The organism is Paraburkholderia sp. GAS42, from assembly GCF_050436565.1.
In the GTDB taxonomy this organism is placed as follows: Bacteria; Pseudomonadota; Gammaproteobacteria; order Burkholderiales; family Burkholderiaceae; genus Paraburkholderia.
This window is the reverse complement of sequence record NZ_JBNDML010000010.1, coordinates 1-57,671: the sequence shown is the minus strand read 5'-3', so window position 1 is coordinate 57,671 and position 57,671 is coordinate 1. Positions and strand designations below refer to the sequence as shown.

At 61.1% G+C, this 57,671-nt stretch carries 52 protein-coding genes and 3 pseudogenes (1 of these 55 running past the window's edge); 29 read left to right on the top strand and 26 right to left on the bottom strand.

Annotation, left to right across the window (positions count from 1 at the left end; translation table 11 throughout):
- The 4 genes from P3T16_RS16425 to P3T16_RS16410 all read right to left on the bottom strand — a co-directional run.
- On the bottom strand, positions 1–371 hold the 5' end (the start) of the coding sequence (locus P3T16_RS16425) for a hypothetical protein (protein ID WP_429343068.1). Its footprint begins 1,054 nt before the window's first position; the window shows 371 of its 1,425 coding nt (coding positions 1–371); its start codon is at positions 369–371; its stop codon lies beyond the left edge, outside the window.
- A gap of 536 nt (positions 372–907) precedes the next feature.
- The gene (locus P3T16_RS16420; protein ID WP_429343067.1) at positions 908–1,522 is read right to left on the bottom strand and encodes a hypothetical protein; all 615 of its coding nucleotides are present in this window, start codon (positions 1,520–1,522) and stop codon (positions 908–910) included.
- Between the two features lie 46 nt (positions 1,523–1,568).
- Positions 1,569–2,360 carry a molybdopterin-dependent oxidoreductase gene (locus P3T16_RS16415; protein ID WP_429343066.1) on the bottom strand — a complete coding sequence of 264 codons (792 nt, stop codon included), beginning with the start codon at positions 2,358–2,360 and terminating at the stop codon, positions 1,569–1,571.
- A 2-nt stretch (positions 2,361–2,362) separates the two neighbouring features.
- Positions 2,363–2,956, bottom strand: coding sequence for a cytochrome b/b6 domain-containing protein (locus P3T16_RS16410; RefSeq protein WP_429343065.1), 594 nt, complete (start codon positions 2,954–2,956; stop codon positions 2,363–2,365).
- A 338-nt stretch (positions 2,957–3,294) separates the two neighbouring features.
- Here P3T16_RS16410 and P3T16_RS16405 point away from each other — a divergent pair, with 338 nt between their 5' ends.
- The gene (locus P3T16_RS16405) at positions 3,295–3,780 is read left to right on the top strand and encodes an adenosine-specific kinase (protein ID WP_429343064.1); all 486 of its coding nucleotides are present in this window, start codon (positions 3,295–3,297) and stop codon (positions 3,778–3,780) included.
- A gap of 69 nt (positions 3,781–3,849) precedes the next feature.
- On the opposite strand, the gene P3T16_RS16400 is transcribed toward P3T16_RS16405, so the two are convergent.
- On the bottom strand, positions 3,850–5,307 hold the full coding sequence (locus P3T16_RS16400) for an NCS1 family nucleobase:cation symporter-1 (RefSeq protein WP_429343063.1): 1,458 nt from the start codon (positions 5,305–5,307) through the stop codon (positions 3,850–3,852).
- A gap of 865 nt (positions 5,308–6,172) precedes the next feature.
- Here P3T16_RS16400 and P3T16_RS16395 point away from each other — a divergent pair.
- Positions 6,173–7,339, top strand: coding sequence for a hypothetical protein (locus P3T16_RS16395; protein ID WP_429343062.1), 1,167 nt, complete (start codon positions 6,173–6,175; stop codon positions 7,337–7,339).
- A 328-nt stretch (positions 7,340–7,667) separates the two neighbouring features.
- On the opposite strand, the gene P3T16_RS16390 is transcribed toward P3T16_RS16395, so the two are convergent.
- Positions 7,668–8,744: a LacI family DNA-binding transcriptional regulator gene (locus P3T16_RS16390; protein ID WP_429343061.1), complete on the bottom strand. Its 1,077-nt coding sequence runs from the start codon at positions 8,742–8,744 to the stop codon at positions 7,668–7,670.
- Between the two features lie 116 nt (positions 8,745–8,860).
- Here P3T16_RS16390 and P3T16_RS16385 point away from each other — a divergent pair, with 116 nt between their 5' ends.
- The 12 genes from P3T16_RS16385 to P3T16_RS16330 all read left to right on the top strand — a co-directional run bounded on the left by P3T16_RS16385 (position 8,861) and on the right by P3T16_RS16330 (position 23,239).
- Positions 8,861–9,880, top strand: coding sequence for a Gfo/Idh/MocA family protein (locus P3T16_RS16385; protein WP_429343060.1), 1,020 nt, complete (start codon positions 8,861–8,863; stop codon positions 9,878–9,880).
- Positions 9,881–9,899: 19 nt separating this feature from the next.
- Positions 9,900–11,492 (top strand): acyl CoA:acetate/3-ketoacid CoA transferase, encoded by a 1,593-nt coding sequence (locus P3T16_RS16380; RefSeq protein ID WP_429343059.1) that lies wholly within the window; start codon positions 9,900–9,902, stop codon positions 11,490–11,492.
- Positions 11,485–12,267: an enoyl-CoA hydratase/isomerase family protein gene (locus P3T16_RS16375; protein ID WP_429343058.1), complete on the top strand. Its 783-nt coding sequence runs from the start codon at positions 11,485–11,487 to the stop codon at positions 12,265–12,267. The genes P3T16_RS16380 and P3T16_RS16375 overlap by 8 nt, the downstream gene beginning before the upstream one ends.
- Position 12,268: 1 nt before the next feature.
- Positions 12,269–13,810 carry an aldehyde dehydrogenase family protein gene (locus tag P3T16_RS16370; protein ID WP_429343057.1) on the top strand — a complete coding sequence of 514 codons (1,542 nt, stop codon included), beginning with the start codon at positions 12,269–12,271 and terminating at the stop codon, positions 13,808–13,810.
- A gap of 88 nt (positions 13,811–13,898) precedes the next feature.
- A complete protein-coding gene (locus P3T16_RS16365) occupies positions 13,899–15,155 on the top strand; it encodes an ABC transporter substrate-binding protein (protein ID WP_429343056.1) in 1,257 nt (418 codons plus the stop codon).
- 77 nt (positions 15,156–15,232) lie between these two features.
- Positions 15,233–16,207 (top strand): carbohydrate ABC transporter permease, encoded by a 975-nt coding sequence (locus P3T16_RS16360; RefSeq protein WP_427479921.1) that lies wholly within the window; start codon positions 15,233–15,235, stop codon positions 16,205–16,207.
- A 59-nt stretch (positions 16,208–16,266) separates the two neighbouring features.
- Positions 16,267–17,130 carry a carbohydrate ABC transporter permease gene (locus P3T16_RS16355; RefSeq protein ID WP_429343186.1) on the top strand — a complete coding sequence of 288 codons (864 nt, stop codon included), beginning with the start codon at positions 16,267–16,269 and terminating at the stop codon, positions 17,128–17,130.
- A gap of 3 nt (positions 17,131–17,133) precedes the next feature.
- Positions 17,134–18,240, top strand: coding sequence for an ABC transporter ATP-binding protein (locus P3T16_RS16350; RefSeq protein WP_429343055.1), 1,107 nt, complete (start codon positions 17,134–17,136; stop codon positions 18,238–18,240).
- 30 nt (positions 18,241–18,270) lie between these two features.
- On the top strand, positions 18,271–19,050 hold the full coding sequence (locus P3T16_RS16345) for a 3-ketoacyl-ACP reductase (protein WP_429343054.1): 780 nt from the start codon (positions 18,271–18,273) through the stop codon (positions 19,048–19,050).
- A 10-nt stretch (positions 19,051–19,060) separates the two neighbouring features.
- Positions 19,061–20,785: a GMC family oxidoreductase gene (locus tag P3T16_RS16340; RefSeq protein ID WP_429343053.1), complete on the top strand. Its 1,725-nt coding sequence runs from the start codon at positions 19,061–19,063 to the stop codon at positions 20,783–20,785.
- Complete coding sequence (locus tag P3T16_RS16335; protein WP_429343052.1) at positions 20,688–21,860, top strand: dihydrodipicolinate synthase family protein; 1,173 nt, start codon at positions 20,688–20,690, stop codon at positions 21,858–21,860. The genes P3T16_RS16340 and P3T16_RS16335 overlap by 98 nt, the downstream gene beginning before the upstream one ends.
- Positions 21,861–21,901: 41 nt before the next feature.
- On the top strand, positions 21,902–23,239 hold the full coding sequence (locus tag P3T16_RS16330) for an MFS transporter (protein ID WP_429343051.1): 1,338 nt from the start codon (positions 21,902–21,904) through the stop codon (positions 23,237–23,239).
- 276 nt (positions 23,240–23,515) lie between these two features.
- On the opposite strand, the gene P3T16_RS16325 is transcribed toward P3T16_RS16330, so the two are convergent.
- The 3 genes from P3T16_RS16325 to pdhA are packed head-to-tail and all read right to left on the bottom strand — an operon-like array spanning position 23,516 to position 26,697.
- Positions 23,516–24,631 (bottom strand): dihydrolipoamide acetyltransferase family protein, encoded by a 1,116-nt coding sequence (locus tag P3T16_RS16325; protein ID WP_429343050.1) that lies wholly within the window; start codon positions 24,629–24,631, stop codon positions 23,516–23,518.
- 4 nt (positions 24,632–24,635) lie between these two features.
- Positions 24,636–25,616, bottom strand: a complete 981-nt coding sequence (locus tag P3T16_RS16320; protein WP_429343049.1) for an alpha-ketoacid dehydrogenase subunit beta — start codon at positions 25,614–25,616, stop codon at positions 24,636–24,638.
- Complete coding sequence (gene pdhA / locus P3T16_RS16315; protein ID WP_429343048.1) at positions 25,609–26,697, bottom strand: pyruvate dehydrogenase (acetyl-transferring) E1 component subunit alpha; 1,089 nt, start codon at positions 26,695–26,697, stop codon at positions 25,609–25,611. The genes P3T16_RS16320 and pdhA overlap by 8 nt, the downstream gene beginning before the upstream one ends.
- A gap of 612 nt (positions 26,698–27,309) precedes the next feature.
- On the opposite strand from pdhA, the gene P3T16_RS16310 reads away from it, so the two are divergent.
- Positions 27,310–27,783 carry a YbhB/YbcL family Raf kinase inhibitor-like protein gene (locus P3T16_RS16310; protein WP_429258512.1) on the top strand — a complete coding sequence of 158 codons (474 nt, stop codon included), beginning with the start codon at positions 27,310–27,312 and terminating at the stop codon, positions 27,781–27,783.
- Between the two features lie 274 nt (positions 27,784–28,057).
- Here the strand turns inward: P3T16_RS16310 and P3T16_RS16305 are convergent, their stop codons facing one another.
- The 6 genes and pseudogenes from P3T16_RS16305 to P3T16_RS16280 form a co-directional block, all read right to left on the bottom strand.
- Positions 28,058–29,143: a Gfo/Idh/MocA family protein gene (locus P3T16_RS16305; RefSeq protein WP_429343047.1), complete on the bottom strand. Its 1,086-nt coding sequence runs from the start codon at positions 29,141–29,143 to the stop codon at positions 28,058–28,060.
- A 259-nt stretch (positions 29,144–29,402) separates the two neighbouring features.
- Positions 29,403–30,248, bottom strand: coding sequence for a helix-turn-helix domain-containing protein (locus tag P3T16_RS16300; RefSeq protein ID WP_429343046.1), 846 nt, complete (start codon positions 30,246–30,248; stop codon positions 29,403–29,405).
- A 37-nt stretch (positions 30,249–30,285) separates the two neighbouring features.
- Positions 30,286–30,843: a carboxymuconolactone decarboxylase family protein gene (locus P3T16_RS16295; protein WP_429343045.1), complete on the bottom strand. Its 558-nt coding sequence runs from the start codon at positions 30,841–30,843 to the stop codon at positions 30,286–30,288.
- Positions 30,844–31,241: 398 nt separating this feature from the next.
- Positions 31,242–31,460, bottom strand: a pseudogene (locus tag P3T16_RS16290) (transposase); the annotation flags it as partial.
- A 73-nt stretch (positions 31,461–31,533) separates the two neighbouring features.
- A complete protein-coding gene (locus tag P3T16_RS16285) occupies positions 31,534–33,186 on the bottom strand; it encodes an FAD-dependent oxidoreductase (protein ID WP_429343044.1) in 1,653 nt (550 codons plus the stop codon).
- A 388-nt stretch (positions 33,187–33,574) separates the two neighbouring features.
- Positions 33,575–34,804 (bottom strand): LysR family transcriptional regulator, encoded by a 1,230-nt coding sequence (locus P3T16_RS16280; protein WP_429343043.1) that lies wholly within the window; start codon positions 34,802–34,804, stop codon positions 33,575–33,577.
- A 144-nt stretch (positions 34,805–34,948) separates the two neighbouring features.
- Between P3T16_RS16280 and P3T16_RS16275 the strand changes: the two genes are divergently transcribed.
- From P3T16_RS16275 to P3T16_RS16255, 5 genes and pseudogenes are all read left to right on the top strand, one after another.
- The gene (locus P3T16_RS16275) at positions 34,949–35,800 is read left to right on the top strand and encodes an amidohydrolase family protein (protein WP_429343042.1); all 852 of its coding nucleotides are present in this window, start codon (positions 34,949–34,951) and stop codon (positions 35,798–35,800) included.
- Positions 35,801–35,821: 21 nt separating this feature from the next.
- Positions 35,822–36,733, top strand: a complete 912-nt coding sequence (locus tag P3T16_RS16270; protein WP_429343041.1) for a hypothetical protein — start codon at positions 35,822–35,824, stop codon at positions 36,731–36,733.
- 68 nt (positions 36,734–36,801) lie between these two features.
- Positions 36,802–38,160 carry a C4-dicarboxylate transporter DctA gene (gene dctA, locus P3T16_RS16265; protein WP_429343040.1) on the top strand — a complete coding sequence of 453 codons (1,359 nt, stop codon included), beginning with the start codon at positions 36,802–36,804 and terminating at the stop codon, positions 38,158–38,160.
- Positions 38,161–38,328: 168 nt separating this feature from the next.
- Positions 38,329–39,369, top strand: a complete 1,041-nt coding sequence (locus tag P3T16_RS16260; RefSeq protein WP_429343039.1) for a porin — start codon at positions 38,329–38,331, stop codon at positions 39,367–39,369.
- A 100-nt stretch (positions 39,370–39,469) separates the two neighbouring features.
- Positions 39,470–39,778, top strand: a pseudogene (locus P3T16_RS16255) (4-carboxy-4-hydroxy-2-oxoadipate aldolase/oxaloacetate decarboxylase); the annotation flags it as partial.
- A 134-nt stretch (positions 39,779–39,912) separates the two neighbouring features.
- On the opposite strand, the gene P3T16_RS16250 reads toward P3T16_RS16255, so the two are convergent.
- Positions 39,913–40,098 (bottom strand): hypothetical protein, encoded by a 186-nt coding sequence (locus tag P3T16_RS16250; RefSeq protein WP_429343038.1) that lies wholly within the window; start codon positions 40,096–40,098, stop codon positions 39,913–39,915.
- Between P3T16_RS16250 and P3T16_RS16245 the strand changes: the two are divergent.
- The 6 genes and pseudogenes from P3T16_RS16245 to P3T16_RS16220 form a co-directional block, all read left to right on the top strand.
- A pseudogene (locus P3T16_RS16245) lies at positions 40,097–40,336 on the top strand (thiamine pyrophosphate-binding protein); the annotation flags it as partial. The gene P3T16_RS16250 and the pseudogene P3T16_RS16245 overlap by 2 nt on opposite strands.
- An 8-nt stretch (positions 40,337–40,344) precedes the next feature.
- A complete protein-coding gene (locus tag P3T16_RS16240; protein ID WP_429343037.1) occupies positions 40,345–40,884 on the top strand; it encodes a hypothetical protein in 540 nt (179 codons plus the stop codon).
- Between the two features lie 26 nt (positions 40,885–40,910).
- Positions 40,911–41,219, top strand: a complete 309-nt coding sequence (locus P3T16_RS16235; protein WP_429343036.1) for a hypothetical protein — start codon at positions 40,911–40,913, stop codon at positions 41,217–41,219.
- Complete coding sequence (locus P3T16_RS16230) at positions 41,167–41,775, top strand: TetR/AcrR family transcriptional regulator (protein ID WP_429343035.1); 609 nt, start codon at positions 41,167–41,169, stop codon at positions 41,773–41,775. Before P3T16_RS16235 ends, P3T16_RS16230 begins: the two co-directional genes overlap by 53 nt.
- Positions 41,776–41,891: 116 nt before the next feature.
- A complete protein-coding gene (locus P3T16_RS16225) occupies positions 41,892–42,701 on the top strand; it encodes an oxidoreductase (protein ID WP_429343034.1) in 810 nt (269 codons plus the stop codon).
- Between the two features lie 164 nt (positions 42,702–42,865).
- A complete protein-coding gene (locus P3T16_RS16220) occupies positions 42,866–43,867 on the top strand; it encodes an NADP-dependent oxidoreductase (RefSeq protein ID WP_429343033.1) in 1,002 nt (333 codons plus the stop codon).
- Positions 43,868–43,960: 93 nt separating this feature from the next.
- On the opposite strand, the gene P3T16_RS16215 is transcribed toward P3T16_RS16220, so the two are convergent.
- The 4 genes from P3T16_RS16215 to P3T16_RS16200 form a co-directional block, all read right to left on the bottom strand.
- Positions 43,961–46,045, bottom strand: a complete 2,085-nt coding sequence (locus tag P3T16_RS16215; RefSeq protein WP_429343032.1) for a putative bifunctional diguanylate cyclase/phosphodiesterase — start codon at positions 46,043–46,045, stop codon at positions 43,961–43,963.
- Between the two features lie 346 nt (positions 46,046–46,391).
- A complete protein-coding gene (locus P3T16_RS16210; protein ID WP_429260381.1) occupies positions 46,392–47,138 on the bottom strand; it encodes a glucose 1-dehydrogenase in 747 nt (248 codons plus the stop codon).
- Positions 47,119–47,361 (bottom strand): hypothetical protein, encoded by a 243-nt coding sequence (locus P3T16_RS16205; protein WP_429343031.1) that lies wholly within the window; start codon positions 47,359–47,361, stop codon positions 47,119–47,121. Before P3T16_RS16205 ends, P3T16_RS16210 begins: the two co-directional genes overlap by 20 nt.
- Positions 47,362–47,379: 18 nt before the next feature.
- The gene (locus P3T16_RS16200; protein ID WP_429343030.1) at positions 47,380–48,447 is read right to left on the bottom strand and encodes an AraC family transcriptional regulator; all 1,068 of its coding nucleotides are present in this window, start codon (positions 48,445–48,447) and stop codon (positions 47,380–47,382) included.
- Positions 48,448–48,814: 367 nt separating this feature from the next.
- Between P3T16_RS16200 and P3T16_RS16195 the strand changes: the two genes are divergently transcribed.
- Positions 48,815–48,952: a DUF3563 family protein gene (locus P3T16_RS16195; protein ID WP_429343029.1), complete on the top strand. Its 138-nt coding sequence runs from the start codon at positions 48,815–48,817 to the stop codon at positions 48,950–48,952.
- An 83-nt stretch (positions 48,953–49,035) separates the two neighbouring features.
- Here P3T16_RS16195 and P3T16_RS16190 read toward each other — a convergent pair whose 3' ends face one another.
- Positions 49,036–50,220: a hypothetical protein gene (locus P3T16_RS16190; RefSeq protein WP_429343028.1), complete on the bottom strand. Its 1,185-nt coding sequence runs from the start codon at positions 50,218–50,220 to the stop codon at positions 49,036–49,038.
- A 544-nt stretch (positions 50,221–50,764) separates the two neighbouring features.
- On the opposite strand from P3T16_RS16190, the gene P3T16_RS16185 reads away from it, so the two are divergent.
- The gene (locus P3T16_RS16185) at positions 50,765–51,571 is read left to right on the top strand and encodes a hypothetical protein (protein WP_429343027.1); all 807 of its coding nucleotides are present in this window, start codon (positions 50,765–50,767) and stop codon (positions 51,569–51,571) included.
- A 47-nt stretch (positions 51,572–51,618) separates the two neighbouring features.
- Here the strand turns inward: P3T16_RS16185 and P3T16_RS16180 are convergent, their stop codons facing one another.
- The 5 genes from P3T16_RS16180 to P3T16_RS16160 all read right to left on the bottom strand — a co-directional run bounded on the left by P3T16_RS16180 (position 51,619) and on the right by P3T16_RS16160 (position 56,594).
- Positions 51,619–52,392 carry an MBL fold metallo-hydrolase gene (locus P3T16_RS16180; protein WP_429260386.1) on the bottom strand — a complete coding sequence of 258 codons (774 nt, stop codon included), beginning with the start codon at positions 52,390–52,392 and terminating at the stop codon, positions 51,619–51,621.
- Positions 52,393–52,462: 70 nt separating this feature from the next.
- On the bottom strand, positions 52,463–53,035 hold the full coding sequence (locus tag P3T16_RS16175) for a glycine zipper family protein (protein ID WP_429343026.1): 573 nt from the start codon (positions 53,033–53,035) through the stop codon (positions 52,463–52,465).
- 141 nt (positions 53,036–53,176) lie between these two features.
- Positions 53,177–53,635, bottom strand: a complete 459-nt coding sequence (locus P3T16_RS16170; protein WP_429343025.1) for a GNAT family N-acetyltransferase — start codon at positions 53,633–53,635, stop codon at positions 53,177–53,179.
- 293 nt (positions 53,636–53,928) lie between these two features.
- Positions 53,929–54,342 carry an FKBP-type peptidyl-prolyl cis-trans isomerase gene (locus tag P3T16_RS16165; RefSeq protein WP_429343024.1) on the bottom strand — a complete coding sequence of 138 codons (414 nt, stop codon included), beginning with the start codon at positions 54,340–54,342 and terminating at the stop codon, positions 53,929–53,931.
- Between the two features lie 860 nt (positions 54,343–55,202).
- The gene (locus P3T16_RS16160; RefSeq protein ID WP_429343023.1) at positions 55,203–56,594 is read right to left on the bottom strand and encodes an MFS transporter; all 1,392 of its coding nucleotides are present in this window, start codon (positions 56,592–56,594) and stop codon (positions 55,203–55,205) included.
- Positions 56,595–56,758: 164 nt separating this feature from the next.
- On the opposite strand from P3T16_RS16160, the gene P3T16_RS16155 reads away from it, so the two are divergent.
- The gene (locus P3T16_RS16155) at positions 56,759–57,511 is read left to right on the top strand and encodes an IclR family transcriptional regulator domain-containing protein (protein ID WP_429260391.1); all 753 of its coding nucleotides are present in this window, start codon (positions 56,759–56,761) and stop codon (positions 57,509–57,511) included.
- Positions 57,512–57,671 lie beyond the last annotated feature (160 nt).

Here is a 57,671-nt window from a genome sequence, read left to right as displayed (position 1 = left end):
GATGAATGGCACAACACCCACCAGAACAACAGGCAAAACGCCGCGAACACGACGAACACCAGCAGGTTAACGACGGGTAGCGCGGGCACCGACCGTGAAAGTTCGATCAGCGCTCCGCTCAGGCCGCGCCGAACAAACCCGGCATCGTAATTGATCAGCCACTCCGAGTAGGCCCACGCGTTCCACGCCAGTTGCCGCGGACTGAGCAGCGTAACCTGCGCGACCAGCCCGATCGAAGCGAGGATCAGCAAGAACGGGACGTGGCGCAGCAAACGCGCAGCGAAACTGCCGCTGTCCTTCTCCCGCTTGACCTTCGAACCCACGATCACCTCGGCCCAGGAAATGCGCGCGAAGATCTCATCATCGCCCAAGTGTTGACCCGCGCCCGATGCTCAACGGGTGCTCCTATCTGAGTACTCTGGGCAGCTGGATTATTCGGCAAGTGAGGACAAGGCCGACTTGGGTGGCAGCTGGTTGCGCCAGCTCTTTTTTTGCAAGTCGCCGTCGCGGCTGATGGGATGCGGACCTTACGTCCAGAATACATGATCCTGAGACTACGCCTGCACGCGTAAGACGTATCGTGCGGTTCCGAACATTTCTCCCGGACGGTCGTGAGATTGCGCAGTCGAGCGCTGGCCGGCCGCCTGTCCCTCTCAATGGGTTGGTGGTTTTGAACGAATTTTGAACACCTCAGACGACACTGGTTGAAAGATGCTTGTCCGCAGCTGGCCCGGTTGCAGGCGCTGGCAAAGGGTCCCGCGCTCTCAGGCGGGTCGGGTTCACTCCGATCGAACATTGCCACGACGAGCATCTCCATCGGCAACGTGACACGGGCCCGCCATCGCGGCAAACACCTCGCCCTTATTCCTGAAGTGAGCGGGCGGGCCCATCCATGCGAGCTAACCGCTTACATCGGCGGAGCGACTCCATCCTTTTCGACCACCACGCGCTGAGCGACAAAAGCATTCTGCGATGCGGCCGTCGCAACCACGAACACCTTCTTGCCCGGAGTCAGGTCGCTGCGTGCGGCCGGCGTGAAAGTCACGATGGGTACGTTGGGCGGGACGATCACCTCATCGCCGCCGCCTTTGTACGACAGCTTCAGGTTCCGGCCGCTGGTACCCTGAACAACCGTGTCGACGTTCGCGTTCGTCATCGTGCTGTTCGGACCGAGGTCCCAGGCGTAGTGGCCTTCACCCGTGCCGCGCGCGGATTCCGGGAAGACGACGACTTCGGTAGCCGTCAACTTTCCGTCAGTGCCGGTCGTTGTGGCCGTGCCGACGAACGAGCCCGGCTTGATGTCCGAAAGCTGCATGGCCTTGACCGCCGAAACGGCAATGGTCGGTTTAAGCTCGATCGAGACAGTGTCACCGCTACGGCGATGCACCTTCAGGACGTCGCCGTCGAGCGAGACGATATCGCCACGAATGCGCGACGGTTTGACTGCCGGCGTCTGAGCGAGCGCGACACCGGCAAAAGCCAGCGCGGACAGGGTGACGCCAAGTTTCAAGCGGATAGACATAGATGCTCCGTAAAGGACCGTTGAGTTGAGAATGGACTAACGCACATCAGGAACCGCCGAACCAGTTGTAGCCCTGGTTCTCCCAGTAACCGCCGGGATATTCGTTCGTCACACTGATCGCGACGATATGCTTCGGATTCTTGTAGCCGAGCTTGGTCGGCATACGCAGCTTCATCGGAAAGCCGTACTTCGGCGGCAACACCTGACCGTCGTATGTAAGTGTGAGCAGGGTCTGTGCATGCAACGCAGTCGGCATGTCGATGCTGGTCCAGTAATTGTCCGCACAGTGCAGCGACACGTACTTCGCCGTGATGTCCGCGCCCGTGCGCTTCAGGAAATCGGAGAAACGCACGCCGCCCCATCGGCCGATGGCACTCCATCCTTCGATGCAGATATGACGCGTGATCTGGCTTTCCTGTGGCAACGCGCGCAGTTCGTCGAGCGTCCAGACGCGCTTACCGTTCGCGAGGCCACCCACCTGGAGCCGGTACGCAGCGGCGTCGACTTCGGGCACATCGTCGATGCCGTAGAACGCATTGAACGGAAACGGCCGTGTGATCATCGACGCCGGATAAGTCGGGGCCATCTCGTTCGGATTGAACAGCAGTGCCTGCACGTCGTCGTTGAAGAGCGACATTCTGCGCAGCATGGTGTTCACCGATTTGTCATTGGACAAATCGCAGCCTGACAGCATCGCAATGCCGCCGAGCGTGAGAACTCGCTTGCCGAGCAGCCGGCGTGCCGGATTTTTCAGTTCGTTGCGCGCATCCTTGATGATGGATTCAGCTTGATATGAAAGAAACGTATCGGGTTTCTGAGCCCTTTTTCGAAAAGTCATGGTTACCGTCCACGAATCATCAGAAGCAGCGAGCGCGGCACCAGTGCGACCATGACGACGTGCACGACGAAGAACGCAACCAGCACGCTCATTGCAACAAAATGCACGACGCGCGCATTGTCGTATCCGCCCATCAGCGTGCGCAGCAGCGGGATCTGCACCGACTTCCATACCGCCAGTCCCGACATGATCACGAGCGCGATATCGACGATGACGACGAGATAGGCGAATTTCTGTACCGCGTTGTAGCGTGCGAGGTCCTCATGCCCGAGCGTGCCACGCAGCGCGGCGACGAGATCGGTTGCAAGTGACCTGAAGCTGATCGGCAGCAGTTTTCGGCGCAGACGTCCCGAAGCGATATTTAGCCCGACGTAGATGAGGAAATTCGCGACCAGCATCCACATGATCGCGAAATGCCATTGCAGGGCCCCGCCGAGCCAGCCACCCAATGTGATAGCCGAAGGAAACTGTAAGGCTGGAAAGATCGGCGAGGCGTCGTAGATCTGCCAGCCGCTTGTCACCATCAGTACGACAGCGAACGCGTTAATCCAGTGTGCGATGCGCACCCAGGCGGGTTGAATCGTTGTGTGACTCATAGCGATCTCGTGATTGGCGGGTTGGGCCTCGTAAATCGAACGCCTGGCCGGCAGCGACCAGGCAGTGTTACCGAGGGTAAACCTCGCCGGTGCGCAACTATTCCATTGCGCGAGAAATAATTTTCCTGACGAACGACCAACGTTTCGAATGCGTGTGCGTTGCGAGCGTGAAAATTTCACCAGATTCCCGGCAGCGCTTTCGCCGATGAAGGGTTCGTATTAGGCTAGAGAATGGGTCAAACCGGTCGGCTGATAGCGAACATTGACGAAGTCACTTTCGCCAGTGGTCAGTGCCCCTTCACTGGCGCCCTGACGACCGCAAAGGAACGAGGTCCGATATGCAATTGTCCGCCGTAGAAATCGTCAAGCCCGAAACGACCAACTTCATTCTCGGGCAAACACACTTCATCAAATCCGTCGAGGATATTCACGAGGCGTTAGTCGGCACCGTTCCGGGCATCAAGTTCGGCCTGGCCTTTTGCGAGGCTTCGGGCAAGCGCCTGGTGCGCCGGTCCGGCACCGATGCGGACCTGATCGACATGGCGTGCCGGAACGCCATGAGCATTGCCGCGGGCCACAGCTTCTTCATCTTCCTCGGCGATGGTTACTTTCCTGTCAACGTTCTCAACGCTATCAAAGCGGTGCCCGAGGTGTGCCGGATTTTCTGCGCAACGGCGAATCCCACTCAGGTTCTGGTCGCCGAGACGGAACAGGGCCATGGCATCCTCGGCGTCATTGACGGATTCTCGCCGCTCGCCGTCGAAGGCGAAGAAGACGTGCAATGGCGTAAGGATCTGTTGCGCGCGATCGGTTACAAAGCGTAGGCGCAGGCACATTCCCGAACACCATGCGCCGCGCCTTTTGTCACCCCTACCCGCTCCCCAGGAGAACCCTCAAGCGCGGGTAGGTGTGATCGCGGTACGCGGCCGCAGCGTCGCCATGATCAGGTACATGCCGCCACCAATCACCACGCCGAAGAACCAGCCATAGGTATTCCACCAAAGCGGCAGCACGTTGGTGAAGTTAGGCAGGAAGGTTGAAAACACGCTGCCGAGCGCCGCTGCGGTCAGCGCGTTGACGTTCCAGCCGCCCTCGTAGCGGTACTCGCCGTGCTCCTCGTAGAGCGCCGCGACGTTGATGTTGCCCTTGGCCACCAGATAGTAGTCCACCAGGATGACCCCCAGCAGCGGGCCCATCGTCGCGCCGATGGCGTTGACGAAGTGCGCGGCGTTACCTTCCCACGGCGCGAACGGGTAGAGCACCAGCGCGATAGCCGCGGCGATGTAGCCGCCCTTCTTGAAGCTGATCAGCTTGGGGAACACGTTGGAGATGTCGAACGAGGCCGAGACGAAATTGGCCACCACGTTAATGCCCAGCGTGGCGACTGCGAAGGTCAGCGCCGCGATGAGTGCCAGCACCCAGCTATCGAACTTGGCCGAGATCTGTTCGGGGTGGAGCAGCACTTCGCCGTACACCTTGAAGGCGGCGATGGTGGTGACGCCGGCGACCAGCGAGAACGCGATCAGGTTGACCGGCAGGCCCCACAGATTTCCTTTCTTCACTGCGTCGCGGTTTTTCGCATAGCGCGAGAAGTCGCAAAAGTTCAGGTATAGCGCCGCGAAGTAGGTGATCCAGGTCGCGCCCACTGCCATCAGCGCCCAGAACGAGCCTGGCTCGCCGCTGACGCCGGCGTCCCTGGTCTTCTCGAGCAGCACGTTCATCGGAATGCCATGGGTGAACGAGAAGCCGCCGGCCTTGACGCACAGGCCGATCGCCAGGATCAGCATCGCAACCCACACCGCCGGACCGGCCCAGTCCTGGAATCTGCGCACCGTCTCCATGCCCTTCTGGATGATGAGCAGCTGCAGCGCCCAGATGATCACGTAGCAGATCACCTCCAGTCCCGAGTGGCCGAGGAAGTGCGTGCTCTTGTAGAACGCCATCAGGCTGTCGCTGCGGATCAGCAACGCGACCACCGCGCCCGAAGCCGCTGCCGTCTGCGCGCCGTACCAGAAGCAGGCCACCACGGCGCGCACCAGCGCCGCCAGGTTGGCGCCCCACACGCCGAAGGAGGCGCGCGCCAGCACCGGGTAAGGCACGCCGGTTTTCTCGCCGGCGTAGCCGATCAGGTTCATCAGCGCGAAGATCACCAGCGAGCCGAGCCCGATCGCGAGCACAAAGTTGATAAAGCTGCCGCACAGCAGGAACAGGCTGGCGGCGAGGTAGTAGCCCCAGAGGCTGTGCACGTCCGAGGTCCAGACGTTGAAGATGCTGAAGGCACCCCAGTTGCGCCGCCTGGCGGGCGCGAGATCTTCGTTGTAGAGGCCGGGGGAAGGATCGCGGATTTCCATTTGTCATCTCCTTTGCGCTCGTGGAACTGAGGAAACACCGCCGGAGACTCCCTGGAGATGCCCCCGCGTCTGAAGCTGGTTGGTATGTAAAAGAACTGTATGTGCTTTGCCACATCGTTTCGAATGGGTTAACCCTGATCGAGATGCGTTCTGGCGCATGCCAACCGCCCATGCCCACGCCTCCGCCAACATGGGCGCGGCAGGTTGCGTTACCCCTCGTCGCCGTCGCGTTCATCCTCTTGCCGCGATTCTGCGGAAGTTGCATCAACCGGCGATAGCATCCTGGCTTTCCAGAAGATAACCCCACTTTACATATAAATTTATTCAGCTTCTTTATGTCAGCCTCTGGTGAGATTATTTTCCAGATAAAAAAGCGCACAATTTCTTCACGTGGATATTTCCCGCTGTCCCGTCAGCGTAGGGAAAATCGAGCGATGAACGCATGCCGCGCCGCACCAATGATCCACCCTGACCCCGCCTCGCTGTAGCCGAAAGCGATATCGCGCCTTGTGAAACATTACATAATTCGCAGGGAATTACGCCATTGATGTTTCAGATCAATTACGCCTATAGCGCGAACGGAATGTAGATCATAAATAAGATTTACTTTTCGATTTTCCGTCATACCGCCATTGTTGCGCCATACACCCGGTCTACAGCCCTGATGCAGGCGTTTGTGAAGCACGCGTCCGGACAGAACCTGGCTACTCCCCTGGATAAACATCTCCCCACGAGCGTTGGGGAAATCATTGGTTGACTTTCGCTAACCAGCATCACGTCAAGGTGCGGCTCCGTCACACCACTGGTGTCGACCAGCGTCGATCAACAAATCTGACGAACACATTCCAGTACTCAGGTCGATCCCTTGATCGACCGTCGGGACTTTAAAACGAAAGGAGACAGTTCGATGCAAAGCCGATTGATGACCCTATTGCTGCTTTCTGCAGCTTTGGCCGGTTGTGGAGGTGGAGATAACAGCAGCAGCGTCGCCCCAACACCGCCGAAGCTGCTGACCAACATTGCTGTGCCCAATGCCTCGAGCCCACCATTCAGTTTCGACATCGGCTACGTCGAGGCCGGCAAGTACTTTCTTTCCGACCGGAATAGCAAGGCCGTCGATGTCGTGGACACTAAATCGAACACATTGATCGCGCAGATTCCCGGCCCGTTCACCGGCGCTGGCGCGACGACGGACGAGTCCGGGCCCGATGGAATTGTGGGTATCACCGGCACGCATACGATCTACGTCGGCGACGTCGACTCGATCAAGGTGATCGATACGGATGCGCAAAAGACGGTCAACACGATAGTCATCAGTAGTTCCGGGTCGCGGGTCGATGAAGGCTGCTACGATCCCGACGATCATCTCGTGATGTACGCGAGTCCCGGAGACTCGCCGCCGTTCGTCACGTTCATTTCGACACTGACGCAAACGGCGGTGGCAAAGCTTGCTTTCAATGGTTCGTCGGGACTGGAAGCATGCGTATATGATCCCGCCTCGAAGAGTTTTTTGATCAACAATGACGGGACCGCCGCCAATCCCGCTGGGGAGCTCGATGTCATCACCGCGAGCTCGGCGGCGGCTGGGAATCCTGCTGTCGGCAAATCGTTTCCGCTAGGAAAGTGCGGACCGACCGGAATCGTGCTGGGCCCGAACAACGACGTGCTCATTGGATGCGATCCGCCTGCCGGGAATCCGCTCATCTCGCTGATCATGGATCGCGCAAGTGGCGCAATCCACGCCACCCTGCCGTTTGGCGGAGTGGACCAGGTCAATTACGATCCGACTTCCAACCGCTACTTCCTGCCTGCCCGGCACTTCGTGACGGGAGGCACCGCTGCCGCTTCGGGATTTAATCCGCAGATGGGCGTCGTCGATGGAACGTCGCGGCAGCTGCTTCTTGCGATTCCTGTGGGCACAGGCGCGCATTCGGTTGCCATCGACAGCACGCTCGGGCAGGTCTACGTGCCCTTTCAGGGCGGCGCGGCGGGATTCCCCACCGGTGGAATTTCGGTATTCTCAACCCACTAGCCGTTCCGTTGAGCGGTCGATCAACGAAGAGACATCAGCGCGCAGACCACTCGCACCGGAATGCGCAACCCGTCGGGTTGCGCATTCCGGAACGTCAGGGGTGACTGTCTTTTATCGTCGCTGGAACGGCCACTCGCAAACCGCGTTTAGATGACTCGAACTGGGCCGGCTCCTGTCCCACGCGGCGGACGCATCTTGACCCTCAAGAGCCATTCGTCCGTTGCAATCGAATGTCTCATAAGCTGTTATGAGCAGCCCGACAGGAACCGATACTTTCGGCTCCTGGCATTCCACCTTCATCGAAAGCCGGGCGTATCAGCCCCGCTGATCATCCAGCAACATCCACATGCTTTCGCCGCGCTTTTATCGCCGCGTTGACGTGAGGTGCCCCGGCGCCGATGCTCGACTCCCTGACCACGAGTTCAGGCACCGCGAAGTATTGCACCGGCGGCTTCTGATCTTCAGATGTCTCGCCCAACCGGGCCAGCAATGTCTCGCTTGCAATGGTACCAAGCTTGTCCGCGCCCGCGAACAAGGTCGTCAAAGGCGGATTTGTATGTTCAGCTGCGACGACGTTGTCACAGCCGACGACCGCCAGAGCCTTACCCGCGCGCTTCCCCATTCTGTCGAGTTCGTGCAGCACGCCGATTGCAACCTGATCGTTGTAGCAAACCACGGCCGTCGGCCGCGGCTTCATGTCAAAGATCGCACGGACCGCGTCACGCCCACCTTCCGGCGTCAAAGTGACATCGACGATCCAGTCATCGTCGACGGGCAGTGAGTGCTTCTTCATGGCCGACAGGTAGCCCTGCCTGCGTTGATTAGCGACCGCATACCCCTTCCGGTTGCCAGCGAAAGCGATGCGCGCATGTCCTTGCCCAATCAGGTGCTCGGTAGCCAGCGCAAATCCATAGCTGTTGTCGACACCGATGGTATCGACGTCGGGCCCCATCGGACGCATGACGAGCACGAGCGGAATTCCCCACGACTGAATTTCGGCAGGCAACTCATCCGGCGTCCCCAGCGCAGGAGACATGATCAAGCCAGCGACATTCTGCTCGCGCATGGATCTCAGAACCCTCGTCTGAGTTTCGAGGCTCTCGGCAGTGTGCGCCATGAGCGTCGTATACCCGGCGTGGGCAAGCACGCGCTCGATTGCCACCAGCAATTCCACAAAAAAAGGATTTGTCAGATCGTTGATCACCATCCCGACGGTCGTGCTGCGCCTTCCTCGCAGGGTGGCCGCCCCGCGGTTGTACACATAACCGAGCGCGCGAGCTGCCTCGCGCACCTTTTGCGCGGTCTCGGCCTTGATACGTGGACTTTCCTGCAGAACGAGCGACACCGTCGACTTCGATACGCCAGCGGCGGCGGCTATGTCCTGTATGGTCGGACCGGGTTTCATGTTGCTTCGCACAATTGGAACGTTCCAAAAAGTGTTTGACAGCGTGAAATCAGTCTACTACAGTTTGTTGGAACGATCCAACGAATAGAAATTGGAACGTTCCAATGGAGAGACACATGACAGCAACAGTCCGCTGGGCGCTGATCGGCGCCAGCACCATCGCCGACGAATGGATGGTAGAAGCCTTCCGTTCCCAGCCGGACGGCGAGATCGCCACGGTGGTCAGTGGCAACGCGGAGCGCGCACGCGCGTTCGCTGAAAAGCACGCCATCCCGTCACACTCGGCGGACCTCGACGCAGTACTCGCGGACCCGGGCATCACCGCCGTCTACATCAGCAGCACCAACGAGAAACATCTGCCGCAAGTGCTCGCGGCGGCGAAAGCCGGCAAGCACGTGCTGTGTGAAAAACCCCTCGCGCTAACGGAAGACGATGCTGCGCAAATGATCGAGGCGTGCGCGTCACACGGCGTGAAGCTCGGCACGAACCATCATCTGCGTTGCGCGGCGACCCACCGGAAGATGCGCGAACTCATTCGCGCGGGCGCCGTCGGCACGCCCCTCTTCGTGCGTGTCTTCCACGCGGTCTCTTTGCCGCCGCATCTGCGCGGCTGGCGTATCGAGCGGCCCGATGCTGGTGGCGGCGTGATTCTCGACATCTCCGTTCATGACATCGACACGCTGCGCTTCCTGCTCGACGACGAGCCAGTTGAAGTCAGCGCAATGACCTCGGCGGGAACGATGTCGACGGCGGGACTCGCAGACGGCGTGATGGCAATCGTGCGCTTCAGGAACGGCGTGCTCGCACAACTCCACGATGCCTTCACCGTGCCGTACGCGCCCACGGGGCTCGAAATTCACGGCACGGCCGGTTCCCTCTTCGCCAGGGACGTGATGACGCAGCGCCCGACCGGCGAGATCACGCTGCGCTCGGCAGAGGGCACGCGGGAAATCGAAGTCGAACATCGCGACCTGTATCGCGTCGCCGTCGCGCAATTCCACCGCTCCATTTTTGAAGAGCAAGAGCCCGCCGCTACGGGTATCGACGGCTACCGCTCGCTCGTCGCCGCGCTGTCGCTCGTGAAGTCCGCCGAGGCAGGCGGACACGTCACGGTGCCGTCGCGTTTTGCCGAATAAAAGTTTGAGGAGATTGACTGTGCGTTCCAGCAAGGTTGTTTCATTGGCTCACGCAGCGAGCCTGATCAACGATGACGACATCGTCACCGTGAGTTCATCGAGCGGTCTGGGCTGTCCCGACGCGATGCTCGCCGCCATCGGCGCCCGCTTCGCGGAACAAGACCACCCGCGCAATCTGACGATGCTGCATCCGATCGCGGCCGGCGATATGTACGGCATCAAGGGCATCGACCACATCGCGAAGAAAGGCTTGATCCAGACGATCATCGCCGGCTCATTTCCGAGCGGCCCTTCGAGTCTGCCGATGCCCGATATCTGGCATCTCATCACTGACAATGACATCCGCGCGTACAACCTGCCGAGCGGCGTGTTGTTCGACATGCATCGCGAAGTCGCGGCGAAGCGTCCCGGCGTGCTGACCAAGGTTGGACTCGACACTTACGTCGACCCCGACCGCCAGGGCGGAGCAATGAACGCGCAGGCCGCCGACCATCCGATCGTCGAAAAAGTCACGTTCGCAGGTGACGAGTGGCTGCACTACAAAAACTTCGTGCCGCGCGTCTCAATCGTGCGTGCAACGACAGCCGATGAACGCGGCAACCTGTCGTTCGAACACGAAGGCGCACTGCTCGGTGGACGCGACCAGGCGCTGGCCGCGCGCAATAACGGCGGCATTGTGATCGCGCAAGTGAAACGCGTTGTGAAGGCCGGTTCGCTGCATACGCAGCAGGTGCACATTCCGTGCAATCTCGTCGACTACGTGGTCGTCGATCCCGAGCAGAAACAGACGACACAGATCGAATACGACCCGGAAATCAGCGGCGAAGTGAAGCTGCCGGATAGCGCATTCGCCTTCGCCGAGTGGCACACGGACAAGGTCATCGCACGGCGCGCGGCGCTGGAACTTGCGCAGAACGATGCGGTGAATCTGGGCTTCGGCATCTCCGCGAACGTGCCGCGCATCCTGCTCGAAGAAGGCTATCGCGACGACGTGACGTGGGTCATCGAACAAGGCGCGGTCGGCGGCGTGCCGCTGCTTGGTTTCGCCTTCGGATGCTCAGGCAATGCCGACGCAATCATGCCTTCGCCTTCGCAATTCGTGTACTTCCAGGGCGGCGGTTTCGATGTATCGCTGCTGTCGTTCCTGCAGGTGGACCGCTTCGGCAACGTGAATGTGTCGAAGCTGCCGAGCAAGCCGTATCTCACTGCGGGATGTGGCGGCTTCATCGACATCACGACGCATGCAAAACGTGTGGTCTTTAGCGGCTATTTCACGGCGGGCGCCAAGATCGAAGTCGGCGATGGACAGCTGAAGATCGTGAAGGAAGGCAAGAAGAAGTTCATTGCCGACGTGGACCACGTGACGTTCAGTGGTCGCATGGGTCGACAGCGCAATCAGGAAGCGCTGTACGTCACGGAACGCTGCGTGATCCGGCTCGGTGAGGCCGGCCTCGAAGTGATCGAGATCGCACCGGGCATCGCTCTGCAAAAGGATGTGCTCGATCAATGCGATTTCGAGCTGGCCGTCTCCCCTTCCCTGAAGACGATGGATGCGGCCATTTTCACGGACGCTCCGTTCGGTCTGAAGCTGAAGGAGGCTCGCCATGGCTGATCGGCAACTGATCCAGATCGAGAAGACGAACGCCGTTGCAGTCGTCACGCTCAACCGGCCAGACAAGCTCAATGCGCTGACGCCGGAGATGCTCGAACAACTCGAAGCCGCTGCGGCGCAACTCGAATCGGACGCAGGCGTGCGCGCCGTCGTGCTGACAGGTGCAGGTGAGCGCGCATTCTGCGTGGGCGCTGACATCAACCAGTGGTCGGCACTTGCGCCGCTCGACATGTGGCGCGTATGGGTCTCGCGCGGTCATCGCATTTTCGACCGCTGGGCAGCGTTGCGTCTGCCCGTAGTCGCGGCGATCAACGGTCCCGCTTTCGGCGGTGGCCTCGAACTGGCCGCAGTCGCGGATGTGCGGGTTGCCGACCCGGCTGCCACGTTCGCGCTGCCCGAAGCCAGCATCGCGACCTGCCCGGGCTGGTCCGGCACGCAACGTCTGGTTTCGCTGGTTGGTCCGAGCCACGTGAAATCGCTTGCGCTCACCGCGCGGCGCATCGATGCGCAACGCGCCTACGCCATCGGCCTGATTGACGAAATCTCCACGCCGAAAGAGGCGGTTACCGCAGCTATCGCCATTGCCGAAAAGATCGCGACGCTCGCCCCCGTCTCCGTACAACTGACGAAACAACTGATCAACGCCGCCTCCGGATTCGGAGCCGGTGCAACCCTGGAAGCCATGGCGGGCGCATTGTCCGCGTCGACGCACGACGCCCGCGAAGGCATGACCAGTTTCCGTGAACGGCGCCCGGCGCAATACGAGGGTCAATGAGATGACGTACGACACTGCAATTCCAGCTGCAACTGTGCTTCTGACAAGCGATAAAACAACTGCGCACGAAGCCTTCAACGGCCGCATGTATATCGACGGAGCGTGGACGGAATCAACGGACAAGCAACGCTTCGAGCGGCACAGTCCCGCGCATGGCCATGTTGTCAGCTCGTTCCCTGAAGCGACGCCCGCAGACGTCGAGCAGGCCATCAAGGCCGCCGATGTCGCCTTCCGTCACGGTCCGTGGCCAAAGCTCAAGGGCGCGGAACGTGCGCGCATCCTTCTCGCGATCGCTGATGGGATCAAGGCGCGCGTCGACGAGATGTCGCTGCTTGAATCGCTCGAAACGGGCAAGCCGCTTGCGCAGGCGCGCGGCGAAGTCTCCGGTTGCGTCGATCTCTGGCAATACGCAGCGAGCCTTGCCCGCACGACAAGCGGCGACGCCTACGACACGCTCGGCGAAGACATGCTCGGCATCGTGCTGCGCCAGCCGATCGGCGTCGTCGGACTGATCACGCCCTGGAATTTCCCGCTGTGGATTCTTTCACAGAAGCTGCCGTTTGCACTCGCGGCAGGCTGCACGTGCGTCGTCAAGCCAAGTGAGCTGACGTCGAGCACGACCGTCATGCTGATGGAGATTCTCGAACAGGCCGGCGTGCCGGCGGGCGTCGTCAACGTGGTGACGGGTAAAGGTCCGTCCGTCGGACAGCCGCTCGCCGAGCACGACGCCATCGACATGCTGTCGTTCACCGGTTCGACGCGCGTCGGCAGCCTGCTCGGCGGGCTCGCATCGAAGAAGCTGAAGAAGGTTGCGCTCGAACTCGGTGGCAAGAATCCGCAGATCGTCTTCCCCGATTGCGACTGGGACGCGATGGTCGATGCCGTCGTATTCGGCGTGTACTTCAACGCCGGGGAATGCTGCAACAGCGGCAGCCGCGTGCTCGTGCACGAATCGATTGCGGAGCGCTTTGCGCAGGCGGTCGTCGAGCGGGCGCGTCAGGTGCCTGTTGGCGATCCGCTGCATCCTGAATGCAAGATCGGCGCGATCGTCAGCGAGAACCAGCTGGTCGAGATTCTCGGCAACATCGACAAGGGCGTCGCGGCAGGCGCGCGCCTGCGCCTGGGCGGCAAACGCTATGTCGCGAACGGCCTTTATCTGGAGCCGACGGTCATCAGCGATGTCGCGCCCGACATGAGCATCGCCCGCGAAGAAATCTTCGGCCCTGTGCTCGCGATCATCCCCTTCTCCGACACACAGCGCGCGATCGACATCGCCAACGACACAGCCTATGGACTCTCCGCCGCTGTCTGGAGCAACGACATCAACACATGCCTGACCGTTGCACGCGGCGTCGATGCGGGCACGGTGTGGGTCAACACCTTCCTCGACGGCTATCCCGAACTGCCGTTCGGCGGCTTCAAGTCGAGCGGCGTGGGACGCGAACTCGGCAAGCAGGCCGTCGAGGACTACACGGAAACGAAGACGATCCAGCTTCACATCGGAGAGCGCAAGAACTGGTGGCTGCCGCGCCCAGCCGCCTGACCACGAATCCACCCAGATCACACCACTGCATGCCCGCCGTGGGGTCCACAAGAAAGCCCGCCAAGAGAGCGTCATCAAGGAGACAAAAATGTTCAAGAAGCGTATTGCTGCAATTGCAGTCGGCCTCGTTGCCTGCCACGCGCTGTCCGCTAACGCGGCCGACACGAAAACCGTCGAAGTCATGCACTGGTGGACTTCCGGCGGCGAAGCGAAGGCACTTGGTGTCCTCAAGGACGGCCTGAAAAAAAAGGGCTATGCATGGAAGGACAGCCCGATCGCGGGCGGCGGAGGCGAAGCCGCGCGCACCGTACTGAAAGCGCGCGTCGCATCGGGCAATCCGCCTGATGCGATTCAGATGCTCGGCTTCACCATCCCCGAATATGCGCAGGAGGATTATCTCCAGAACCTCGATGCCGTCGCATCGAAGGAAGGCTGGGACAAGCTCGTTCCTGTGCCGATCCAGAAGTTTTCGAAAGTCGATGGTCACTGGGTCGCCGCGCCTGTCGATGTGCACCGCACAAACTGGATATGGGCGAACAAGAAGATCTTCGATCAGTTGAAGCTCACGCCTCCGAAGACTTTCGACGAACTCGTTGCCGATGCCGACAAGATCCGCAAAGCGGGCTACGTTCCGCTCGCCCACGGTGGCCAGGCGTGGCAGGAAGCGACGATCTTCGACAGCGCCGTGATGTCCGCGGGCGGCCCGAAGTTCTATCAGCAGGCGCTCGTCAAACTGGACCCGGGCGCGCTCGGCTCGAAGACGATGGAAAAAGCCTTCGACCAGATGCGCGCGTTGCGCGGCATGGTTGATCCAAACTTCCCGGGCCGCGACTGGAATCTCGCCACGTCGATGGTGATCAACGGTAAGGCCGCGATGCAGATCATGGGCGACTGGGCCAAGGGCGAGTTTGCATCGGCCGGCAAGCAGCCGAACGTCGACTACCTCTGCTTCAACTATCCGGGAACAGACGGCGACTTCATCTTCAACACCGATCAATTCGCGGGCTTCAAGAAGGGCGACGCAAGTCTTCCAGGCGAGTATGCGTTTGCGTCGACCATCATGGACAAAGGCGTACAGGCGAAATTCAACCAGCTCAAAGGATCGATTCCTGCGCGGCTGGATGTGCCACAGGACGGCTTCGACGAATGCGGCAAGAAGTCGATGAACGACATGCGCGCTGCGATCAAGTCCGACTCGATGGTGGGTAGTTTCGCGCACGGACATGCGATGCCCGATGGTCCGAAGAACGCCGTCTATGACGTCGTCACGCACTTCTTCAATTCGAACCAGTCGTCTGCGGATGCCGTGAAGGCGCTCGTCGCGGCAGTGAAGAACTCGCAGTAAGCCAAATGGTCCTCATGCGGACGCGGCATCAAAGCCGCTGTCCGCGAGGCCCGTCATCTCCGACGGTAGGTGTTGCCATGCTATTGCACAATCGCGCCCACGGGGCGACCACGCTTGAAGATCTGAACAACGGTTCGGGCCACAGCCCGACGCAAAAGCGATCGTCGTTGCGAAACCGCTTCGAAGCGGTTCTGCCCAAGATCGTACTCGGCCCGACGCTGATCATCACGCTGATCTTCGTCTACGGCTTTATCGCGTGGACAACGGTGCTCTCGTTCACCCGTTCACGCGCCTTTGCGAACTTCCACTGGGCTGGTCTGCTCCAGTACGGCCGCGTGTGGGAGCACCCGCGCTGGCATGTGGCGATCGGCAACCTCGGCATCTACGCATCGCTCTATGTCGTGCTGTGCATGGGGATCGGCCTCGGTCTCGCGATTCTGCTCGATCAGCGGATTCGCGCTGAAGGCGGATTGCGGGCACTCTTCCTTTATCCGATGGCGCTCTCGTTCATCGTGACGGGCACCGCATGGAAATGGATTCTCAATCCGGGACTTGGCCTCACCAAGCTGTTCCATGACTGGGGTTGGACGAGTTTCCAGTTCGACTGGATCATCAACGACGACATGGCGATATATACCGTCGTCATCGCCGCTGTCTGGCAGGCGTCCGGCTTCGTGATGGCGATGTTTCTGGCTGGATTGCGCGGCATCGACCAGGAGCAGATCAAGGCCGCGTCGATCGACGGCGCACGCATGCCGGCCGTCTATCGCCGCATCATCATTCCGCAGCTTCGGCCGGCCTTCATATCGGCGTTCGTGATTCTCGTGCACCTCGCGGTCAAAAGCTATGAACTTGTCATTGCATTGACGGGCGCTGGTCCCGGCTACTCGACCGAACTGCCGTCCACGTTCATGTACTCGTTCACCTTCACTCGCAACGAACTCGGCATGGGTGCGGCAAGCGCGGTGATGATGCTCTGCACTGTGGCCGCCATCATGGTGCCCTACCTCTACTCAGAAATGAGACCCCGCCGGAAGAGCGGTGGCCATTGAACTCAACCGTTAGCCTTTAGGAGACAACAATGGCTACCAGGACATGGGACTCACCACAGATGGTGGTGGGCAAGCATAACTACGTCTCACGGATCGTCATTTATTCGCTGCTGGCGATTGTGGCCGTGGTTTATCTCGTACCGCTTCTCGTGATGTTGCTGACATCGTTCAAGTCGCTGCCCGAAGTCTATTCGGGCAATATCCTCGCGCTGCCCCACCAGTGGACGGTCGAAGCGTGGCAGAAGGCGTGGGGCTCGGCCTGCGTGGGACTCGAATGCTCCGGTGTAAAAGGCTTCTTCTGGAATTCCTTCCGGATGGTCTTCTCTGCCGTTGCGATCTCCACCCTGCTCGGCGCATTGAACGGCTACGTACTAACCAAATGGCGCTTCAGGGGCGACAACCTGCTGTTCGGCCTGATCCTGTTCGGATGCTTCATCCCGTTCCAGATCGTGCTGATTCCGATGGCGTCGTTCCTCGGCAAGGTCGGCCTTGCGCAATCGATCAGCGGCCTCGTGTTCGTGCATGTCGTCTATGGCCTGTGCTTCACGACGCTTTACTTCCGCAACTACTACATTGCGTTTCCCGATGAACTCGTAAAAGCCGCGATGATCGACGGTGCGCGCTTCTTCCGTATCTTCTTTCGCATCCTGCTTCCCAACTCGGTGCCCATCATCACGGTCACGGTGATCTGGCAGTTCACGAATATCTGGAACGACTTCCTGTTCGGCGCTTCATTCACGACGGGCAGTACGGCGCCCATCACCGTCGCGCTGAACAACATCGTGAACACGTCGACCGGCATCAAGGAATACAACGTCAACATGGCCACGGCCATGATCGCCGCACTGCCGACACTGCTCGTCTATGTAATCGGTGGTCGCTACTTCGTACGCGGTCTGATGGCCGGTTCGGTCAAGGGGTAAATCATGTCTTCTCTGCACGTATCCAATGTTCGCAAAGCCTACGGCTCGACCGAAATCCTCAAGGAGATCAACATCGATGTTGAAGATGGCGATTTTCTCGTCCTCGTCGGACCATCGGGCTGCGGAAAATCGACGCTCCTCTCGCTGATTGCCGGACTCGACACGCTCTCGGGCGGCGAGATCCGCATCGGCAACGACAAGGTCAACGACCTGCATCCGAGCGAACGCGACATCGCGATGGTTTTTCAGAGCTATGCGCTGTATCCGAACATGTCCGTCGGGCAGAACATCAGCTTCGGTCTGGAAATGCGCAAGGTATCGAAGCCTGAGCGCGAGAAAGCTGTACAAGACGCCGCCCGTCTACTGCAGATTGAGCACCTGCTCGATCGGCGTCCAGGCCAGCTGTCGGGTGGGCAGCGTCAACGGGTCGCAATGGGCCGCGCGCTGGTGCGTCATCCCAAGATCTTTCTGTTCGACGAACCGTTGTCGAATCTCGATGCAAAACTTCGCGTCGACATGCGCACCGAGATCAAGAAGCTGCACCAGCGCCTGGGCGCAACCATCGTCTACGTCACGCATGACCAGATCGAAGCGATGACGCTCGCCACGCGTATCGCGGTGATGAAGGGCGGCGTACTGCAACAACTCGGCACGCCGGCCGAAGTTTACAACACGCCCGCTAACACATTCGTCGCGACCTTCATGGGTTCGCCGTCGATGAACCTGATTCCGGCGAGCATCGAGCGCGCGAATGGCGGGCTGCACCTGAAAGTGGGCGAAGGCCAGAAGGCGATCGATCTCGCGTTGCCGCCGCAACCGGCTGCCGTCGACCGCTACGTCGGCAAGACGGTGCTCGCGGGGCTGCGCCCCGAAGCGATCGGCGTAGAGAACGAGCGCGCCGCATCGGCGTTGCGCACCGTGCCGGTCACGATCAGTGTCCTTGAACCGACTGGCCCCGACACGCTTGCCGTGCTCGATCTCGGCGGGATGGAGGTCTCCGCGCGACTCGGCGCCGACATGCCGCACGTGTCCGGCGAACAGTGCGAATTGCGCGTCGATCTGTCGAAGCTCGTGCTGTTCGACGCCGACACGGAAGTCCGGATTCACTGAGCCCCCAGCGCAACGACGGATGGTGTAGCCATGAGCAAGATAGCTGGAAAGTTTCCTGCCGCACTGGTAACGGGTGCGCGACGCGGCATCGGCCGGTCGATCTGCGTCGCCCTCGCGCGGCGCGGTTTCGACATCGTGCTGACGGATGTCGTGAAGGACGAGGACGCCACGACGACCTGCGCGCTCATTCGCGACGAAGGCCAGGACGCGTTGTTTATTCAGAGCGATCTCAGCGACGTCGCTTCGCATGCAAGCGTGGTCGAAGAAGCCGTGCGTTTCAAGGGAAGTATCGAATGTCTTGTCAACAACGCAGGCATCGGTTCACCGAGCCGCGGCGATCTGCTCGACGTGTCGCCGCAAGCGTTCGACTCCGTGCTGGATGTCAATCTGCGCGGCACGTTCTTCATGACTCAGGCGGTCGCTCGCCACATGAGTTCGACGAGCTCGAACAGCGCTCGCTCGATCGTGACGGTTTCGTCGGTGTCGGCAGACATGGCATCGCCCGAGCGGGCCGAGTACTGCCTGTCTAAATCCGCGCTGCCGATGATGACGCGCCTGTTTGCATTGCGGCTTGCGGGCGCAAATGTCGGCGTGTTCGAAGTGCGACCAGGCATCATCCGCACGCCGATGACATCAGGCGTCGCGGAGAAATATGAAGCGCGCTTCCGTGAGGGCCTGGTGCCCGCCGGTCGCTGGGGCGAGAGCGACGAAGTGGGCCAGGCGGTCGCGACGCTTGCCGACGGTTTGCTGCCCTTCGCGACGGGCAGCGTGGTCAACGTGGATGGCGGTCTGTCCATCCCCGCATTCTGAGTCGACTGCCATGAAAACGACGACATATGACTACGTGATCGTGGGCGGCGGCTCGGCCGGTTGTGTATTGGCCAATCGCCTGAGCGCTGATCCCTCGATCAAGGTCCTGCTGCTCGAAGCAGGCGGTTCCGATCGCCACCCGTTCTTCTCGATGCCCGCGGGCTTCGCGAAGATGACACGCGGCATCGGCTCGTGGGGCTGGTTCACCGTGCCGCAAAAGCATCTGAATAATCGCGTGTTGCGCTTCACGCAAGCGAAAGTGATCGGCGGCGGCTCGTCGATCAATGCGCAGATTTACACGCGCGGCGTCCCCGCCGACTATGACGACTGGGAACAGAAAGCGGGCGCAACGGGCTGGTCTTATCGCGACGTGCTGCCCTATTTCAAGAAGTCTGAGAACAACCAGCGCTTCGCGAACGAATATCACAGCTACGGCGGCCCGCTCGGCGTATCGAATCCGATCAGCCCACTGCCGATCTGCGAAGCGTTCTTTCAGGCGGGACAGGAACTCGGTATTCCATTCAATCCGGACTTCAATGGTGCGAGTCAGGAAGGCCTCGGCTATTACCAGCTGACGCAGCTGGATGCGCGGCGGTCATCGGCGGCCGCGGGCTTTATCAGACCCGTGCTTGGGCGCCCCAATCTGACTGTCACGATGCAGGCGCGAACGTTGCGCGTGATCGTCGAGGGGAGCCGCGCAGCAGGCGTCGAATACGTGATTGGCGATAGCAGCGACCCGCAGATCGTGCGGGCGTCGCGTGAGGTGATCGTCTCGTCGGGCGCGATCGGTTCGCCGAAACTGTTGATGCAGTCGGGCATCGGTCCCGCCGATCATCTCAGGTCCGTTGGCATCAAGCCCATCCACGACCTTAGAGGTGTCGGCTCGAATCTGCAGGATCACCTCGACCTCTTCGTCATCGCCGAATGCACGGGAGATCATACCTACGACAAGTACAACAAGCTGCACAACGCTGCATGGGCCGGCCTGCAATATCTGTTGCTGAAGAAAGGCCCGGTTGCATCGAGTCTCTTCGAAACGGGCGGCTTCTGGTATGCGGACCGCGACGCACGCGACCGCTCGCCCGACATCCAGTTTCACCTCGGCCTAGGCTCCGGTATCGAAGCAGGCATGGCGAAACTGAACAACGCCGGTGTCACGCTAAATACCGCTTACCTTCGCCCCCGCTCGCGTGGCTCGGTCCGTCTCGCCAGCGCGGACCCTGCTGCCGCGCCGCTGCTCGACCCTGACTACTGGTCCGACCCATACGATCGCGACATGGCAATCAAAGGCTTGCGGCTCGCGCGTGACATCTTGCGTGCCCCCGCCATGAAGCGCTATGTGCAAAGCGAAATTCTGCCCGGGCCACGCGTCAGCACCGATCAGGAACTCTTCGAATATGCCTGCGCCAATGCGAAGACCGACCACCACCCTGTCGGCACCTGCCGCATGGGACGCTCCGACGATCCCGACAGCGTCGTCGCGCCGGATCTGCGTGTTATCGGTCTGGACGGGCTGAGAGTCGTCGACGCGTCCGTCATGCCCTATTTGCCCTCATGCAACACGAATGCGCCGACGATCATGGTTGCGGAAAAGGCCGCCGACATGATCATTCAACCCTCAACATTGAGAGGAACGTATGAAGATCAAACTGCCGACATCGGAAGGAACAATCCTGGAATACGCGATGCAGCAGCGGGAAGACCAGCTTCCGCCGTCCACCGCACCGACTTTTAACCGCATCGCCTATGCGGCGGCACACGTCGTCGTCGATCCGTCCCATGCGTACGAGCCATGGGGCGATACGCCTTGTGTCGACTGGGACGCCACGCTCGCATTTCGCAGCTACCTGTATGGCCTGGGATTCAAGGTGGCCGAAGCGATGGATACTGCGCAACGCGGCATGGGCATCGGCTGGCCGACAGCCGCTGAACTGATCCGCCGTAGCATCGCGCACGCCCGCAGCATTCCCGGCGCGGATCTCGCGTGCGGCGCGGGAACCGATCATCTGGACGGCAGCCGTAGCCATACACTTTCCGAGATCGTCGCGGGCTATAAGGAGCAGTTCGAGGTGATCGAATCGGCGGGTGGGCGGCCAATCATGATGGCAAGCCGCGCGCTGTGCGCAACTGCGCGCTCCGCCGAAGACTACCAGCATGTCTATGACGCCGTGATCTCCGCGTCACGCAACAAGGTCGTGCTGCATTGGCTCGGCGATGCGTTCGATGCTTCGCTGTCCGGCTACTGGGGCAGCCGCGACGTCGCGACCGCGATGGCGACCGTGCTCGACATCATCCGGCTTCATCAGGACAGGATCGAGGGCATCAAGATTTCGTTGCTCAATGCGGAGTATGAGCGTCAGCTCAGATCCCAGTTGCCCAAGGGCGTCGTGATGTTCACCGGCGACGACTACAACTACGGCGAACTCATCGCGGGCGACAGCAGCGGGCATTCGCATGCTCTGCTCGGCATCTTCGACCCGATCGCGCCTGTCGCATCGCGCGCATTGACGAAGCTTGCCGCTGGCGATACTGAATCTTATCGCCAGCTTATCGATCCGACTGTTGCGCTGTCGCGCGAACTGTTCGCCGCGCCTACTCAGTATTACAAGGCCGGCGTCGTTTTCCTCGCGTGGCTCAATGGCCATCAGCGTCATTTTTCGATGGCGGGAGGCATGCAGTCGGCGCGATCCGTCGTGCACTACGCAGAGGTGTTCCGCAAAGCCGATTTCGCCGGTGTATTGACTCGCCCCGAACTGGCTCGCCGTCGCATGCGCGAGTTTCTCGGCGTCGTTGCGGGTATCGATAACTAACACACGGTTCGCGTAACACGCGTTCCGATTGGAGACAAAGCATGACAGCACAGGTAGCCTCTTCGGTTCCAAAGTCATCGGTGAACGATGCCGACGCGAGCGTGACAGGAAAGGATCTTCGACGCGTGATCGCGGCAAGCGTCGCCGGCAGCGCAATGGAGTGGTACGACTTCAGCATCTACGGCACTGCTTCGGCGCTCATCTTTTCGGATCTGTTCTTTCCAGGACTCGATAAGGCCGCAGGCCTGCTCGCGATCTTCGGAGCGTACGCCGCGGGCTTTTTCGCCCGTCCGTTCGGCGGCCTGTTTTTTGGCTGGCTGGGCGACAAGTACGGCCGCAAAAGTGTGCTCGTTGCAACAGTGCTGTTGATGGGAGGTTCGACGTTTCTTATTGGTCTTTTGCCCACCTGGCACGAGGTCGGCGTGTGGGCGGCCGCCTTGCTCGTCGCTTTGCGTCTGCTACAGGGCTTCGGTGCGGGCGCCGAACAGGCCGGCGCTTCGCTGATCGTGTCGGAATTCGCGCCACCCGCCCGACGTGGTTTCTATGCTGCATTGCCTTTTGCTGGCTGCATCGTCGGCATTCTGCTCGCGAACGGCATCTTCACGCTCGTCCAGCGCCTGCCGAAAGACGAATTTCTCAGCTATGGCTGGCGCATCCCGTTTTTGTTCAGCGCGGTGGTGATCGTCGTGGGTATTGTGATCAGAATGCGTGTGAAGGAAAGTCCGGTATTCGAAGAGATCAAGAGAACGGGGCACGCGAGCAAACGGCCGGTTCGCGATCTGATGTCGGAGGCACGCGGTACGTTGCTGGTCGCGTTTTGCCTGCGCGTCGGCGAAAACGGCTCTTCCTACCTATATCAGGTGTTCGCGCTCAGCTATCTGACCAAGGTGCTGCTGGTCGACAAATCAATCGGCACGATCGGGCTCACGATCGCGGCGGCGCTTGCGGTGTTCACTATTCCGATGATGGGCTGGCTGTCTGATCGATTCGGCCGACGGCTGATGTACCGCCTCGTTGCGCTGTTCACCTGCCTTTGGGCTTTCCCGGCTTTCTGGCTGTTCTCAACGAGGGACCCGGTGCTGATCGTGATCAGTATGGCTGTCGCGATCGGCGTCGGCGTGTTCGGGATGTATGGGATTCAAGGGGCCTATTTTCCTGAGCTGTTCAATGCCCGCTATCGATACACGGGCATTGCCGTCAGCAAGGAGTTCGCCGCCGTCGCGTCGGGTGGCATCGCGCCGTTCATCGCGGCCGCACTGCTCGCGTGGGCACAAGGTGCGTACTGGCCGATTGCCACCTACATCGCTCTGCTAGCGGGTATCAGCTTCGTCGCAACTTTTTTCTCACCGGAGACTCGCGGGATCAGTCTTCGACAATGATTCGCGAACGTCGAGCGGCCGGTTTCCGTTTCGAGGGCGACGCGCCCTGGAATGAAGGCAACGTCTCCTTGTGGCCGCCTTCAGTCCGATGGCACATTTCCGAGCCAGGCCAACGGCGAACCACACATTCCGATTTCCTGCAAATAGACGTTGTCATTCGACGGATACCACATCGACGCGAAGCCCGTATTGGCGGGAGCGTGGACGGCACTGAGACAGCGGATCGTCAGCCATCCGATACTGCCGATGCAAGAGCGTCCGAACACGCGAGCACGGCTAAAGCGCCATCTGCAGATCCGCAATCGTCGCGGCGAGAAAACGCGCCGCCTCACCGCCCGTGACGACCCGATGGTCGAATGTCAGACTCAGCGGCAAGATCCGATGCACGGCGGGAACGCCGGCTGCCGCCACGACCTGCTCGTGAATACGCCCGGCTCCGAGAATCGCGACAGTGGGCGGCACAACCACGGGAGCCGCATATTTACCGGCGATCATTCCAAAATTCGACAGCGTGATCGTATTGCCGCGCAGTTCTTCCGGCGGAATCCTGCGTGCCCGGATGTCGGCACGCATCCGGTCGAGCCCGCCGCGCAGATCCGCTGGGTCGCGGAGCGCGACGTCGCGTAATACCGGCACGAAGAGGCCATCCGGCAGATCGACTGCGATGCCAAGATCGATCTTCTCCAGCACGTGGCGCCGCCCCGCATGTCCGTCGAACCATGTGTTGAGCCCCGGTTCGGCACGGCATCCTGCCACCAGCGCGCGGATCAGCCGGATCGTGACATCGGTATGCGGCGGCCACGCATCGATGTCGGCGTCGTCGATGACGGTCGCCGCCGCCACTTCGCTCTGCGCGCGCGCCATGTTCTGCGCCATCGCGCGCCGCACGCCGCGCAGCACTTCGGGCGGCCCGAGCTCGGCGAGGACCTTCGCGACGCGCTGCACGTCAGCCGCCGTGATGACACCCTCCGGCCCCGATGGCGTCACCATCGCCAGATCGACATCCAGCTTGCGCGCGAGCGCCCGCGCCGCCGGGATCGCCTTGATCACGCCGACACCCGCACCCATGCCGCCGCCAGGCGCCGCCGGCGCTTCCTGCACCACATGCTGGCCGACCTCCATGTGGCCGACCACGGTGCCGGCATCGGCTTCGTCGCCCTCTCCTTCGAATGCGGCGAGCGGCGCGCCCAGATGCACGACGTCGCCCGGCTGGCCGAACAGCTTCGCAATACGGCCGGATTGAGGCGACGGAATCTCGACGATCGCTTTCGCCGTTTCGACCGACAACAGCGGTTGATCCACGCGAACCTCTTCGCCGCTCCTGACGTGCCACTCGACGATCTCCGCTTCCTGCAAGCCTTCTCCGAGATCGGGCAGTTTGAAGACTTTCATGGCTTCACGACGCCTCCAGAGTCTGCCTGGCCGCGGCAACGATGCGCTCCGTGCCTGGCATATATTGATTCTCAAGTCTGTACAGCGGCACCACCACGTCATATCCGGTGACGCGCTGCACCGGCGCGAGCAGCGAGTACAGTCCGCGCTCGGCGATATTGGCGGCAATCTCCGCGCCAACCCCTCCGGTGCGCGAGCCTTCGTGCACGATCACACAGCGTCCGGTTTTCGCCACCGACGCGAGAATGGTGTTCATGTCGAGCGGTTTGAGCGTCGCCACGTCGATCACCTCGGCCATCACGCCTTCCTGCGCAAGCAGATCGGCTGCGGCCTGCACGTCCTGCAATGCTCCCCCCCAACTCACCAGGGTGACGTCCGACCCATCGCGCAACGTCAGGCAGCTGTCGAGCGGCAGCGCTTCGCCGTTATCCTCGACCGGCTGCCTGAAGAGCCGGTAGAGTCGCGTCGGCTCGAAGAAGATCACCGGGTCCGGGTCGCGGATTGACGCGAGCAGCAAACCGTATGCGCGTGCAGGAGATGACGGTGTCACGACACGCAATCCGGGGATGTGGGTGAACAATGCTTCAGGGCTTTCGGAATGATGCTCCGGCGCATGAATCCCTGCGCCGCACGGCGCACGGATCACTAGCGGGCACGTCTGCCGTCCGCGTGTTCGATGCCGCAGACGCGACGCGTGATTCAGAACGTGATCGATGGCCGGATAGATGAACCCGCTGAACTGGATCTCCACGACCGGCTTCAAGCCCATCGCCGCCATGCCGATCGCGGTGCCGGCGATCGCAGTTTCAGCCAAAGGCGTATCGATCACCCGCTGCGCGCCGAATCGCGCCTGTAACCCGACCGTCGCGCGGAACACGCCGCCGTTCACGCCGATATCCTCGCCGAGCAGCACGACGGCTGGGTCGTGCGCCAGTTCGTAGGCGAGCGCCTGATTGAGCGCTTCGACCATGTTGAGGTCAGCCATGGCGGTTCCCCGCAGGAGGCGCGAATCGCTGCGCCATCGCCAGTTGCTCACGCATCGCCAACGGCAAGGTCTCGTACAGATGATCGAACATGGCGGATGTGTCCGGCGGCGGTACCGCCAGATACGCGTCGACGGCCTGCTCGACCTGCGCAAGACACGCGCGGCCGAGTTGCTCGTCCTGCGCCTTGTCCCAGACGTTCATGCGCATCAGGTACGTGCGCAGGCGCAGCAACGGTTCGTATGCCCATTGCTTGCTGAGGACCTCAGCGTCGCGATAGCGCGTCGCGTCATCGGCTGTCGTGTGATCGCCAAGGCGATAGCTGAGCGCTTCGATCAGCGTCGGGCCATCGCCGCGGCGAGCTTTGGCGAGCGCCGCGTGGACCACCTGGTGCACCGCGATCACATCGTTGCCGTCGACCTGCAGCCCATCGATTCCCGCAGCGATCGCTTTTTGCGCGAGCGTTTGTGCAGCGCTCTGGCGGCTGCGTGGCACCGAGATCGCCCACTGGTTGTTATTGACCACGAGGACAAGCGGCGCCTGCCAGACGCCGGCCATGTTCATTGCCTCGTAGAAATCGCCTTTCGACGTGCCGCCGTCGCCGAATATCGCCACCGCGACGCGCGGCTCGTGACGCAGCAGGAACGCGTAGGCCGCGCCGGCGGCATGACACACCTGTGTGCCGATCGGCACACAGTTCGGAAAATCGTGGCGGGGCACGCTGAAGTTGCTGCCGCGTTCGTCGCCGCCCCAATACAGCAGACTTTCCGTCATCGTGACGCCGCGCAGCAATTGCGCGGCGTGATCGCGATACGAGGGAAACAGCGCGTCGTCGGGATCCATCGCGCTGGCGACGCCGACGCCAATCGCCTCCTGGCCGACCGACGACGCGAAAGTGCCGAGCTTGCCAGTACGCTGCAGCGCGACCGCCTTCGTATCAAATGCCCGTGTCAGCACCATCGCGCGATAGAGCGGAATCAGCGCCATCGGGTCCTGTGCAAACGCAGGTAACGGCTGAGCAGGCTCGCCGTCGGGGCCAAGATATTGCGTGTAGCCGATATGAAAACTGGCAGCCGTGGTCATGACCGCCCTCCATGTTCATTCAGATATCGTATCCGTGCCAGAGTTCACGCGTACGAGCGCTACCGCACGAACACTGCTGCGCTTGCGCACTGAAACCGCAGCGCGTCCAAACTCGATTCTGGACGATGTAAGCGCGCAAAAGGGGCCAGCGCCTCGCCTCGTTAACTACACGCAGCAAAGTAGCCGGGAATACGAACCGAACGCTCGATTGTCGCGATGCACCATCGGATGGGCAGCCGCGCGGCATCGGTCGGGTTTCCCAAATGCGTGCTTTCCGGCTCAGTGTATGCCTGGGGCTGCGATCGATGCCGGGACCTGTGCGCGACGATCAGCAAGCACAGCCACTTTTGCTCGGGCGGAACTTATGTCACGATAAAAGCCTTGCTTCGATTTCCGTCGCGACTCGCGCAGAGCGCGCACCAACTAACGGCCGCGGTCACGGACAGGGTACGGAGCGTGGCGATGAGCGACTTCAGCGTGCCGGACACCGCCTCAAGAGCTTTGAAAAAAGCCGCTTGGGCATCGGCCCCGCGTCGTCTGTTGGCACTCGTGCTCATCGCGTTGATCTTCCCACCGGGACCGGCAACCACCGTTGCCGCCGAGGAGCGCGCCATGACTCTCACGCTGACGTCGCAAGCCTTCCGACAGAACGGGGAGATTCCCCCACAACATACTTGCCAGGGCGCCGATGTTTCCCCGCCGCTCGCGTGGTCCGGCGTGCCGTCGAACGCAAAAAGCCTGGCGCTGATCGTCGACGACCCTGACGCGCCGGACCCGGCCGCGCCGAAAATGACCTGGGTCCATTGGGTGCTTTACAACATCCCGCCGACGGCAATCGGGCTGCCCGAGGGCGCTGCTGCCGGGGGATTGCCGCGCGGCACGCTCGAAGGCACCAATGACTTCAGACGTGCCGCTTACGGCGGCCCGTGCCCGCCCGTGGGACGCCACCGCTATTTCCATAAGCTGTATGCACTCGACACCGTACTGCCCGATTTGAAAAGCCCCAGCAAGGCGGCGCTCGAAAAGGCCATGCAGGGGCACGTACTGGCGCACGCCGAACTGATCGGCACCTATCACAAGCGATGAGTTTGAAGACGACGCAACTCCGACGTGGCTGACTTCCTGCAATTCGTACGCGGGAAGATCAAGGCGCGGACATCCGCCTCGATTTTCAGAGATGCTGCAGCGATTACTGGAACAACTTCGAGTGCATACGCATGCGCAGGCGAGTGTTCAGTAGCCTTCGAGGAGCAGCATCGCGTCGTTTAAGTAGCTACTCCGATGCGTGGCTTGTTGCGCGTCACACGAGCTGTGGCACTTCTTGCACGTTGAACGGCGGAGCTTGCCCCTGCGTAGCACCTCAACTTTCCAGGATTCTCTCCCACGCGCCCGATCGAGCCGAGCGGAACACGGCGTCGATCACTCGCGTATTTGCGCGCGCATCTTCTAGCGGAATAGCCTGCGGGCTTCCACTCAATATCGCCTCCGCGAACGTGGCGGCTGCGATGCCATATTGATCGCACACCGGAAGTTCCAGCCAGCGATCAGTCCCGACACCGGCGCTTGTGTTTTCACTCACTAACAGACGCGTCGGTCGATCGCCTGGTGCATTGAATGGAATTTCGACCTCGATCCGCCCCTTGGTACCGTGAAATTGCATCCGCTGATAGTTATGGGTCTGAGTCGAGTAAAAGAAACTCGCCTGCACACCATCGAAGTCCATCAGCACAGAGCCAAGCCGGTCCACTTCGAATATTGGATCCTGCTCCATCAGGGCAACCACTCGCCTCGGCTCAGACCTGATAACGAAGCGTGACGTTGTGATGGGATAACAACCAATATCGAGCAGACCGCCGCCACCCAGTTCGCTCTGGTTGCGGATATCGTGCGGGTTCGTGTTGTTATAGGTGAAGCCGCCGGTCACCGCCCGCAATTCGCCAATCGCACCTTCGTCAATCAAGGTCCGCACCTTCAACCATTGCGGATGCGTGCGAACCATGAAGGCTTCCTGTATGCATCGGCCGTTGCTGTCGCGCGCAGCGATGAGTCGTTCAACCTGCTGGGCGTCCAGCCCGATCGGCTTCTCACACAGGACGTGCTTGCCCGCCTCGACGGATTTGATCGTCCATTCCATGTGGATGTGATTGGGTAGCGGAATATATACCGCGTCGATTTCCGGGTCCGCCAGGAGCCCCTCGTAACTGTCGTATGCGACCGTCAAACCATATCTGGCTGCGGCTTCCCGAGCCTTCTCCCGAGATCGCGACGCGATGCCCTTCACCCGACACTTTGGCGCGCTGCGCATAGGCATGACAACCTTGTCGTTGATCTTCGCGGTGCCCAGGATCCCCCAGACAATTTCATCCCTTGCCATGACATCCCCTTTTCCGATCAAGTCTTTGATGAGTAGAGCAGGCTGAACAACCGCGTGAGTCGGCAAGTCCATGAGCCCGCGAAGGACCGGAAGCGTCCAATCGCGCCAGTTTACACTCGGCGATTACGATCGCCGATACAAGACCGCTCTCGACCACCTTCGCAAGCGAACGGCCGTTTGCTGGTGCGGATTCGACCGGTCGATGCTGGACCCGTTGAATGACGGTTCCAGGAGGTGATTAATCTGACACCCAAAGGACGGCGATGTGCGTGCTGGTTTAACTGACGGTCGCGGCCCGGCAGCAGAACACGACTGGATATCCACAAGCCGCTCAGCGTTCCTTTGAATGCGTTGCAAGCAGTTGCTGATGGCGTGCTTCGGTTGCATCATCGGCGGGGAACATACATTCCAGGCGCAGTTCCTGTGCGGCAACGGTTTGCGGTGTTCCGACGCTCGTCACCATCGAAAAATAACGAAGAACCACGCCCTCGCTGACGAAGCCAAGCGGAATGACCGGCATCGTGGATAGGGCAGTTGGCGCATGATGCGCCTTCCAGTCGCGCGGCACATCGGGATACGCAAGCAGTTCGTCGAGCAGACGCGTTGTGCCGTCGTCGATGACATGACCGACCGATTCGCGATATACCCGCTGGAGCAAGCTTCGCGAGACGTTGTCCCAGTCGGCCACGAACGGACGCATACCCTGCGGATCGAAGATCAGATGCAGCATGTTGCGCGGTCCTTCGCGCGAAGCCATGTCGATGAAGTGGTTGAAAAAGCGAGGCGCTGCTTCGTTGGTCATCAGGACATTCCAGTGACGGTCCATGACGATCGCCGGAAACGGTTCGTGCTGGCGAACGACCCGCTCAAGCGCGCGGATGACACTGTGCATCTCCTGTGCGTCCCAAGGTGCCTCCGAATACACGGGCGCGTAGCCAGCGGCGAGCAGCAGTGCATTGCGCTCGCGCAGCGGCACGTCGAGCGTCTGCGCGAGGGTCAGTAGCGTGTCCCGACCCGGCACGCTGCGTCCGCTCTCAATGAAGCTGATCTGGCGCTGCGAGACACCGGCCTCGAGCGACAGGTCGAGCTGACTCACGCCACGCAAGTCGCGCCAATAGCGTAACAAATCCCCAAGTTCGCTCCGCGGCACTTTCGGATCGGGACGAGTGACGTTCATCGGATTTCCCTAATCAAGGCGGACGAATATAACGGGCTCAGGTTGCGGGCGCATGCCAGACGAATTCCTCAAACGGCGCTTCGAGCGCCGGCTGGGTAACGCTTCCGGTGTAGTTCGTGATAGTAGATGCCGCAACCACCGCAATGACCTCGAGTATCTGCTCGGAATTGAACCCTGCTTCGAGGAAGCGTCTCTGATCCGAAACAGTCAGGCGGCCGCGCTTTTCGATCAGCGTACGCGCCAGCATTGATAGCGCGGCCAGTCTGGTGTCACCAGGCAGGCCGCCGTGCCGGATTGCGTCGACATCCGCGGGATGTACGCCCTCCTTCAACGCGAGCGCGGTGTGAAACGCGACCGGCCACTCACTGGCGTTCGTGACCGCGTTGGTCAGCAGCAACGTCTGGATCTGCGACTCCGTCAGACTGCTCGCATGCACGCGCTCGAACAGACCAATGAATCCATTGATCAGCACCGGTGAAGCGGCCATCGTGGCTGCGATGTTCGGGATCAGGCCGAACGCCTGTTGCAGTTGCTGGAGCACGGACTTCGATTGCGCAGGGGCAGACTCGATCGTGAGAACAGGATAGCTGGACATGGTATCTCCTTGACGGTGAGCGCCACCGGATTGGTGGCGCGATAGCCAAAGAGTAGAGACGGCTGCGCGGTGCGCCAATTACATCGAATGTAATCTCCGTGCAGCGCGAAGCCCAGTTGGAAAAGTATAGATTCGATCTGTACGCGCCTCGTGGACGCGGACCCGGCATCCGGCGGTGCTTCGCCCGTCTCTATCGTGAGTTTGTGGACCAATCGGATGACACGTGTCGGACGTACAGCGGACGTCAATACGAACGTGGGAGGAACCGCATTAGCGGCCGTAGATGTCCAGGTTTGCAGGATGCCTGCCCTCGACCACGGGCATGGGCGTGCGCCACAGGCACATGCGGGCAGGCGTCGTATAAACCTCAAGGGAGGAAACGCGGAGTGTCCCGGAGCGGCCACGCGATGCGTATAGCGCGACAGATAGGCGAGTACGGCCTCCGGCCCTGCGAACGGGCGCTTCGCATACACCACCCACTCACACCCGCGCAGCGGCGCGAGCCACTGGGCGAAGACGGCCCGATCGGCGAGCGCGGCGTACTCACCGAAGAACCGTAGCTGGCCGCGGCGATGCACTGCAGCGAGTTCTTCCAGGAAGCGGTCTATCCGACTCATCGAAGCGGACGTTCAAAATCAATCGAAACCCGCTATGACAAACACGCATACGCCTCACCGCTGCACCGCAGTGCTATCTGGCGTCGTGCTGCAGATACTTGTGGGCGAACGCGATTGCCATGCTGCCCTCGCCGACAGCTGAAGCGACGCGCTTGACCGGGCTCAATCGCACATCCCCACAGGCAAACACGCCAGGAACACTCGATTCGAGGAGGTAGGGATCCCGGCTATGGGTCCAGCGTCCTGCCTTAACGACGTCGTCCCCGGTGAGAACATATCCGCGCACGTCGCGCGCGATTTCCGTCGGCAACCACTCGGTCTCTGCATCGGCGCCAATGAACACGAACAATCCACCACTGTCGTGCCGACGCACTTCTGCGCTCAGTCCGTCGCGTACATCGATCGCCGTCAGATGGGTATCGCCGTATGCACCGACTACTTCCGATCGCAGTTGCACCGCTACGTTTGACTTTTCACGAAGCTGCTCGACAAGGTAGCGGGACATGCTCTTCTCAAGCGAATCGCCTCGCAAGACAAGCGTAACCATGCGCGCATGATTGGCGAAGTACAAAGCGGCCTGGCCAGCCGAGTTTCCTCCACCGATCAGATAGACGTCGAGTCCGTGAGTAGCGCTCGCCTCGCTGCGTGACGCGCCGTAGTAAATTCCTTTACCGATAAACCGGTCGAAGCCATCGATCAAGAGGCGGCGCCACGTGACGCCTGTCGCGAGAATGATCGTTCGCGCCCGGATGACGTCGCCTCCGTCGAGGTGAACGTTACGCCCATCGACATCGATTTGAGCGACAGACCGTGTCACCAGAATCTCTGCGCCGAGCCGCCTTGCCTGCTGCAGTGCACGGCTCGCGAGTTCGTCTCCCGACACACCATTGGGGAAGCCGAGGTAATTCTCGATGCGTGAGGATGTCCCGGCCTGCCCGCCTGGAGCTTCGCGCTCCAGCACCACAGTACGCAAGCCTTCCGACGCACCGTACACTGCCGCAGCGAGACCGGCCGGCCCGCCCCCAATGATCACCGTATCGTATTCGGCCAGGCGGGGATGCGTCTGCAGGCCCAGCAACCCGGCAAGCTCGCGTGTCGCAGGTCGGCTCAGCACCGTCCCGTCGACCAGCCGCAACACCGGGCAATCCTCCTCTGACGGACAGGTTCCAGGCCAGCGCGTCGTCAGTTCGGGCGCATCCGGTGTCATCCAGTCGTAGCTGATCTGGTTGCGGGCGAGGAACTGGCGCAACGCCGTACAAGCGTTGTCCCAGCGACTTCCAATCATGGTCACGCGGGGCTTGGGCGGCTCGGCGGAGAGGCCTTGCAGCCCGCCGATGCGCTCGCGCGCAAGGGTGCCCATCCTGAACGCAATTTCTGGCGACGCGGCAGCAAGTACGTAGTAACGCTGAGCGTCCACGCGCATTACACGCGACGGCTCTGCGGCCCGATAGGCGCCTGGAAACGGCGAACTCAGCGCGAGCGGCACTTCGCCAAAGATGGTGCCGGGCAGACGCCAGCCCAGCGTGCGCTCGATACCGTCGAACGTCTTGATGACTTCCATCTTGCCGGCCAGAACGGCGTACAGCGCGCGCTCTCCACCTTCATGGACCGCGAATTCACCCGCGCACAGATGCAGGTCCGCGGACGTGTGCGCGAGATGCTCCAGTTCGTTGTCGGAGAGTGTTGAGAACAGTGGAATTGCCCGGATGTCGTCGATTGTCAGCATGGCTTCGTCCAAACAGGCAATTGAGGTGAAGCTCGGTCCACCTGGTTTCAGGTCGTCCCACCTGGTCAAAAGAACATGCGCAAGCAGGCGGCTCAGCCCCGGGCGTTCGATCCGAGGCGGGCACAACGCCGTTACTCTTCCCGCACCGAGCGCACCAATACTGCCCGAGTAGTTATGCGAACGCATCCCACAACTGCGCGAGAGACAGCCGGCAGACCGAGCCAGTATATGATTTTCGGATGCGAATGCTTATGCGCTGGAGCCACTTCCCCGGTCGAAGCGCGGCGATAGCGTTCGCCGCTCTTCCGAGGCAGCCGAGGTCGAAGGTCCACTTTACGCCTCTCGACACGAACGGCCGTTCATGGCCAGAACTGAGACACCGCTCATCTCACACAGCCCCCCACTCCCCTCGCAAATGCTCTACAAACGCCTGCTGGATCGCCGTACCCAGCCAGTCGGTGCGTACCGTGAAGCCGACCGCGCGGCTCGCTTCGGGCGTCTCCAGATCCAGCGCGACCATCTCGCTGCCCGAATAGGCATCCACAATCTGCGAACGCGACAGCAGCGTAATGCAGTCGCTTTCGATCAACATCGCCATCATCATCGCGAGTGAACTCGTCTCGACCACCAGTGGCGGTCTGACCGGCAAGCGGGCGAACAGCGAATCGATCACCGCGCGCCGCGGCACGTTGCGCTGGGGCACGACCCAGTCGTAGTCGGCGAGGTCGTGCGCGGCGATGGTTTTTTGCCCGGCCAGCCGATGTCCCTTGCGCACCGCGACGACGTACGGATCGGCGAACAGCTCGGTCTCCTGCACGGAATCCGTGAGACGCGGCTCGCGCAGGCCGCCGATGATGATGTCGATCGCACCCATGCGCAGTTCACGCAGCAGGCGCTCGTGAGAACCTTCGTCGACGGTGACGCGCGCGGCCGGATAGCGCTCGCGTAACCGTTGAATCGCGCGTGCGACGCGTCGCGGCGGCAGCAACGGCAGCACGCCTATCGCCACTTTGCCGGTGAGCTGCCCGCGAGCGTAGGCCAGATCCTCGCTCGCCTGCGCGATTTCGTAGAGCGCCAGACTCAGACAACGCGCGAATTCGACGCCCGCCGGATTCGCCAACACACTGTGCACGCGCCGGCGGTAAAGCGATACGCCTACGTTCTGCTCGATCTGCCGCGCCGCCCGATGCACGGCGGGCTGCGAGATGCCGAGCGACTGCGCTGCCTCCGCCGCGGAGCCCGCGTTGGCAATGGCGATATGGCAACGCACCTGCGTATCGGTCAGATGCCGACAAATCCTGGCCGCGTTCGCCGCCGGCGTGGCCTGGCCGGTCAGGTTCGCGACGGCCCGTTCCATCTGGTCGAGCATGCGTCGCACACGCCGTTGCAGGATCACGCCCTCTTCCGTCAGTTCGCTGCCGCCGAAGCCGCGCTCGAACAGCCGCCCGCCGAAACTCACCTCCAGCTTGCTGATGGCAAGGCTCACCGCGGGCTGCGTACGCCCCGCGCGCACGGCTGCCTGGCCGATGCCGCCGGCCTCGCACACCGCGTCGAACAGGAAAAGACGCCGTAATCGCGCCAGATCGTCGTCCGGCGAGGCGCGCTCGACTTCGCTCATCGAATCCCCAGAATGGCTATGTGAAAACCCTTAGCTTAACCATAATTTATGGCCCGAAGCGTACTTCATATTGAGAGCTTCGGCTACATCCCACTTACAGTTACGCCCATCCGATCAAACAAGATTTCAGTCAGGAGCACCCTCATGTCCGTTGTCATCGACACGCATACCCACGCAATTTCCCCAGATAAACAACGCTACCCGCTCGCGCCGGTCGGCGGACACCAGTCGGAATGGTCGGCGACGCGTCCTGTCAGTTTCGAAGGGCTGCTGGCCTCCCTGGACGAAGCCGGTATCGACCGCGCAGTGGTGGTGCAGGCTTCGACGGTATATGGCAACGACAATAGTTATGTGGTCGACGCAGTGCGCAGCCATCCCGATCGCTTCGCGGGCGTGTTCTCGATCGACGTTCTGGCAAGCGACGCCGTCGCGCAGATGCAGGGCTGGCTCGACGCCGGCCTCTCCGGCCTGCGTCTTTTCACGACCGGCAGCACGATGCCTGGCCAGGCGGACTGGCTCGACGACGAGCGCTCGTTCCCGGTGTGGGAATACGCGCAGCGCCACAACGTCTCGATCTGCCTGCAGATGACCGCGCGAGGCATTCCCGCGCTGCTGAACATGCTTGCGCGTTTTCCGGACATCCGCGTGTTGCTCGATCACCTCGCGCGTCCCGAACTCGCCGGCGGGCCGCCGTACGAAGCCGCTGCACCGCTTTTCAGCCTCGCCTCGCATGAAGGCGTGTATCTGAAGCTCACGAACCGCACCGTCGCCGAAGCCGCGCGCGGCGCTTCGACGCCCGCGGCCTTCTTCCCGCGTGTTCTCGAAGCATTCGGCGCCCATCGCATTGCGTGGGGCTCCAACTTCCCGGCCGCCGAAGGCGCACTGCCACAACTGCTCGCCGATGCTCGCGAGAGTCTATCGATGCTGCCCGCCGACGCTCGCGAAGCGATCTTCGGTGGCACCGCGCGGACGATTTATCCGGCGCTTGCGGCCTGAAACAAAACAGGAAACAAGATCGTGAGCCTTTCCGCACAACCGCTGCGCCTGAAAACCGCGCTGAAAACCTATCCGCACACACGGATGCTGAAGTCGGGCGAACTGACCGACCCGGCCGTCGAACTCATATTCGAGGACGTCGAACCGATTCACCGCGCCTTTGCACCGATGGCGCGCCGTCAGGTCTACGACGTCAGCGAAATGGCGATCGTCACTTATCTGCAGGCAAAAGCCTACGGCAAACCGCTGGTGCTGTTGCCCACGGTCGTGGCCGCGCGCTTCCAGCAGGGCTGCATCATTCATAATGCGCAGCGCGGCAAACTCGATGTCGGCAGTCTGGCGTGCAAGAAAGTCGGCGTTCGCGCCTATTCGCAGACCACCGGCATGTGGGTACGCGCGATTCTGGCGCAGACCTACGGCGTGCCGCTCGAACAGATCGAATGGGTCACGATCGAAGGCGCGCATCTGGAGGAGTATCGCGAACCGCCGTTCGCGCACCGCGCCGAGGCCGGCAAGCAACTGTTGCCGATGCTTCGCGCAGGCGAAATCGACGCCGCCATTCTCGGCAACGATCTGCCCGACGAGCCCGGTCTCGAACCGCTGATCGACAACGCCGCCGCGGCCGACCGCGAATGGTACGCGCAACATCGATATGTTCCGATCAATCACGTCGTGGTGGTAACGAAAGAACTGGCGGATACGCAACCGCAAGCTGTGCACGCCGTGTACGACCTGCTGTGCCGCGGCAAGGCGGCAGTCGCCGCGGAAAACGCCGGCAAGCCGGACAAGCTGTTGTTCGGCTACGACGCGCTGCGCGGTCCGCTCGAGGAAACGCTTGCGTACTGCGAGCAGCAGCAGTTGCTGCCGCGCAAGCTGAGCGTCGACGAGATTTTCGCCGACAGTCTCGACATTCTGGGTGACGCCGCGCGCTAACGGCACATTCGTCCGCATCACCATTCTTGAGCGAACCCGAGTTCGCCACCGCTTGACAAGGAGACACCATGAGCTTGCCCGGCAAGTCCACCGCCACGAAACCCAAGGCACGTCTGCCGTTTTATCGCGACCTGTCCTTCCAGGTGCTGGCCGGCATGGCATTGGGCATCGTCACGGGCTACTTCTTCCCGAAGTTCGGCATCAACCTGCAACCCGTCGGCGACGCCTTCATCCGCATCATCCAGATGCTGATCGGGCCGATCATCTTCTGCACCGTTTGCAGCGGCATTGCGGGCGTTAGCGACTTCAAGAAGGTCGGTCGCGTGGCGATCAAGGCGCTCGTCTATTTCGAAGTGGTGACCTCGCTCGCGCTGGTGCTCGGCCTCGTGGTCATCAACGTGCTCAAGCCCGGCGTCGGCATGAACGTGGACATGCACAGCGTGCACTCCGCCGCTGTGGATGCGTACGTCGCGAAAGCGCATCACATCGTCACGACGAGCGAATTCCTGTTGAACGTGATTCCGCACACGGCGATCAGCGCGTTCGCCGGCGGCGACGTGCTGCAGGTGTTGTTCTTCTCGGTGCTGTTCGCGTTCGGCCTCGCGGCAATCGGCGAACGTGCACAACCGGCGTTGAACCTGATCGACTCGGTATCCGGTTCGCTGTTCTGGATCATCGGCCTGACGATGAAGATCGCACCGCTCGCCGCGTTCGGCGCGATCGCGTACACGGTCAGCAAATTCGGCTCCGGCACGCTGATCTCGCTCGGCAAACTCGTACTCGAGTTCTATCTGACTTGCGCCCTCTTCGTCCTGCTGATTCTCTGGCCGATCGCCAAAGTGAACGGCTTCAGCCTGCTGCGCCTGATGCGCTATATCGGCGCGGAGCTGTTGCTCGTGATCGGAACGAGTTCGTCGGAAACAGTGTTCCCGCAACTGATCGACAAGCTCGAACGGCTCGGCTGCGAGAAGTCTGTGGTCGGTCTGGTCCTGCCGACGGCGTACACGTTCAATCACGACGGCACGTGCCTGTATTTCGCCGCAGCCGCCGTGTTCCTCGCGCAAGCCACCAACACGCCGATGAACTGGCACGATCAGCTGGTGCTGCTTGCCGTGTTGCTGCTCACGTCGAAGGGCGCAGCGGGTGTATCCGGCGCCGCGATTGCGGTGCTCGCCGCAACGCTCGCCGCGTCGAACACGATTCCGGTCGAATCGATCGCCCTGATTCTCGGCATTCACAAGGCACTGTCCAGCGGATTCGTATTCACCAACATCGTCGGGAATAGCGTGGCGACGATCGTGGTGGCGAACTGGGAGAAGGCGCTGGATCGCGTCGCACTGCGCCGCGAACTGAAGGCCGGCTTCAAACCTCCCGATACATCGCCCACCCGACTCAACCACACGAGCAGCAGCCAGGCAGGCAACTAGCAAGCCATGCCGCGAACCGGCGGCGCGGATAGACGTGCCGCCGGTTCGGCAGAAAACCGATAACCGAATCTGGAAGCAGACGTTTTACTTAGTCATACGAATCGTGTGGCGATATTCCATGATCGCCCGCCATTCCACACAACGACACTATTAAATCGGAGACAAACAATGAAAACAAAGGTTTGGAGAACCATTGGGGTTGGCCTGTCGGCCGCGGCCGGCACGTTGAGCGCCATGCCCGCGCATGCGCAATCGAGCGTGCAGATTTATGGCACGGCGGACGGCGGCGTGCGTTACCAGACGAACGCTGCAAAAGGCGGAGGCACGGTGGTGACGATGAATTCGAATGGCTACTACAGTTCGAACAAACTGGGCTTTCTCGGCAAGGAAGATCTGGGCGACGGCTGGAACGCGCACTTCCAGCTGGAGAACGGCTTCAACCTCGGCAACGGGCAGTTCGACAATACCAGCGGCATCGAATTCAACCGGCAGGCATTCGTCGGTCTCGGCAATTCGAAGTACGGGTCTGTCGATCTCGGCCGGCAGTACACGATTTCGCACGACATCATCAGCATCTACGATCCGTTCGGCTTTCACTTCACGCCGATCCTGCCGTTGACGACAGCCTCGGACGGCACGCGCAACAACAACGCAGTCAAATACAAGAACACCTTCGGCCCGTTGCTGTTCGAAGTCGACAATTCGTTCGGCGGCGTCGCGGGCAATTTCAGCAGCGGCGCGACGCGCTCGGCTGGCATGAGCTACAGCGCGGGCCCGGCCAGCCTCGGCGGCGTGTACGGCCATCGCAACATCCTGACGGGCACGACCTACATCGGCGACAGCTACTACATGGCCGGCGCCGCCTACAGGATCGGGCCGGTGCGAGTGTCGGGCGGCTTCATGTCCGAGGATCTGCAGAATCCGGCCACACCGCACCAGGTGACGAACAATGCCTTCGGCGGCATCACGTGGACCGTCGCGCCGGACGTGATTTTCGACGGCGGCTATTACCAGACCACGGTGTCGAACGACAAAGCCAGCCGGCGCGGCCTCTCGATCATTTCGCTGGCTTATCTGCTGTCCAAGCGCACTACGCTCTACGGCGAAGTCGATTACACGTCGTACAAGCATGCGGTGGTCAGCACGCTGAATCCAGCGGGTGCGTCGAGCCAGACGGCGGTGACGGTCGGTATCGATGTTCTTTTCTAGTTCCACAGACTCACTCAGCCGCGCGTAATCGATGAGCGCGCCGAATTTTCAGGGAGCCACCCATGATCATCGATATCCACGGGCACTATACGACCGCGCGGAGATGGACTTTCCCGTCTGGAGCAAAGCGATTTCGGCCAAAGGCACGATCGAGACGACGCTCGGCTCGGTCAACGTGCCGGTGGTCTGCGCGGGCGCGCTCGTGACGCCCGGCGACGTGATAGTTGCCGATCAGGACGGCGTGGTCGTCGTGCCTCGTGCGATGGCGCAGAAGACGCTGGAGAGCGCGAGTGCACGCGAACCCAACGAGACGCAGAAGCGCGCAACACTCGCCTCAGGCGTCCTGGGACTCGACATGTACAAAATGCGCGAGCCGCTGGAAAAGCTCGGACTGCGCTACATCGACTGACCTCGCATCGCCTTTCGATGCAGCGTGTGCGGCGCCACGCACGCGTTGCGCGCGGCGCGCATGAGCCGGCTTCATGAATAGAAGAGGAAACAGCAACATGACTGGCCGACGTACTTTTCTGAAAGAGGCGCTCGTCACCGGCACGGCTGCGTGCTCGTGAAGCCGAACGCCACCAACGCGCAACCTGCTCCCGCCGAAAAGAAAAACGCTGTGGGCAGGCCTTCGGCGGCGCTGGCCGCGTCCGAAACGCTTGCGCCTTCGCTGAACGAAGCGCCCGCCACCGACGCCGCGCAGATTGGCAATCCGGGCTCGGATTTCATGGTCGATCTGCTGAGAATCGCTGGCATCGACTATGTCGCGGCGATGCCGGGCTCGACCTTTCGCGGCATTCACGAATCGATCGTCAACTACGCTGGAGACACGCATCCGCAATTGATCGTGTGCACGCACGAGGAGGCGTCGGCGGCGATTGCGCATGGCTACGCGAAAGTCGCGGGCAAGCCGATGGCGTGTCTCGTCCGTAGCACGGTCGGAGTTCAGCATGCCTCGATGGCGATCTACAACGCGTGGTGCGACCGCGTGCCGATGATGGTGCTGGCGGCAACATCGCCGATGCAGCCAAACGACGCCCCGGCGTGGAGTGGTATCACACGGCACAGGATCTCGGCGCGCTCGTGCGCGACTACACGAAGTGGGACGACTATCCCGTGTCGCTCCAGCACTACGCCGAGTCGTTCATGCGCGCTTACACGATGTCGGTCACACCGCCCATGGAGCCCGTGCTGATCGTCGCGGATGCCGAACTTCAGGAGCAACCGATCGCGGATCCGCGCGACATCCGCGTGCCGCCGCTGCGCGAGCCTTCGCCTCCTGTCGGCAGCCCCGATGCGCTTGCCGCGGCCGCTTCGATGATATGCGGCGCGAAAACGCCGGTCATCGTGGCCGATCGGGCCGTGCGCACGCAGGCGGCGATGGATACGCTGGTCAAGCTTGCCGAGTCGCTCAACGCGCCGGTGATCGATCTGCTCGGGCGCATGAATTTCCCGACCAGCCACTACCTCAATCATTCGTCATTGCAGACGAGCCTGCTTCAACAAGCGGACTAGCGCCGCATCCCATCCAGCTTCCGGCGATGCAAGCTTATGTGCACAACCCTAAAGGCCAGATGCCGATCTTCAGCGAGAAAATCCTCTCGGATGACGACTCCGGCATCATGCCGAAGCTGTTTCCGAAACCGCTGAACGCCGACGATGTGCGCGACGTGGCGCGTTATGTTGCGTCGTTCAGTGCGCGCATGCCGCCCGGCAAGATTTCCGGCGACCGAGGCTCGCTCGCTCCAGCGCTCAAGATGAGCGCGCAAAATGCTCAAAATCGCGCCGAAATGTTATATGATGGGCGTCATGAAAAAGCCGTCAATCAACCGGAAAACCGTCAGTCGTAAAGAAATCACGCACGAGCGTATCGTCGAGGTTGCCGCGCGCGCGATTCGGCGCAGCGGTTACGACGGCACGGGAGTGGCCGACATCATGAAGGAGGCCGGCCTGACGCATGGCGGCTTCTATGCGCACTTTCCATCGCGCGAGGCGCTGCTTGCCGAAGCTGCAGACCGCGCAGGTGCTGAAGCCGTGGCCCTGTCGGAGCATATCGCCGCCTCCGTGCCGCCAGAGCAGGCGTTGCCGTCTATGGTGCGCGCCTATCTGTCGAAGGAGCATTTTGAAGGCATAGAGACTGGCTGCCCGGTCTCCGCCCTCGGCTCGGAGATGCCGCGCCAGGCGCCGGTCGTGCGGCGCGCGGCCACCCGCCGCATCAAGGAGATGATCGATGTCGTTGCGCGCCAGTTGCCCGATTGGGGCCAGCCGGGCGCGCACGAACAGGCACTGATGACGGTTGCCACCATGGTTGGCACCATGGTGCTGGCGCGTGCCGTTGACGATCCCAGGCTGTCGGAAAGTTTTCTTGAAGCCGCATTGAAAAAACTCGCGCCTGCTGATGCGTAAATCCGCCGGACCGGTACCGGTTTCCGCTGGACCCGAAATATGATGATAATCATATTTAAACAGGATGAATACCCGGCCAACCACGTAAAGATATCGCTCGATATCGGAAGGACATCATGGAAACCAGAATAGCGCTCGTTACGGGCGCCTCGTCAGGAATCGGCGAAGCCACGGCAAAGCGGCTTACGAAGGCCGGATACAAGGTCTACGGCACCAGTCGACGCGGTGCACAAGCTGGCCAGCAGACGTTCGAGATGCTGCCGCTTGACGTGACTAGCGAGGAATCAGTCGAAGCTGCCGTCAAGGAAATACTGCGTCTGCAGGGCCGCATCGACCTGCTGGTGAACAACGCTGGCTTCGGCGTCGCCCCTGCCGCCGCAGAAGAGAGCTCGATTGACCAGGCCCGCGCGATCTTCGATACGAACTTCTTCGGGATCATCCGCATGACGCGTGCCGTGTTGCCCCATATGCGGCAACGAGGTAGCGGCCGCATCATCAACATCGGCTCTGTGCTGGGTTTCTTACCCATGCCCTACATGGCGCTGTATTCCGCCACCAAGCACGCGGTCGCAGGGTATTCGGAGTCGCTCGACCATGAGTTGCGCACGATGGGCATCCGGGTATCGGTCATTGAGCCTGCCTATATCAAGACGCCTTTCGACGCGAACTTCATGGCGCCCGACGCCCCCCTCGACGCGTACCGCGAGGTGCGCTCGGCCGTGGATAAGCGAGTGAAGGAGGTGGTCGAGGGCGCTGACGGTCCTGAGGTTGTGGCTGAGACCGTACTGCAGGCCGCCCTCGCGGCTCGCCCGAAGCTCCGCTATGCGGCCGGTGGACTCGCCGGACGTCTGCGATTGCTACGCAGATTTGCGCCTGCGGGCCTGGTAGACGCCGGTATTCGCAAAGATTTGCGGCTCGCAACGTAGACGGCGTTACGGCCCCCTCTCCGTTCAAAGGGCAGACTACAAGGACGTGCCGGCATAGCCGTCGACGTCAACGCATGACTGTGCTGCAACCGATCTGCAGCTCAACATCCGTGCTACTGCCCGTAAAACAACTTAACGCGATGATAAACTGATAAGGAACCCTGATGAAAGCATTCGTCGTCGATCGATATGGACGCAAGAATGACGTACGGGCCGGCGATATGCCGGTCCCGGAGCCGCGTGAGGACGACGTATTGATCCAGATTCACGCCTCCGGCGTAAACCCTCTCGATTCCAAAATCAGAGACGGGGAGTTCAAGCTCATTTTGCCCTATCGTTTGCCATTGATTTTGGGCACCGATCTGGCCGGAGTCGTTGTCCGCGTCGGATCGCGCGTGCGGCGATTCAAGCCGGGCGATGAGGTCTATGCGCGACCGCACAAAGATCGGATCGGTACTTTCGCGGAATTCATCGCGGTCAAGGAAGACGGCGTGGCCCTCAAGCCCACAGCACTCACCATGGAAGAAGCGGCTTCAATCCCGTTGGTGGGTTTGACCGCCTGGCAGGCGCTGATCGAAAAAGGGCAACTGAAGAAAGGGCAAAAAGTACTCATACACGCCGGCTCGGGCGGCGTTGGCACCTTTGCCATTCAGCTGGCGAAGCATGTGGGCGCGACCGTCGCGACGACAGCGAGCGCGGCGAACGCCGAACTGGTGAAGCAACTCGGTGCGGATATCGTCATCGATTACAGGAAAGAAGACTTTGCCGCCGTCCTGAAAGACTGCGACGTGGTACTGGATACGCAGGGCGGAAATACCCTCGAGAAGTCGCTGCGGGTGCTCAAGCCGGGTGGAAAACTCATCGGGATCGCCGGTCCGCCCGATCCCGATTTTGCGAAAGAGATGGGTGCCTCCTGGTTCCTGAAAACGGTGATGCGCCTTTTGAGCCATCGCATCAGAAAAGCGGCGAAACGTCATGACGTCAGCTATTCATTCGTTTTCATGCGTGCCAACGGAGACCAGTTAAGCCAGATCGCCGCGCTCATCGACGCAGGTGCGATAAGGCCCGTGATCGATCGGATCTTCCCTTTTGAATCAACCAGAGAGGCTTTGGCTTACGTCGAAACAGGACGTGCAAAGGGAAAGGTTGTCATCAAGATCCGATAGAAGACGCTTTGCCTGTTTGTTTCCTCGCAGAGGTCGTCCGTTGTCAGCGCGGAGCCGACCTTCAAACGGCACGCAGTCTCGCCCGAGGTCAACTCACGTCGCGTCATTCAGGACATTCTCTTGCGAGAGCGCTTCGATCAAATGATCTGCAGACATCGGACGGCCAAGCAGGAAACCTTGCAGGGAATCGCAACCAAGCCGGGTGAGGAACTCTTGCTGCGCCGCAGTCTCCACGCCCTCCGCGACAATGTTCAAATTGAGCGTCTGGCCCAGTGCCACGATTGCCGAAACAATCGCTGCGTCTTCGGTGTCGCGTGCGAGATCACGGATAAACCCGCGGTCGATTTTCAGTTCGCTGGCCGGTAGTCGCTTGAGATAGAGGAGGCTCGAATAGCCCGTACCAAAATCGTCGATTGAAATACGCACGCCCATGTCGTGAAGCTGCTGCAGGATTCGCAGGCTTGCGTCGGCATCGCGCATCGCCGTCGACTCGGTTACCTCTAGCGTCAGGCAGTGTGGCTCCAGTGCATGACGCACCAGAGCTTCCCGCACCGTTTGAATCAGGCTCGCATGGCCGAATTGCAGCGCCGACAGGTTGACCGCCATGGTCCAGTCACGATGGCCTGCTTTGCGCCACTCACTGATCTGCCGGCAGGCCTCGTTCAGCACCCATTCACCGATCGGCACGATCAACCCGGTTTTCTCCGCCAGAGGGATGAACTGGTCCGGTGTAATGAGCCCGCGAGTCGGATGCGACCAGCGCACCAGCGCTTCTACGCCGATTACCGGTCCGTGGGGTGCGGTGAACTTGGGCTGATATTGGAGAATCAGTTCGCGTCGCTCAAGGGCTAAACGGAGATCCTGCACGAGCTGTAGCTGCTCATGAACGTTGGCATTCATCGACGCTTCGAAGAAGCAGTAGGCATTGCGCCCCAGCGCCTTCGCGTGATACATCGCTGCATCGGCATTGGTCAGCAGGTCGTCCTGACGGACGCCGTCGCCGGGATACATCGCAATACCGATGCTGGTCGAGATGCGCAGCAGGCGGCCGGCCACCTGAAAGGGCTCTTGAATGGCAGTCAGCACCTTGTCGGCGAGGGTCGCCGCATCCGCTGGTTCGGCTACCCCCGCCAGTAGCACGAATTCGTCTCCACCCACCCGGGCGATCGTGTCCTGTGACCGGACGTTCAACCCGATGCGCTGGGCGACCTCGACCAGCAACAGGTCGCCGATGTGATGTCCATAGGCATCGTTGACCGTCTTGAACCCGTCCAGGTCCATGAACATCAGGGCGAAGCGGCTATTTTCGCGATTCGCGCCCTGGATCGCCCGATCGAGCCGGTCTTCCAGCAACACGCGATTAGGGAGTTTGGTGAGGTTATCGTGCAGCGCCAGGTAGGTCAGTTCCTGATTGGCCTCGGCGAGTGAAATCGCCAGCATGGAAGTGCGTGACTCCAGACGCAGATCAAGTACTGAAATGATCAGCGCGATAGCGAGCACCGCCAGCGTGACGATGATGATCACAAGCGCCAGCCATCCGACGTCCCCCCCGTCACGCGCCGCGCCGCACACGCTTCCAGGCGGGAACTGCGCCGCCGCCATCCCCGTGTAATGCATCCCGACAATGGCAAAGCCCATTACGACCGCCGCTCCCGCACGCAACAGCCTAACCAGCGGTGAAAGGCGGCGCAGGTTGAATGCAATCCACAATGCTGCGCCCGAAGCGACGATCGCGATGACGACAGACAAAATGAACAGGGACGGGATATACCGGATTCCGGGAGTCATGCGCATTGCGGCCATGCCCGTATAGTGCATGGCGGCAACCCCGGCGCCCATCAGTACCGCGCCGCCAACCAGACGCGACCATGGAAGCTCGTTCCGACCCACGAGCCACAGCGCGAACGCTGAGGATGCGATCGCGATCAAAAGCGAGAGCGCCGTGATCGCGGGATCGTAGCCAAGCGGAATCGGCAAGCTGAATGCCAGCATGCCGATAAAGTGCATCGACCAGATCCCGATGCCCATCGCGCATGCACCGCCAGCCAGCCACCAGTGGGCTGCACGTCCCTGAGCGCCAGAAATGCGGCCTGCCATGTCCAGCGCGGTATACGAGGCGAGAATCGCCACAAGCAGCGAGAACAGGACAAGCAGGCTGTTGTAGCTGCTGGCAAGCATGGGATACCCCCTGTAGACGTTGATCCGATCTGCCTGGAGTCCTTCCGATTCGCCTTCGCACAACTGCGTCAATGAAAGAAGCGCCTGGTCGTCTTGTATAACGGCCAGGTTTGCATGCAACTTTAGCCGGCGTCTGCAAATGAGCCGAAGCTCGAGCGGCCCGGCTGCGAGAAGCCGGTCGTAAGCTTCGGTCTGGCAACGCGTGATCGAGCCCTGATCGGGACGTCGACCGTAGACATGTTCAAAAGCGGTTCCTGTCTGCCAGGCTCACTTTTGCGGTATGCGGCGTCCGAACCGCCCGACGGAACCACGGTGGGTCCGAGCCGGGCGGAATCTTTCGTCCAGATCAGCGCAAGCCGCCGCTCGCGACAACGTGTTCGCCCGTCATCCAGCGCGCGTCGTCCGATGCAAGAAACACCGCGATCGACGCGATGTCATCCGGCTGACCTAGCCGGCCGAGCGGCGTCTGGCTGAGCGCCCACGCGTCCAGGTCAGACCCGATGATCCCTGCACTGTGGGTACCCTCAGTCACCACCACGCCGGGATTGATTGAATTCACGCGAATTTTCTTCGGACCGAGTTCGCGCGCGAGCACGCCGGTGATCGCGTCGACCGCGCCTTTCGTGCCGCTATAGACGGCGCTTGCCGGCGGCGTAATGCTGGTGACCACCGAACTGACGTTGATGATGCTCGCCCCCTCACCGAGGTGGCGAACGGCGGCCTGCGTGGTGAGCAGCACGCCGAGTACGTTGGTATTGAACTGTTTGTGGAAGTGTTCTTCGGTGATCTCCTCGATTGGCGAGAACTCGTAGACGCCAGAATTGTTGACGAGGATGTCGAGGCGGCCATACGTTTCGATGGCCGCGTTGACGATGCCTTGCGCGTCCGCTGCCTTTGAAACATCACCGCCAACGGCGACCGCCTTGCCGTCGGCCGCGGTAATCGCTGCAACAACCGCATCGGCGCCCGCCTTGCTGCTTGCATAGTTGACGACCACCGAAGCACCCTCTAATGCGAGTGCCCTGGCGATAGCGGCTCCGATACCCTTGGATGCGCCCGTGACGACGGCCACCTTACCTGCGAGCTTGCTCATGATCGTTTCCTTGAAGAGATGTTGTACCGTGGAAATTGACCGGCAGTTCCTTGAACCATTCCGTTGCCAATGCCGCAAATGTAGACATCTCATCAGCCGGGATAAAGCGGCTCAAAGCGAATTGACTGGCAGGATTTGTCGAACAATCGAAGAACAACTGCGGAGCAGCACCGTGACCGCCCCACGAAAAGGGCTCTGCCGGGTACAGCGCCGGAAAGGTCAAACCTAAGAGATCCGCGGGTCAAGGTTCTGGAGCGGCCCCAATATTCCCTGAGTGAACAACCGTCGTCTCGCCAGCGGATCCCGCCCCATTCGGGAACGCATTATCAATTTGCGCCTTCACACGGCTTTTTCGCCAGGCAGCCGGAGGCATTCCGAATTCGCGCTTGAATGCCCGACTAAACGCCGCCTCCGAATCGTAGCCAACCTGCTCCGCTACCGCGATGAGCGACTTGCTCCCGTTCAGGAGTTCTAGCGAAGCGAGCTGCAAGCGCCACCGCGCCAGATACTGCATGGGTGGCTGTCCCAACAGCTCAGTGAACCGTTGCGCTAACGCCGAGCGCGACAATCCCACCTTTTGCGCAAGCTCATCAACAGTCCATGAATGGCCTGGCTGAGCATGAAGCATCGATAGCGCACGTCCAACGAACCGGTCGCGCAACCCCGCCAGCCATCCCTTCCGGTCCGCCGGCAGCGCATCGATACAGCGGCGCACCGCTTCTACAAAGAGCAGTTCCGACAGTCTGGCGAGAACAGTCACACTGCCGGCGCGCACGTGCGCCGCCTCGGCGGCAGCGAATCGAAGTGCCGATTCAAGCCATGCTGATTGCGGATCGCTGCGCATATCGACCTTGAAGATCCTCGGCAGCGAGCACAGCAGAGGATTGCTCAATGTATCGTTGCAGGCCAGAAACCCGCACACGATACACGTGGGCGCTCCACCTCCCCCATAACACAGCTTCATCACCTGGCCTGGTGTCGTCTGTAGCTGACCGGCCAGCAAGGGCCCCGCGAGTCCGGGAGGAAGGTCCAGGGAGCTTCCGAAAATGTGTGCTTCGCCTTGTGGCACCACCAGCAGTTCGCCGGCATTGAGCTGAATAGCCGAGTCAGGATCATTTGCCAGTCGTGCTGAACAACTGCCTTCGGTGATCAGATGGTATGAGATCACGCGTTCTGATCCCGGCAGAAATGCAGCGCAAAGCGCCGCATCCGCCTGGCCAAACAGGCACCACGGCGTGGTGAACTCCGCATCGAGGTAAACGGCACCGCTTAGCCGCACAACCCGAAGGACGTCGGAAAGGGCATCCATGAAAGCATCCGCCAATTGCGGCGTCCTGCACAAGAGATATGGACGCCTGGTCATTCATCGATATGACCAACGCGGAAATACTAGCACCCACATGAACCCGAAACCACACCGGTGTCCATGCGCACGATCACCAGACGAGACTGCGAATGTCTTCGGTAACCGGACTATTGCTCAAAAGGCGTTAGCCAAAAGACGACACTTTCCACGTTCGCGTCGCCACAGGAGATCAATACGACCGTCAGCCGGGGATCTGAACAGAACGGCATGATCGATGCGTAAGTACGGCGGTCGAGCCGTGCAGTTGCCTCTAAACCAACTACCGCCTCGGCCGCCCACTACGGATCAAATTGAGTTACCGGAGTACACCATGTTTGCATACCTTGTTAAGCAGTTGCGCAACCTGCTCGAACGTGCTGAACATAGCCGCCGTGACGCCTACCTCGCGTCGTCAGTCGATCTTTTCGACCTTGAACGCCGCATGCGCTCGATCGAGACTCGCGGCTAGGGAAACGACGAGACCGGCTGGCGGACGCGAAATATCCGCTGCTCTCCTCTTTCACCATGCAAGGCCATCTGCGGGTTCGCGTATCAGCGCGCCGGGTCGTCGAAGTGCAGACTCCAGTCCGTGATGTTCGGCACATTGTCGTCGACCGCTGCAAAGTGCACGACGTCATCGCGGATCTGCGAGAACGCGAGCCCAAACGCACCGCCCTGCAACGGATCCATCGAAAGCTGTGCGACGAACCGGCCTTGCGGCGTGAATTCCACGATCTCGCTCGGCTGTTTCGGGTCGGGATTGATCGCGTCGCCATTTGCCGTGAACAGATCGCCATTCGGTCCGAGCGCCAGTCCGAGAGGGCCGTGCAGATGAGCATGGTCCGCATAGATCACAACACCTTTGCCACCATCGTGTCTGGTGTTTCCGGCGTCGAATACGGCGAAGATGGCATTGTCGACGGTAGAGGCGACGTAGAGTACGTCCCGTCGCGGATCGTATGCAAGTCCGGTCGGGCCTACGACGAGAGCCGCCACGTCGCCGCGAAACGGGTAGCCGGATGCGATCTGTGTCACGCGTTCAATCTGCACGCCGTTTTCGTTGACGGCGACGTCGAGCCGCACCACCGTCCCGTTCAGCACGTTCGACACGAACACCTTCGCCTTGTTGCCTTCATCGAAGATGGTCAGGTCCCACGGGCCGTCAATCTTCGCCATCGCAGGCGTCCACTGCGCGACGAGGTTCCCGTTCCGGTTCAGGACGAGCAGCGAGCCTGCGCTGACCGTCGCCGAAGTGCCATCCGTGGTGGGCACATTGCCGACCAGCACGAAGCCACCCCTGAGCACGCCCAGCGCAGTGCTCAGGCCGAGGCCGGCGCCACCCTGAAAGAACACCACGGGATTGCTGTTGGGCACGATCTTGACGATGGTCGTTCCGGTGCCCTGCTGGTTGGCCTGGTTGTTAAAGTTGGATACCAGGAGGTCGCCAGGAGCGATCGTTCCAAAGCGGGGAAAGCCCTGAGGGACGAATGCGACGCCGTAGGGATTAACGTCTCCGTTAGGCGGGACCGTCGACGATGTCACAAAAGACGGTGGCAGGAGTTGCGTGATGCCACCGTCGGCGCAAGCGGCCTCGGGCAGCGCAAGCGCGAGGCCCGCACCGCATATCGCTGACAACAAAAGACCTTTGAGAGCGGCGCGCGTGCGATGCACGGGGCCGTTGCAAAGTCGGGACGGCAGGAAGCGGATGCTTTCTGCCAGGAATGTGGCGGGTTCCATGAAAGTGGTCTCCAGATGAACCGCAGGGCAAGCGGGTTCAACTCTCGCGGCGCACGCACAAACGCCGGCGCAAGCAGTCGGCCGTCGCCCGGGAGCGAGATGGCGCGATCGGGCGACGCCGGTATTGCTGTCCCGCCTGTCTGACCGAAATCCTGCCGCGACGGTCGCGGCAGACAACTCTTTCATCCTGTTTCGGGCAGTACGCGACACGCCCAGAAGTCATGGCAATACGCGAAGCGCTTCATACGCTTCGCGGAGGCCCCCGAGTCAGTCGGAAAGAGTGCCGAGTAAACGTGCGGACGGACGCAATATTCCGGGAGGACAACCAGAATTACGCCGGACAGTTGTTGCCGTCGAACTGACGCCCGGCGCTCCGCTCACGCGAGTTGCCTCGAACGTACGCCATACGTTGCCCGTCCAAGCCCTGCCTTTCAAATGAACGCGGCGACAGGGAATCCATGTTCCTGACGCCGGGCGTCGGGTCACCGGCAAATGATCGGGCACGCGTTTGCGATAGACTGCCTGTGTCCCTGGAGGGTTTTGTGTGTCCGATCTGAAATCCATGCTGCTGCATTCAAGCGCCGCTTTCACCCTCGTTTGCATGTCGTCGCTGGCGCACGCCGGGACGTCGGCAGACGCAGCCATGGCTACCCATGCGGGCGAGGCTGACATTTCCGCCTCTGGAAGTGCCCTGTCGACACGGCCTTTCGTGGGCGACGACCCGGTTGCTGTCCGGGACGCCCTCGCGAAGCTGAGCATCCATGCCAACTCGCCTTCGTTGAGCGATCGCGTCCGGAACCTGATTCACGTGCCGGCCCACAAGACGCCGCACGATCTCGATCTGGCGAAAGCCCATCTCGACCGCGAACTGGCCTTCGTCGTACCTGCATCCTACGGAATACTGTATCGGTCAACGACGCACCAGTTGACGGTAAACGTCGATCTGTCGGGCGACAACGATCCGGGTGTGATCCTGCTCAGGAAGACGATCACCGGACCACGCGGTCGAGGGCTTGTGGTAGCGCCGGAGGCGAAGGCCAAAGGGTACATCCAGCATATCGATCTGATTGAACTGAAATCCGGCGGCGGGAGCAGGACCAGTGTCAACGGACGCGTGCCACTCTCACAGGCAGCGTTTTCTGAAGCGAATGGAGACTACGCGATTGTGCTGATATGCAGCCTGGCGCCGCCTTACCTGACCGACCGGAGCGATCACACCGATCCCACCAACGAGGAGCCCACCGACATCACCACAAGAACCTCGACGCTGCACGCGAACATCCAGGCCATCTGGCTGGTCAGCCCACAGCGGGGCATCGTGCTCTCGAAGAAGCTGCATCTGTCGAAGTGAGACACCCGTGGCCGGGCCGCCAAGGGGACCTGACAGCTACCCGATGTTCAAGCCCGTTTGTCGAGCCAGGCATCAACCAGTGCGACCAGTCGCTCGCGTCCGAAGCTCTCATCGTGTCCAGCGTGCACGACCTGCACAGGCAATTCGCGCAAGCGCTTCATCGTACGCACATACGTGGGGATGTCGGCGCCGTCGATCTCGTCCAGCAGCGGGCCATCGTAGATCGCATCGCCGGAGAACAGTGTGCCGGATGCCGCTTCCCACAGGCCGATGCTGCCCGGTGAGTGGCCTGGCAGATGCAGCACCTCGAAATGCCGGTTGCCAAGATCGACGACATTCCCCTCCTTGACGATTTCCGTGACCGTCGCGGCACGTACGCGATAGTCGGACATCACGTAATCGGCGCTGGGAAGGGCGGTAATCAGATCGCCGTCGAACGGGTAGCCCGCATCGCGGTACCGTCGTATCGCGTCCTCACCCAGTACAGACGCCAGCAACGTTCCGCGCCCGCGCGGCGAGCGCAGATTGTCGGCTTCCAGTTCGTGAACCAGTGTGTGAGCGAACTCATGATGTCCGCCGATGTGATCCGAATGCGTGTGCGTCGCGACGGCCGTGACGTCCTTCTGAAGAAGATGTCGCGCAGCGTCGCGCAAACTGGCAATGCCCATGCCAGTGTCGATCATCAGGTCGCGGTCGCGGCCGCGCACGTGCCAGATATTGCAGCGCATCAGCGGCACGACATGCGGTTCCCATAGCAGGGTGATGTCGTCACTGATGCGTTTAAGTTCGAACCATCGGTCCGCAATCGGCAAGGGGGTCATCAGGCGCTGCTCCCATTGGGGGTATGTGTCGCTACTTTGACACATCCTGCAGCGTTCGAAATTACCCCGGTCAGTAGTACGGATACGGCGCGTACATGACCGGCGGCGCAACGTACCTGGGTGGCGGCGACATATACACCGGCTGCGGCGCCATATACACCGGTCGCGGCGCGTAAACCGGCATCTGCGGCTGCGAGATCGTGTTGCCCTTCGAGACCATGCACTGCGCGTAGGCGGCGTCGTATCGCGCCTGCAGGCCTGCGGCGGAATACTGGGCTCCGTTCGCGCCAGCGGCGCCGCCAATCAAGAGCCCGCTGCCCGCACCGATCGCAGCTCCTGCTCCGGCATTGCCCGCCGCCGCACCGAATAACGCGCCAACCGCAGCGCCGCCCAATGTACCGACAGCGGCGCTACCGACGCTGTTCGAAGTTGCACTTTGTGACGCGCCGGCCGCATCGCTGGACTGGAACGCGTAGTTGCGACACGCGTAATCATCCTGCTGGAACTGGTTGAGCGACTCGCCGCTGCGGGGCAGCGCGACGATGCTCGGGCCGCTCGGCGGCACCACCGCGCAGCCGCCGAGGGTCAGTGCGACAAGGGCCGCCGGTATCACGGCGCGAAACAGTTTCGATCGGTAAATCATGATGGCGCAAGTCGAGTGACGTATTAACCACTACGTTAGGCCAATCGCTGCAATTTGTGGTTACTGGATCGTTACTGAAAGTTTTTTTGCTTACATTTGCGCTGCACACAGCGAGCGCCTTGCCCTCGCCTCGCCTGTTGTTCATTCCAGTATTTTCCGGTACTGGACAAATCCTGACCGGTCCGCGATGCGGTCGTACAGCTGCATCGCATCAAGATTGGTTTCGTGGGTGAGCCACCACACACGCGAACATTGCGCCTCGTTGGCCCTGGCGTAGACTTCCTCGATCAATTTTCGTCCGATCCCGGCGCCCCGTACGTCGTTTTCCACAAAAAGGTCCTGCAGGTAGCAGTAGTCGCCGACGGTCCAGCAGGACCGGTGCATGATCCAGTGCACCATCCCGACAGCCCGGCCGTTCAACACGGCCAGCGCGCCGAACACCGGCTCCACGGGATCGAGGATTCTGTCCCATGTGAGCTTTGTCGTCCCGGCGGGAATACTGGTTTTATAGAAATCCTGATAGCCGCGCCACAGCGGCAGCCACGCATCAAAGTCTTCCGGCGACAGCAGTTTGATCTGTGTAGTTTCTGTGGATGTCATGCGGCGTATTTCCTGTCGTTTGATCCCTGCGTGGGGGTGCAGGCGTGTATCAGGTTACGCGTTTCGTGGATCCTGAATAAGTACCACCAAAAGCAATTTTCATGGTGCCACGATTTTCTGGTTCGACTGTCCGGCATGCGGCCAGCCAGTCACGCTCGCCTCCGACATTGCCGGGCCGTTGCCCCATGTCGAACACCTCGTCGCTTCGACGTAGGGGTCGCTACTGCGGACTACCTATGAGCAGGAGCGGCGCCCGTCGAGTATTTCCGGGCGCCGGTTGCTGCTGGCGGCTACTACTTGCCGATGCTGATGAGTTCGACTTCGAACGTCAGATCGCTGTTCGGCGGGATCGCACCAACGCCGCGTTCGCCATAAGCCGTTGCCGACGGGCACGTCAGCTTTGCCTTTTCACCGACCTTCATTTTCTGCACGCCTTCAGTCCAGCACGGAATCACGCGGTTGAGCGGAAAGCTTGCCGGGCCGCCGTGTTTGGCCGAGTTATCGAACTCGGTGCCGTTCGCAAGCGTGCCGCGATAGTTGACCGTGACGACGTCAGTTGCTTGTGGCTGCGCGCCGTTCCCGGCACTCAGGTGCTCAACGACAACGCCCGAAGGCAACTTTTCGATTGTGGCAGCCATTGCGGGTGTGGCGACAAAAGCCGTCGAAGCGATAACGGCAGCGGCGAGCGTGACAACGATTGATTTCAAATGAACCTCCAGTTAAATGCGTCGCTATTGTAAAAGACGCCGCCCAGTCTTCATCTGAACGGACGTGGCCGCCTGCGTTTGCATGGCGGGCGGGCATGTACAGATGCCAGCAAACTGATTCCGGGGGGACAGTGTAGAGGATCGCGACTCGCCTCCGGCAAATCAGCGATCAGTCGCACGCAGTCCACATGACAAAAGAGGATGCATGAAATTACACGCATGCTATCGATTACACGAAGTTAATCGCCCAGATAATGCCCCGTTAGGGCCCGGGCGGTCGCACAAAACGCTGCCATGACTGCGTCCGATGGCAGCAGTGCGGAAACCAGCGTAGTGAAGAGCCACACGGCACCTGGGAATTCGGGTGCTTATGGCAGCTTTATAAAGTCAGACGCAGCGGTCGTTGCGCTGGTTTCAACAACACGCCCTTCCTCCATCGCTGGCGTAATCGACGAAACAGCAGCTCGCTGGTCAGGCATGCCCAACGCCAGGGCAATCGAGCGATCGCCATATGCGATCGTCATTCTCGCCGATCAGGACGCGCGAAAAGGCGGCACCACACGCGACGCACCGGTAGTGCTCCACCGCCGTTTCGCCGCAAAGCGCGCCGACACCCAGCAGGGCGAGCCCCTGGCGCCATCCCACCGCGGACGGTGAACCACTCAGGCCCAGACACGAGTCACAAGGTGGCATGACAGGCTCCTTCCGTTCTCTACTCAACCAGCTTAGGCGCTAACGTGCTGCGACGCAACAATCGCCTGGGCAAATGTTGCGTTCTGGGCCAGAACTGAACGCGAGAGCCGGTTAGCTGAGAGCGCTCCAGCGAGCCCGGCTTCGCTGCGAGCGCTTCATGTCAGCTGTTATGCAACCCTGGCACCGGATAGCGTCTGCTTCCGCAGACGCTGGTAGTCCAGCTTGTCGACGGGCGTCGCACCGCGCACACCCAGATCGTTCAGATGAATCCGGTACGTTTCCCGCACGCTATACGCCGCAATCGCCGAGATAATCGTGATACCGAACGTGATTGCGCCAATCGTCACCGGAACGTTGGTCGAGCCTGGAGGCGCTACCGTTGCGAAGAGTGCCGGCAGCAGCGCAGTGATCGTGGTTCCGATGTTCTGGGAAATCGCCATTGCAGAAACCCGGGAACGCGTGGGGAACAACTCGGGATAAAAGCTCGGGAAAATCGCGTTGTAACCCTGGTAGATCACGCCCCACATGAACATCGACATCACGATCGCGAGCGGCACGCTGTGAATGCTGATGGCGTACAGGTACCCGAACGACAACAGCCCTGAACCGAGCGCGCCGCCGATGATGAGCGGCCGCCGTCCGATCCTGTCCGACAGGTTGCCGGCAAACGGAATCACGAGCACGGCCACGATGTTGCCCAGCACCGGGATCCACAGGTAGACGCTCTTGTGAAAGCCGATCCCGTATGAAGGCTGAACCGCGTAGGCCGCGCCGAAGATCGTGGTGACCACCGGAATGACGTTCATCAAGGCACAGCACACAACGACGAGCATCTCTTTCCAGTTGAACCTGAATGCTTCGACGATCGGCGAACGCGGCGCGGCGCCTTCAGTCGCGAAGGCCGGCGTTTCCTTGACCTCGCGACGAATGATGTAGCCCGCAATCAGAACCACGGCGCTCAGCAGGAACGGAATGCGCCAGCCCCATGCGTTGAACGCGTCTTCGGGCATGTAATGCGCGAGTGGCAGGAACACAGCCGCAGCGAGGATCTGCCCTGCCTGCACGCCCTGGAGCGTAAAGCTCGCGTAGTACCCGCGCCGCCCGAATGGAGCGTGTTCGAGAATCATCGAACTGGCGCCGGAAATCTCGCCTGCCACCGCGAAGCCCTGAATCAGGCGCAACACAACCAGGAGCACCGGCGCGAGCATGCCGACCTGGTGGTACGTCGGCAGCAGGCCGACGGCCATCGTCGAAAAGCCCATCATGAACATACACACGAGTAGCACGTTCTTGCGGCCTTTCGTATCGCCCCAGTGCCCGAGAAAGAAGGCGCCGATCGGCCGCGCGACGTATCCAACGCCATACGTCGCGAGCGATGCCACGATCGCGATCTTCGGATTCCCCGACGGGAAAAACAGCTGCGGGAAAATCAGCGATGCCGCAGTCGCATAGATAAAGAAGTCGTAGTACTCGAGCGCGGAGCCTATCCAGCCGCTCGCGGTCGCCTTCCTTGTCTGGTGTGTGCCCTGTGGTTCGTGTTCGGTCAGGCTGCTAGCCATGTGAGTCTCCGATATTGATATTTAACCTTCTGACGCCTGCAGAGGAATGTCGGGAAATTACGCTTTCGCCTGATACAGGACAACGTCGGTCAGCATAAAATGGGCGCTATTCGCGCACGTTGCGCGAATAGCGCCCTCAAATCGGGTTTCTACGGAGTGGGACAGTGAACGACAAGGATCGAATTGCCGGGGCGACGAAGGCGCTGGCCGTCATCGAAGCATTCGACAAAGATCATCCGCGTATGAATCCGGCGAACGTCGCGGAGTTGACAGGGCTGACCCGCACTGCTGCGCGTCGCTACCTGCTGACCCTCGCCGAGGCGGGCTACGCGGAGACGGACGGGCGCCTGTTCTGGCTGGCGCCTCGTGTGCTGCGTGCCGGCACGGCTTATTTCGCGTCGGCGCGTCTGCCGCGGATCGCGCAGCCGTTCTTGCAGCGCATCACCGCCGCCGTGCAGGAAAGTGCGCTGCTGGCCGTGCTCGATGGCGACGATGTCGTGTATATCGCGCGTAACGGCGCGGATCGGGTGACAACCGTAGGCTTCGTGCTCGGCTCACGCGTGGCCGCGCCGCTTTCGTCGGCGGGCATGATCGTGCTCGCGTATCAGCCGCCCGAACGTGTGGCCGCTTTCCTCGCGCGGTACGAGCCCAAGGTGTTCACCCCTCTCACGATCGTCGACAAGGCGCGTCTGCGGACCGGGATCGAGCAGGTGCTTCAATGCGGTTACGCGTTGTCGGAGCAGCAACTCGAAGTGGGTATGCGAGGCGTAGCCGTGCCGCTGCGGAACCACAACGGCGTTGTGATCGGAGCCATCAGCGTCAGCATGCCGATGGGGCAGGAGTCGGGAAGCGCAGCGTTGGCCCGCGTGTTGCCTGCGTTGCAGGAAACCGCGAGCCTGTTGCGCGGCGTTGTTTGAGAACGTCTGACGGGTTGAGGTATGTGTTCGTCAGCGTCATTCAAGTTTAGAACTGGTCTGCGCTGAGCCCCAGCACACCCTCACCGCCCTTCGCCGTCACGATCGACGCTTCCAGCGCCGATGCCAGCGGCAGCACATGCTCGGCAAAGAACTGCGCGGT

Coding starts and splice junctions, on each gene's coding strand:
- P3T16_RS16420 (WP_429343067.1), bottom strand. CDS start 1,522: ATGTCTATCCGCTTGAAACTTGGCGTCACCCTGTCCGCGCTGGCTTTT.
- P3T16_RS16415 (WP_429343066.1), bottom strand. CDS start 2,360: ATGACTTTTCGAAAAAGGGCTCAGAAACCCGATACGTTTCTTTCATAT.
- P3T16_RS16410 (WP_429343065.1), bottom strand. CDS start 2,956: ATGAGTCACACAACGATTCAACCCGCCTGGGTGCGCATCGCACACTGG.
- P3T16_RS16405 (WP_429343064.1), top strand. CDS start 3,295: ATGCAATTGTCCGCCGTAGAAATCGTCAAGCCCGAAACGACCAACTTC.
- P3T16_RS16400 (WP_429343063.1), bottom strand. CDS start 5,307: ATGGAAATCCGCGATCCTTCCCCCGGCCTCTACAACGAAGATCTCGCG.
- P3T16_RS16390 (WP_429343061.1), bottom strand. CDS start 8,744: ATGAAACCCGGTCCGACCATACAGGACATAGCCGCCGCCGCTGGCGTA.
- P3T16_RS16385 (WP_429343060.1), top strand. CDS start 8,861: ATGACAGCAACAGTCCGCTGGGCGCTGATCGGCGCCAGCACCATCGCC.
- P3T16_RS16375 (WP_429343058.1), top strand. CDS start 11,485: ATGGCTGATCGGCAACTGATCCAGATCGAGAAGACGAACGCCGTTGCA.
- P3T16_RS16370 (WP_429343057.1), top strand. CDS start 12,269: ATGACGTACGACACTGCAATTCCAGCTGCAACTGTGCTTCTGACAAGC.
- P3T16_RS16365 (WP_429343056.1), top strand. CDS start 13,899: ATGTTCAAGAAGCGTATTGCTGCAATTGCAGTCGGCCTCGTTGCCTGC.
- P3T16_RS16360 (WP_427479921.1), top strand. CDS start 15,233: ATGCTATTGCACAATCGCGCCCACGGGGCGACCACGCTTGAAGATCTG.
- P3T16_RS16355 (WP_429343186.1), top strand. CDS start 16,267: ATGGTGGTGGGCAAGCATAACTACGTCTCACGGATCGTCATTTATTCG.
- P3T16_RS16350 (WP_429343055.1), top strand. CDS start 17,134: ATGTCTTCTCTGCACGTATCCAATGTTCGCAAAGCCTACGGCTCGACC.
- P3T16_RS16345 (WP_429343054.1), top strand. CDS start 18,271: ATGAGCAAGATAGCTGGAAAGTTTCCTGCCGCACTGGTAACGGGTGCG.
- P3T16_RS16340 (WP_429343053.1), top strand. CDS start 19,061: ATGAAAACGACGACATATGACTACGTGATCGTGGGCGGCGGCTCGGCC.
- P3T16_RS16335 (WP_429343052.1), top strand. CDS start 20,688: ATGAAGATCAAACTGCCGACATCGGAAGGAACAATCCTGGAATACGCG.
- P3T16_RS16330 (WP_429343051.1), top strand. CDS start 21,902: ATGACAGCACAGGTAGCCTCTTCGGTTCCAAAGTCATCGGTGAACGAT.
- P3T16_RS16325 (WP_429343050.1), bottom strand. CDS start 24,631: ATGAAAGTCTTCAAACTGCCCGATCTCGGAGAAGGCTTGCAGGAAGCG.
- P3T16_RS16320 (WP_429343049.1), bottom strand. CDS start 25,616: ATGGCTGACCTCAACATGGTCGAAGCGCTCAATCAGGCGCTCGCCTAC.
- pdhA (WP_429343048.1), bottom strand. CDS start 26,697: ATGACCACGGCTGCCAGTTTTCATATCGGCTACACGCAATATCTTGGC.
- P3T16_RS16310 (WP_429258512.1), top strand. CDS start 27,310: ATGACTCTCACGCTGACGTCGCAAGCCTTCCGACAGAACGGGGAGATT.
- P3T16_RS16305 (WP_429343047.1), bottom strand. CDS start 29,143: ATGGACTTGCCGACTCACGCGGTTGTTCAGCCTGCTCTACTCATCAAA.
- P3T16_RS16300 (WP_429343046.1), bottom strand. CDS start 30,248: ATGAACGTCACTCGTCCCGATCCGAAAGTGCCGCGGAGCGAACTTGGG.
- P3T16_RS16295 (WP_429343045.1), bottom strand. CDS start 30,843: ATGTCCAGCTATCCTGTTCTCACGATCGAGTCTGCCCCTGCGCAATCG.
- P3T16_RS16285 (WP_429343044.1), bottom strand. CDS start 33,186: ATGCTGACAATCGACGACATCCGGGCAATTCCACTGTTCTCAACACTC.
- P3T16_RS16280 (WP_429343043.1), bottom strand. CDS start 34,804: ATGAGCGAAGTCGAGCGCGCCTCGCCGGACGACGATCTGGCGCGATTA.
- P3T16_RS16275 (WP_429343042.1), top strand. CDS start 34,949: ATGTCCGTTGTCATCGACACGCATACCCACGCAATTTCCCCAGATAAA.
- dctA (WP_429343040.1), top strand. CDS start 36,802: ATGAGCTTGCCCGGCAAGTCCACCGCCACGAAACCCAAGGCACGTCTG.
- P3T16_RS16260 (WP_429343039.1), top strand. CDS start 38,329: ATGAAAACAAAGGTTTGGAGAACCATTGGGGTTGGCCTGTCGGCCGCG.
- P3T16_RS16250 (WP_429343038.1), bottom strand. CDS start 40,098: ATGAAATCCGAGCCCGGATTGCCAATCTGCGCGGCGTCGGTGGCGGGC.
- P3T16_RS16235 (WP_429343036.1), top strand. CDS start 40,911: ATGCAAGCTTATGTGCACAACCCTAAAGGCCAGATGCCGATCTTCAGC.
- P3T16_RS16230 (WP_429343035.1), top strand. CDS start 41,167: ATGATGGGCGTCATGAAAAAGCCGTCAATCAACCGGAAAACCGTCAGT.
- P3T16_RS16225 (WP_429343034.1), top strand. CDS start 41,892: ATGGAAACCAGAATAGCGCTCGTTACGGGCGCCTCGTCAGGAATCGGC.
- P3T16_RS16220 (WP_429343033.1), top strand. CDS start 42,866: ATGAAAGCATTCGTCGTCGATCGATATGGACGCAAGAATGACGTACGG.
- P3T16_RS16215 (WP_429343032.1), bottom strand. CDS start 46,045: ATGCTTGCCAGCAGCTACAACAGCCTGCTTGTCCTGTTCTCGCTGCTT.
- P3T16_RS16210 (WP_429260381.1), bottom strand. CDS start 47,138: ATGAGCAAGCTCGCAGGTAAGGTGGCCGTCGTCACGGGCGCATCCAAG.
- P3T16_RS16200 (WP_429343030.1), bottom strand. CDS start 48,447: ATGGATGCCCTTTCCGACGTCCTTCGGGTTGTGCGGCTAAGCGGTGCC.
- P3T16_RS16195 (WP_429343029.1), top strand. CDS start 48,815: ATGTTTGCATACCTTGTTAAGCAGTTGCGCAACCTGCTCGAACGTGCT.
- P3T16_RS16190 (WP_429343028.1), bottom strand. CDS start 50,220: ATGGAACCCGCCACATTCCTGGCAGAAAGCATCCGCTTCCTGCCGTCC.
- P3T16_RS16180 (WP_429260386.1), bottom strand. CDS start 52,392: ATGACCCCCTTGCCGATTGCGGACCGATGGTTCGAACTTAAACGCATC.
- P3T16_RS16175 (WP_429343026.1), bottom strand. CDS start 53,035: ATGATTTACCGATCGAAACTGTTTCGCGCCGTGATACCGGCGGCCCTT.
- P3T16_RS16170 (WP_429343025.1), bottom strand. CDS start 53,635: ATGACATCCACAGAAACTACACAGATCAAACTGCTGTCGCCGGAAGAC.
- P3T16_RS16160 (WP_429343023.1), bottom strand. CDS start 56,594: ATGGCTAGCAGCCTGACCGAACACGAACCACAGGGCACACACCAGACA.